Below are 54376 nucleotides of genomic sequence, written 5' to 3' on the forward strand. Positions count from 1 at the left end.
AGGACCTCAAGGCCGCCCTGGAGAAGAACCGGGACGGCGGGGAGGAGTTCGTCGTCCTCGACGTGCGCCGCGACCAGGAGCGCGACGAGGCGCACATCCCCGGCTCGGTGCACATCCCCATCCACGAGGTGCCGGGCCGCATCGAGGAGATCCCCGCGGGCCGGGTCTGGGTGCACTGCGCCGGCGGCTACCGCGCGGGAGTCGTCGCCGCCCTGCTCGACGCCCGCGGCCGCGATGTCGTCGCCATCGACGACAGCTTCGACAACGCCCGCGACCTGGGCCTGTGCCCCGTTCCCACCCAGGTCCTCTGACCCCCGGCAACACCGGAAAACCCGGAACGCCCGAAATCCGCAATCCCCACAGGAGAGCAGTACATGACCACCTCCACCACTCCCCGCAGCCTGACCTCCGAGGAACTGCGCACCAAGCTCGACTCGGAGCACCCGCCGCGGCTGCTCGACGTCCGCTCCCCCGCGGAGTTCGAGGCCGCGCACATCCCCGGCTCCTACAACGTCCCGCTGGACACCCTGCGTGAACACCGCGAGGAGCTGACCCGGCACCTGGACACCGACGTGGTGCTGGTGTGCCGCTCCGGGCAGCGGGCCGGCCAGGCCGAGCGCGCCCTCGCCGAGGCCGGGCTGCCCGGACTGAGCGTCCTGTCGGGCGGCATGACCTCCTGGGAGAAGTCCGGCGCCCCGACCAACTACGGCCAGGAGCGCTGGGACATGGAGCGCCAGGTCCGCCTGGTGGCCGGCTCCCTCGTCCTGGTCGGCGCCCTCGGCAGCTTCGTGGTGCCGGGACTGCAGGCCCTGTCCGCGTTCGTCGGCGGCGGCCTGGCCTTCGCCGCCATCAGCAACACCTGCGCCATGGGCGTGCTGCTGTCGAGGATGCCGTGGAACCGCACGCCGTCCTTCGACCCGCGCAAGGCCGTCGCGCAGCTCGCCGGCAGCAGGTGACCACCATGACGCTGACGCTCGTCCTGATCCTCGCGCTGCTGGTCGGCGTCTCCCTCGGGCTCCTCGGGGGAGGCGGGTCGATCCTGACCGTGCCGCTGCTGGTCTACGTCGCGGGCATGGACGCCAAGGAGGCCATCGCAACCTCCCTGTTCGTCGTCGGCGTCACCTCCGCCGTGGGCATGATCAACCATGCCCGCGGCGGGCGGGTCCGCTGGCGCACCGGTGTGCTGTTCGGCGCGGCCGGCATGGTCGGCGCCTACGTCGGCGGGCTCATCGGCGGCAACATCCCCGACGTCGTCCTGCTGATCGCCTTCGCGGTCATGATGATCGTCACCGCCGCCGCCATGCTCCGCGGCCGCCGCGACGTCGACCCGGGCAAGGCCCACAAGCAGCTCCCGGTGGGACGGGTCCTGCTGGACGGAGCGGCCGTCGGCCTGGCCACCGGCCTGGTCGGCGCGGGCGGAGGCTTCCTGGTCGTGCCCGCCCTGGCCCTGCTGGGCGGACTGCCCATGCCGGTGGCCGTCGGCACCTCGCTGCTGGTCATCGCGATGAAGTCCGCCGCCGGGTTCGCCGGCTACCTCTCCACCGTCCAGATCGACTGGACCCTGACCCTGGCCGTCACCGGCTCCGCGATCGTCGGCAGCCTCGCCGGGGCCAGGCTGGCCGGACGCGTCCCCGCGGCCGTCCTCTCCCGGCTGTTCGCCTGGTTCGTACTGGCCATGGGCACCTTCGTCCTGGTCCAGCAGGCCCCCGCCGACATACGTCTGCCGATCCTCGCCGTCGTCGTCTCGCTCGGCGCCGGAGCGGGTGCCTGCTACGGCTTCGTCGACCGCTGTCCGCTGCGGCGGGCCGTGCACGGCACCTGACGCCCCCGGATCCGGTACCCCGGCGCACCGCCCCAGCGGTGCGCCGGGGTACCGGTGTACCGGGACACTGGCATACCGGTGCCGCCCGTCACACGGAAGGCACCGGAGCACGGGCGGAATGTTCCGCCCCATCCCGGCGTTGACTACCCCAGGGGGTATCAACCGCCACCACCCCGGTGAAACGGAAGGAACCACCGTATGAGCACCGTCGCACTCACCGCCGCCGACTTCGAGAAGACCGTCACCGACAACGACATCGTCCTGGTCGACTTCTGGGCCTCCTGGTGCGGTCCGTGCCGCATGTTCGCCCCGGTCTACGAGAAGGCCTCCGAGGCCAACCCCGACATCGTCTTCGGCAAGGTCGACACCGAGGCCGAGCAGGCCCTGGCGGCCGCCGCCGACATCACCTCCATCCCCACCCTGATGGCCTTCCGCGAGGGCGTGCTCGTCTTCGCCCAGCCCGGCGCACTGCCGGCCCAGGCCCTGGACCAGGTGATCACCGCCGTCCGCGGACTCGACATGGACGAGGTGCACGCCTCCGTCGCCGCCCAGAACCCCGGCTCCGGCCAGAGCGACTGAGCCTGTCCGGCGCAGTACGAACGAAAGGATCGACCACCGTGGTCCAGCTTCCTCCCGAGAACGTGCGATCGGCCGTCAACCGACTCAAGCGCGCCCAGGGCCAGCTCGCCGGCGTCCTTCGCATGCTGGAGGAAGGACGCGACTGCGAGGACGTCGTCACCCAGCTCGCCGCGGTCAACCGCGCGCTGGACCGGGCGGGCTTCTCCATCGTGGCCAGCGGCCTCAAGCAGTGCATGGCACAGGAGGGCGGCGCGGACAGCCTCGACGCCCAGAAGATGGAGAAACTCTTCCTCTCCCTGTCCTGAACCGCCCGAGCCGTCCCCGGCCGTTCCGAGACCGTTCCGAAAGCCCACTGCCTCACTTTTCGGGGCGTGCGCCCCGCACATGGGGCGCACGCCCCGAATCCGGTGGGGCAGGGACCCCTCGGCCGTGAGCCGCCCACTCGCGCCTACCGCCCCCGGCCCCCGGCCGCCCGCGCCCCGGTCCCGTCGGTGCGCCCGCCGGTCACCAGGACCGGCACCGATCCGTCGCGCAGCAGTTCCTGGGCCACACTGCCCAGCAGCCGCTTGGACAGCCCGCGTCCGTGCCTGCCCACGACCACCACGTCGATGTCGTTCTCGCCGGCGAAACGCGCCAGTGCGCCCGCGGGCGGGCCCGCCAGGATCTCGCACGCGGTCACGCGCCCGCCGGCCTCCTCCGCCACTGCACCGAGCCGGCGCTCGGCCTCCGCGACACTCCCCTGCCGGTCGAGTTCCGCCGTGTCGTAGTCCACGACCTGGGCGACCACCAGCGTCTCCGTGTACGGCCCCAGCAGGCCGGCCGCGAGCCCGAGCGCCGCCCGGGACTCCGGTGACCCGTCCACTCCGACCAGCACTCGCAGGCCACCGGGGCCGCGGGGCTCCACCTCGGTCCCCGCGATCATCGCCGGGTGGCGCCGGACGCGCTCGCCGGCCACCAGGGCCAGGACCGGGCCGAAGACGGCCCCCATGAGCAGCCAGCCGGGGCCGCCGTGCCCCCGGCGTGCCATCCACCAGACGGCCAGGAGTCCGGCGGTGATCCATACGGCGACGGTGATCAGCACAAGCCAGATGCCGTTCATGAAATCCCCTTCATCGGGCTTGACCCGGTTTCCGGAAGGCCGTGCGAATCGGTCTCCGGTGCCCTCGCCGGGCTCCCTCGGGAGTTCCGGCGAGGCCGCAGTGCGTACACCCCGACGGCCGCCGGCGAAACCGGAACGCGACCGCGACGGCGGCCCCCGCCACCGGATGAGGCCGTCGCGCTCACACCAACTGCCGGCGGAGCCGCTTGTCGACGGCGACCACCAGGGAGGCGAGCAGCGCGATACCGAGGATCCGCAGCCACGCCTCCCCGTCGATCGGAGCGGTGTGGAACAGCCCGTTCATGGCCGGCAGATAGGTGATGGCGAGCTGGCCGGCCGTCTGGGCGAGCACTCCCCCGACGATCCACCGGTTGCCGAAGACCCCGGCGCTCCACACGGAGCGGGTGAGCGAACGGCAGCTGAACAGGTAGAACAGTTCGACGGCGACGACCAGGTTGACCGCGGCGGTACGCGCCTCGGCCAGCTCCGCGCCCTCCGCCCGCTCCCAGGTGAACAGCCACCAGGCCCCGCCGACGATCAGCGCGGAGACCAGCAGGACACGCAAGGACAGCCCCGTCGTCAGCAGGGGCCTGCCGGGGTCACGGGGCCGCCGCCGCATGATCCCCTCCTCCTTCGGCTCGAAGGCGAGCATCAGCCCGAGCGCGACGGCGGTGGTCATGTTGATCCACAGGATCTGGGTGGGCAGGACCGGCAGCGTGGCCCCGAACAGGATCGCCACCAGGACGAGCATCCCCTGGCCCAGACTCGTCGGCAGCACCCACACGATGAACTTGACGAGGTTGTCGAAGACGCCGCGGCCCTCCTCGACCGCGGCCTCGATGGTGGCGAAGTCGTCGTCGGTGAGCACCATGTCGGCGGCGTCCTTGGCCACCTCGGTGCCGCCCCTGCCCATGGCGACGCCGATGTTCGCCTGCCGCAGCGCCGGGGCGTCGTTGACCCCGTCCCCGGTCATGGCCACCACCTGGCCCCGCGCCTGGAGCGCCTCGACCAGCCGGAGCTTCTGCTCCGGGGAAACCCGGGCGAACACCCGGGCCCGCTCCACCGCGTCCGGGTACTCCCGCGCCGGCAGCGCGTCCAGATCGGCCCCGGTGAGCACCTCTCCCTCACGCCGCTCGGTCAGCAGGCCGGTCCGGCCGGCGACGGCGGTGGCGGTGGCCGCGTGGTCACCCGTGATCATCTTGACCCCGATCCCGGCCGTGCGGCACGCGGCCACCGCGTCGACCGCGGCGGCCCGGGGCGGATCGAGCATGGCCTGCAATCCGGTGAACACCATGGAGTCCGGCATGGAGTCCGGCGGTGCCCCCTCCCCGAAACCCTCCGGCTCCGCTCCCGGCAGCTCGGCGGTCGCCAGGACCCGCAGCCCCCGGCCGGCCAGCTCGTCGGCGGCGCGCAGGACCGCCTCGCGGTCCAGCGGCCGGACGGCGCCGTCGGCACCCATCCCGGCCGAGCACAGCTCCACGACCTGTTCGACGGCCCCCTTGACCAGCAGGAGGTGGCCGCCCGCCGTCTCGTCCCGGTGCACGGTGGCCATGTACCGCCGCTCGGAGCTGAAGGGGACGGTGCCCACGCGGGGGAACACCGCGGCGGTGTCCGGCCCCAGGCCCCCCTTGGCCGCCGCGGCCAGCAGCGCGCCCTCGGTGGGATCGCCCGTCAGGCTCCAGCGCCCCTCCCCGCCGGACTCCCCGGCTCCTCCGGACTCCCCGGCCCCGCCGACGAGGACTGCGTCGTTGCACAGGGCCCCGGCCAGCAGGCACCGGTACAGCGCCCGGTCCGCCGCCACGGAGACGGTGCCGCCGTCCCCGCTCCGGAAGTCGCCGTCCGGGGCGTACCCCGAACCGCTCACGGAGAACTCGCCGTCCGGTGTCCACACCGCCCGCACCGTCATCCGGTTCTCGGTCAGCGTCCCCGTCTTGTCAGAGCAGATGACGGTGGTGCTGCCGAGCGTCTCCACCGCCGGAAGTCTGCGGATCACCGCCCGCCGGCGCGCCATCCGCGACACACCGATGGCCAGGGTGATCGTGACCACCGCGGGCAGCCCCTCGGGAATGGCCCCGACCGCCAGGGCCACCGCCGCGGTGAACGTATCCGACGCGCCCTGCCCGCGGGCCAGGCCGATCGCGAAGGTCACCACCGCCAGCACCAGGATGACCACCGTCAGCACCCTGCTGAACCTGGCGAGCTTCTCCGTCAGCGGCGTGGCCAGCACCTCCGCGGCGCCCACCAGCCGGTGGATCTCCCCCAGCTCGGTGCCGGCCCCGGTGGCCACCACGACACCCGCCCCGCGCCCGGCCGTCACCAGCGTGCCGGAGTGGAGCGTGTTGTGCCGGTCGGCGACCGGCGTCAGCGGATCCAGCAGCACCTCGTCCTTGGCGACGGGGACGGACTCGCCGGTCAGCGCCGACTCGTCCACCCGCAGCTCCACCGCCCGCAGCAGGCGTACGTCGGCCGGCACCTTGTCCCCGGCCTCCACCAGCACCAGGTCCCCGGGGACGAGATCCTCCGAGGGCACCGCGCGCTCGCGTCCGGCCCGCACCACCCTGGCCGTGGTGCGCACCATCGACCGCAGACTGTCCAGCGCGGCCTCGGCCCTCGACTCCTGCACGAAGCCGACGAACGCGTTGATCAGCACGACCGCGAAGATCACCGCGGAGTCCACGGACTCGCCCAGCGCGGCGGTGACCGCGCCCGCGGCGATCAGGATGTAGATCAGCGGATGGTGGAACTGGCGCAGGGCCCGCGGCAGCGGCCCGCCGCGCGCCGCGGCGGGAAGCGTGTTGGGCCCGAAGCGGTCCAGCCGCCGCGCCGCCTCGTCCCCCGCCAGACCGCGGTCGGGGTCGGTCTCCAGCAGCAGCACGACCTCGTGGGCGGGCAGCCCGTGGTGGGCTTCCCCGACGCGGAGGACGGAGGCGGGAGAGTCCGGGCGGCGCGGCACGGCCTCACCCCTTCCGGTCGGCTCCAAAAGCCCGCACCACGACGACGGGGCAGTGCGCGTGGTGCAGGGCGGCCTGGCTGACCGAGCCCAGCAGCAGGCCGGAGAAGCCGCCCCGGCCGCGCGCCCCGACCACCAGCAGCTGGGCGCTGCCGCTGGCCTCGATCAGCGCCTGGCGGGCGCCCCCCTGGACAAGCTGCCGGTGCACGGTGACGTCGGGGTACTTCGCCTGCCAGCCCGACAGCGTCTCGGCCATCACCCGCTCCTCCTCGTCCCGGAGCATGTCCACGTCGTAGACCAGGGGCAGCGGCTCTGCGGGACCACCGGAGACCGGACCGGTCCAGTTGCTCCAGGTGTGCAGAGCGACCAGGGCCGCGCCCCGCGCCGACGCCTCGGCGAACGCGAACCCGACGGCGGCCTCGCCGGACGCCGAGCCGTCCACGCCCAACAGCACGTGACCCGTCGGGTCCGGCCTGCCGCGCACCACCAGGACCGGGCAGTGGCTGTGCGCGGACAGGTGCACGGCCGTGGAGCCCAGCAGCAGTCCGGTGAAACCGCCCAGGCCGCGGCTGCCGACCACGACCAGCGACGCGGACTGCGACCGGGCCTCCAGCACCGTCAGCGGCTCGCCGACGACGACCTCGCCCTCGACCTCGATCCCGGCCTCAGCGCCGCGCGCGTGCTCGACCGCCTGCGCCACCATCTGGTCGGCCATGTTGCGCAGCCCGCCCTCGGGCGGGCCCATCGGGGACGGCCCCAGCGGCACGTGCAGGACCGGCCACAGGAACGCGTGCACCACCCGCAGCCCCACACCGCGCAGCCGTGCCTCGTGTGCCGCGGCGGCCACCGCGTCCAGGCTCGACGGCGAGCCGTCCACTCCTACCACGACCGGTCCGTTCATCTTCCCTCTCCCAACTCCGTGCGGGGGCCGCGGCCACGTCCATGCTGCCCGCCCGGCTTCTCCGCACCGTGTTCCGTTGTGCACTGATCACACTGATCTTCTCCCATGCTCCTCCATAGGGCCGTACGGCCGGGGGGCGGGGGCCACACGTCCCCATGTGATCGCTTGGCACACTTTTCCGGAGTGAGCGGGCCCCCGGCCATCCGTCCGTACGACGTGGGGGTGACCTGGAGCACATTCACCGCGATACTGATCTTCTCGCCCCTTTCCGCCCCCGCTCCTGTCCCGTTCGGCGTCCGCCGTCCCTTCCGGAGGTAGTCATGAAGATGCTGATCAACGTGCCGGAGACGGTGGTGGCCGATGCCCTGCGCGGTATGGCCGCCGCCCATCCGGAGCTGACGGTCGACGTGGACAACCGGGTGGTGGTGCGCCGGGACGCGCCGGTCGCGGACAAGGTGGGGCTGGTCTCCGGCGGCGGCTCGGGGCACGAGCCGCTGCACGGCGGCTTCGTCGGTCCCGGGATGCTGGACGCGGCCTGTCCCGGCGAGGTGTTCACCTCGCCCGTCCCGGACCAGATGGCACGGGCGGCGGCCGCCGTGGACAGCGGCCGGGGGGTGCTGTTCGTGGTGAAGAACTACACCGGCGACGTGCTGAACTTCGACATGGCCGCCGAACTGGCCGAGGACGAGGGCGTGCAGGTCGCCAGGGTGCTGGTCGACGACGACGTGGCGGTGGTCGACAGCACCTACACCGCCGGGCGGCGCGGCACCGGCGCCACGCTGTTCGTGGAGAAGCTGGCGGGCGCGGCGGCCGAGGCGGGGGCGCCGCTGGAGCGTGTGGAGGCGGTGGCCCGGCAGGTGGTGGAGTCCTCCCGCAGCTTCGGCGTCGCACTGAGCGCCTGCACGACTCCGGCGCGGGGTGTGCCCACCTTCGACCTGCCGCCCGGCGAGCTGGAGCTGGGCATCGGCATCCACGGGGAGCCGGGCCGCGAGCGGCGGGGGATGATGACCTCCGGCGAGATCGCGGACACGGCGGTGGACGCGGTGCTGGACGACCTGCGCCCGAACCTTCCCGTACTGGCGCTGGTCAACGGCATGGGCGGCACCCCGCTACTGGAGCTGTACGGCTTCGCCGCCGAGGTCCACCGCGTGCTCGGCGAACGCCGCGTGGCCGTGGCCGGCACCCTCGTCGGCAGCTACGTCACCTCGCTCGACATGGCGGGCTGCTCCGTCACCCTGTGCCAGGCGGACGAGGAGCTGCTGCGGCTGTGGGACGCGCCGGTGCGCACTCCCGCGCTGCGCTGGGGGATTTGATCCCGGGCGGGCGGGCAGGGAACCGGACGCAGCCACCGCAGCCACCGCAGCCACCGCAGCCACCGCAGCCACCGCCCGCAGACAAGGAGACCGTGGTGACCGTCGCACTGGACGCCTACTTCTTCCGCCGCTGGATGTCCGCGGTCTCGGCCGCCGTGGACCGGGAGGCGGACCGGCTGACCGAGCTGGACTCCGCCATCGGCGACGCCGACCACGGCGCCAACATGCGGCGCGGTCTGACGGCCGCGGTCGCCTCCCTGGAGGAGGAGACCCCCTCCTCCCCCGGCGCTGTGCTCGCCCTCGCCGGGCGCCGGCTGATCTCCACCGTCGGCGGCGCCTCGGGCCCGCTGTACGGGACACTGCTGCGCCGCGCGGGCAAGGCGCTGGGCACGGAGGAGAGCGTGGATCCCGGGCGGTTGCGGGAGGCGCTGCGCGCCGGGGTGGAGGCGGTGGCCCAGCTGGGTTCCGCGGCGCGGGGCGACAAGACGATGCTGGACGCGCTGTATCCGGCCGTCGAGGCGCTGGGCGATTCGGGTGACGGCTTCGGGGCGGCGCGCAGGGCCGCCGAGGAGGGGGCCGCGGCCACCGTGCCGATGCGGGCGCGCAGGGGCCGGGCCAGCTATCTGGGCGAGCGCAGCGTCGGGCACCAGGATCCCGGCGCCACCTCCTCGGCGCTGTTCTTCGCCGCGCTCGCCGACACCGCGAACACCGTCGCGACCGGGGAGTCCGCATGAGCGGGGTGAGCGGCCGGGTCGGCGTCGTACTGGTCTCGCACAGCAGGCAGGTGGCCGAGTCCGTCGCCCATATGGCGCTGGGGCTGGCGGGCGGCGCCGACGTCCCCGTAGCGCCCGCCGGCGGCACCGGGGACGGCGGGCTGGGCACCAGTTCGGAGCTGATCACCGAGGCGGCCCGCCGGGTCGACCGGGGCGCGGGCGTGGCGGTGCTGGTGGACCTGGGCAGCGCGGTGCTGACGGTGCGCACGCTTCTCGCGGAGGAGGACGAGCTGCCCCCGGGCGCCCGCCTGGTGGACGCGCCCTTCGTCGAGGGCGCGGTCGCGGCCGTGGTCACCGCCTCAACCGGCGCGGACCTGGACGCGGTCGCGGCGGCCGCGACGGAGGCGTACGGCTACCGCAAGGCCTGACCGGCGCCCGGGGCGCGCGTCAGCGCCGTGCGGCGGAGGCCGGCAGCCGGGCCCACACCGACCAGCCGCAGCCGTGCACCTCCCGGATCCCCCAGGCGTCGCTGACGGCCTCGACCAGCATCAGCCCCCTACCGTGCTCCTCTCCCGGCGGGCGGGCCCGGGGGGCGGAGCCGGCGGGCGGGCCCGGGCGGCGGCCGCGCACCTCCAGGCGCAGCGGTGCCCCCATCCCGGCCGCGGCGCCCCTCTCCTGTCGCAGTTCGCACACCACCGATCCGCTGCCGGTGTGCACCACCGCGTTGGTGAACAGCTCCGAGACCACCAGGGCCGCCGTGTCGCGGGTCTCCTCGTCCGCGCCCCACCCGGCCGGCAGGCCCCGAACGAGGCGGCGCGCCCTCGCCACCGACTCGGCGCGCGCCGGCAGGGCGAACTCCGTTCCGCGCGGCGGGGGCCGGCCTCCGGCTGTCACGGCCGGGAGCCGGTTCTGCCCGACGGAACGGCCGGTTCCAGCGGTGGGGGAAGGAGGCGGTCGTGGGGGGCGCAGCACGCCCTGGACCGCGTCGGGGTGAACCGTTTCACACCGCCACTGTGCTCACCGTGCAGGGCAGTCGGCAAGGGTCACTCTGAACAGTGCAGAGTTGCCGATGCAGGGTGTTCGCTCCGTCAACTCCGTGGCACACTGCGGGACATGGCCAGGACACCAGGAGGAGCTACGCGATGAGTGAGCCCCGGTCCGCCCCGACCGTGGGCCAGCTCGTGCTGGGCAGACGGCTCCAGGACCTGCGCGAGAAGGCGGGGCTGAGGCGCGAGGAGGCCGCGAAGGTCCTCCACGTCGCCTCCGCCACCATCCGCAGGATGGAGACGGCCGAGGTCGCGCTGAAGATCCCGTACGTCCGTTTACTGCTGGATGCCTACGGGGTCACCGGCCACGAAGCCGAGACCTTCGTCGCACTGGCCGAGGAGGCCAACAGGCCCGGCTGGTGGCAGCGGTTCCGCGATGTGCTGCCGGACTGGTTCAGCGTCCACGTCAGCCTGGAGAGTTCCGCCAGGGTGATCCGGGCCTACGAGCCGCACGTCGTCCCGGGCCTGCTGCAGACCGAGGAGTACGCCCGGCACATACTGCGCAAGGGCGCGGTCGGCCGGGCCGTCAAGGGCGAGGTCGAGCGGCATGTGGCGCTGCGCATGGAGCGCCAGCGCCTGCTCACCCGCGCGGACGCCCCGCGTCTGTGGGTCCTGGTCGAGGAGACGGCCCTGCGCCGCCCCGTCGGCCCGCCGCAGGTCATGCGGGCCCAGGCCGACCGGCTGCTGGAGGAGGCGGAGCGGCCCAACGTCACCTTGCAGATCACCGAGTTCTCCTCCGGTTTCCACCCGGGCACCTACGGGCCGTTCGTCCTGTTCCGCTTCGGGCTCCCCGAACTCCCGGACATGGTCTACGTGGAGTACCTCACCGGCGCCGTCTACCTGGACGAACGCACCGAGGTCGCCTCCCACCTCGAACTCCTGGACCGTATGTCGGCCCAGGCGGCAACGGCACGACGCACCAAGGAGATCCTCCGGGATTTCCGCAAGGAGCTCTGAGATGGACCGCATATACAACGGCATGCGCGCCAGCGACCTCGGCGCCGAGGGCTGGCACAGGCCGTGGAGCGGCGGCAACGGCGGCAACTGCCTGGAGGCCAGGAGGCTGCCCGACGGCCGGGTCGCCATCCGCCAGTCCACCGATCCGGACGGTCCCGCGCTGATCTACACCCCCGGTGAGATCAGCGCCTTCGTCCAGGGCGCCAAGGCGGGGGAGGCGGACTTCCTCCTCTCCTGAACCCGCGGGTCCCCGGCCGGCCGGCTCCAGGCCCGCCTGCCGTCCGGGGGCCGCGCACGCACCGCCCCGTCCGGTCCGCACGACCCGACGTCCACTCACACAGACGTAAGGACACACCACATGGCCGACGACATGAGCTGGACACGGAGCCGTTCGGCCCGGGAGCCGGTCGAGATCGACACCTCCGTCCCCAGCATCGCCCGCGTCTACGACGCCATCCTCGGCGGCAAGGACAACTACCCGGTGGACCAGGAGATCGCCGAGCAGGTGGCCAGGGCCTTCCCCGACGGAGGCGAGGGCGCCCGCACCAACCGCAGGCTGCTGGTGCGGGCGGTGCGCCACATGGCACGCCGGGGCATCGACCAGTTCCTGGACATCGGCTCCGGCCTGCCCACCGCGCAGAACACCCACCAGGTGGCCCAGGAGGTCAACCCCGGGGCGAAGGTCGTCTACGTCGACAACGACCCCATCGTCCTCGCCCACGGCCGCGCGTTACTGGAGGACGACGACCGCACCGTCGTCGTCACCGCCGACATACGCGAGCCCGACGTCCTGCTGGGTCACCCCGACGTGACCGGCATGCTGGACCCGGAACGCCCGGTGGGGCTGATCCTCAACGCCGTGGTCCACCACCTCCTCGACGAGGAGGATCCCGACGGGCTGGTGGAGACCTACAAGAAGTGGCTGGGGCCGGGCGGCTACCTGCTGCTCACCCACTTCTGCTCCTCGACCCCCGAGGCCCGCGGTCTGGAGTCGGTGCTGCGGCAGGCCCTCGGCCGGGGGCAGTTGCGGAGCATGGCTCGCATCGCCGCCTTCTTCGAGGGCCTGGAAATGGTCGAGCCCGGCGTGGTCTACCTGCCGTACTGGCAGCCCGACGAGCCGGTGAAGGCCCCGCTGGACATCGCCGGCCTGCTGGTGGCCGGCGGTCTGGGCCGCAAGCCGGGCCGGTAGCCGCCGGCCCCACTGCCGTTCCGGTCCCGCGTCCGTACGGTGCGCCGAGACGTACGGCCGCGCACCGCGGGCCCCGCCGCTTCCCCCACGAGCGGCGGGGCCCGCGCATGTCCGCTCCGTTCCCGTGGGGGCTGGGGGGCTGGGGGGCTGGGGGGCTGCCTGACGATCTCAGCGCTTGGCGCGCTTTTCCTCCGCGCTCCGGGAGTACCGCCCCCGCCGCCCCCGCCGCCCTCTGCCGCTCCGGGCCGTGCGGGAACGCCCGGAGGCGGATGAGTACGGCTACTCAGGCGCCGCCGGGCGCGCCCGGCGAGGATGGGGTACGCCGCCCTCCCGGCCTCCGGCACCGAGCGTCCGGCGTCCGGCGGACCCACCGGCAACCGCACAGGAGTACCCAGAGGAGCCCGCCGTGCTCAGCACCGTCGCCCGTACCGTCGTTCCCGCTCTCGGCCGCCTGCGGGTCACCTCCGACCCCGGCGCCGACATCGCGCCCGGCAGCATCGTCGCCGCCAACCACACCTCCCTGGTCGACCCCGGCGTGGTCCTGGCCGCCCTGCACCGCCTGGACACCCGGCCCGTGGTGCTGGCGACCGCCGGACTGTGGCGGATACCCGGCCTGCGCCAGGCCCTCGTCCGCGACGGGCACGTGCCGGTGCACCGGGGCACCGAGCGGGCCGCCGCATCGCTGGAGGGCGCCGCCGCCGCGCTCGCGGCGGGCCGGGTCGTGCTCATCTACGGCGAGGGCGGTCTGCCGCGCCGCGCGGACTCCGGCGAGACCGAGCCCGGCCCGTTCCGCAGCGGACTGGCCCGGCTGGCGCTGGCCACCGGCGCCCCGGTGGTGCCTCTCGGGCAGGCCGGTTCCCGCCGGATCAGCTCCGGGTCCACCGCCAAGCAGGTCGCCGGGTTCGTCACCGCCCCGCTGCGCCGTCCCGGCGTGCACGTCCACGTCGGCGGGCCGGTCCGGCTGTCGGGCGACGTGGTCACGGCCACCGCCCGCGCCCGCCGGGCGGTCGTCGCCGCCTGGCGGGTCGCGGCGGAACGGGCCGGCCACCCCGCCCGCTCGCGCGGGGACTTCTCGGCGACCGCCTGAACCGTCTCCGCTCCGAAGGAGGGCGGGACGACGGTGCTCTCCCGTCGTTTCCCCGTCGTTCTCCCGTCGGGACGGCCGGGTGCTGTCATGGGCGGGTCAGGGCTGCCGGGGCCGCGCCTGCGCCAGGCGGTTGCGGGCCTCCTCCCAGGAGACGGGCAGGCGCTCGGCGGGGACGGTCCAGAAGACGAAGTGGGAGTCCTTGGTGGCGGGCCGCAGCCGCTTCATGATCGACTTGTGCGGCTCGGCCCCGGCGTAGGCGTACAGCGCCTCCTCGCTCTCCCAGGCCGAGAGGGTCCAGAAGACGCCGCGGCCGAACTGGGCGATGAGCGAGACCCCGAGGGCTCCCGGGGACCGGCGGGCCTGGCGCCACGACGCCAGGGAGAGCCGGAAGAAGCGGGGGACGTGCCGCAGGGAGCCGACCTCCAGCCGGGAGGCCATGACGACGGCTTCGGTGGCGGGAGCGGCCGGGTTGACCGTGGTCCAGGAAAGCTCGGGCATGACGCGGGGTCCTTGACTCGCGGGCAGGCGCACGGCGTCACCTGCGATGAATAGTGACACTATCTACTATCGATAGTGACACGTTACACTCTCCGGTCAACTCGCGGTACACACCGCAGCACCCGCCGCAGAATCGAGGAACCCCGTGAGGATGTCCGAGCTGAGCCGCCGCAGCGGTGTCCCCATCCCGACGATCAAGTTCTATCTGCGGGAGGGACTGCTGCGGCCCGGCCTGGCGACGGCCAGCAACCAGGCCGAGTACGACGAGGACCATCTGCGCCGACTGCGCCTGGTCAGAGCGCTGATCACCCTCGGCGGCCTCTCGGTGGCCGCCGCCAGGGAGGTTCTGGAGGCGGTCGCCGAGCCGCTCGACCGGTACGAGACCCTCGGCGTCACCCACTACGCCCTGAGCGCCCCGGTGTCCGCGCGGGCGGACAAGAAGAGCGCAGAGAGCGGAAAGAACGCGGGAGGCGGGGAAGGCGGGAACGGCAGCGCGGCCGAGGTGGAACGGCTCATCGAGCGGGTGGGCTGGAACATCACCGAGCGGTCGCCGCTGCGCGAGGCGCTGGCCGCCGGACTGCGTGCGCTGCACGAGGTCGGCGCCGACTACGGCGCCGACGAACTGGTGCCGTACGCCGAGCTGGCCGCCGCCACCGCCCGGCTGGACCTGGACCAGCTCGCCGGGATCGAGGACCGGATCGACATCGCCGAACGGGCTCTGGTGCTGACCGTCCTGATGGAGCCGGTCCTGGCCGCCCTGCGCCGGATGGCACAGGAGAACGAGGCCGCGCTGCGGTACGCCGGCGAGGACGGGAGCGGCACCGGCGAGTGAGTCCCCCGCCCGCACCGCCCGGCGCCCGCACCCGCCTCAGTGGGGGCGGGACCCGGCCAGTTCGTCCGGCAGGCCCGGCTCGGGCCGGGGGATCTCGCCGTAGTCCTCGTCGTCCCCCTCGACACGCAGCCGGTTGACCACCGCCTCCACCGCGGGCGGCAGCCGGGGGTGCCGCCCGCGGTGGCACTGGCTGAGCAGGTCCCGGCGAATGGCGTCCGGCAGCAGGAAGCCGTGCGGGCCGGGCACCGCGGCGGTGCCGCGGGGGGCGCGGGCGGCGGTGCCGGCGCTCCCCAGCAGGGCGGCCTGCCGGCGCCAGTAGTCGGCGTCCCGGAACTCCCCCAGGCTCCGGTGGTGGAGGCAGAGGCAGAAGGCCGCGGTGCGGCTGCCGCCTCCGGCCGCGAACTGCCACCAGAACTGGGCCGCGTCCCGGTGGCCGACCAGATGGAGCAGACAGGCGAAGACCAGGGCACCCTCGGGCTCGGTGCGCCGGTGGTCGACCAGCCGCGCCAGGCTCCCGGCCGCCCCGGGCGAACCCACCACCAAGGAGATGGCCAGGTCCAGGTCGTGGGCGGCCTGTTCGTGGACGGTGCGGTACCGCCATCCGGTGTCCGTGTGCGAGGGCTGCCGCGCGGAGGGCGGGCCGGCGCCCAGTGCACGGGCGATGCGCTCCCGGGCTGCGGCCGGGTCGTAGTCGTCGTACTCGCCGCCGAGGACCTCGGCCCCGTCCAGCAGCGCGTCGATCCTGCGGTGCTCCCCCATGCCTCGCACGTTACCGCTCCCCCGTCCTGTGGTTCCTTCTTCGGCCCAGCCTGGCCGCCAGTTTCCTCTTGGCGTGCCGCACCTGCGCGCGCACGGCGACCGTGCCGCAGCCCAGGTACTCGGCCACGTCCTCCTCGGGACACCCCAGTACATAGCGCAGGACGACGATGTCGTGCTGCCGTTCGGGCAGTTCGGCGATGGCCGCGTACAGGCGCAGCCCGTTCTCCAGGGAGGTGAAACCGTCCGCTCCGTCTACTCCATCCGCTCCGTCCGTCCCGTCCGTCCCGTCCAGCAGTTCGTCCAGCAGCCGGCCGCGGCAGGCGGCGTCGAAGGCCGCGGTCTCCGCCAGCGCCGGGGCACGGCCGTGGCGGTCCAGCCACTCCCGGATCCGCTCCTTGAGCACCGCCCAGGCGTAGGCCGGGACGGACTCCTGTTCCAGCACGTGGTTCCAGTGGCTCAGCAACTGGGCGCAGGCGGCCTCCACGACCGCCTCCGCCCCGGTGCGGCTGCCCACCTGGGTGCGGGCGTACCTCAGCCACGCCCGGTGGTGGTACTCGTGGAAGGCGTCGAAGGTCAGGGTTGTCCGCCGGTGGCGGACAGAGGATTGTGGGGGGTCGGCGTCCACGTCGACGGGGACGTTGTCAGGGGTGTTCACCGCGGGTCTTCCCGGCTCCGTGTGGGTGCTCGTCGGGTCGTCGGTCGCGGGCGTCCCGCCCTGCGGGTACCGCGGCACTCCCGGGTGGAGGCCGCCGCCGGCGCGAGGGGACGGGACCTCGCCCGCCAAGCCAATCGGATCGTGGGCATCGTCGGACAGTGGTTTTCCCAAAAAATGAGCCCAGCGTAATAGTGTGATTACCGCCGTGATGGGTGGAGGGGACGGTACAGCACACCCCCCTTCCCCAACCACCCTCTCCCACAGTCGTGTCGGGAATCCGGCGGCGAACCGACGAGTACTCACGAAGGGCGGGGTCAAGGTGTCCCAGACGGTCGACGGCACCACCGGCGGCGCGGACGACAGCGCGGTCGACCTGGAACTGGACCGGGCGCACTCCGCCCGCATGTACGACTACTACCTCGGTGGCCACACCAACTTCCCCGCCGACCGCGAGGCCGCCGGGCGGGCCATGGCCCTCTTCCCCTCCGTCCTGGTAGCCGCCCGCACCAACCGGGAGTTCATGCACCGGGCCACCCGCTTCCTGGCCACCGCCGGCATGCGCCAGTTCCTCGACGTGGGCACCGGCATCCCCACCTCGCCCAACCTCCACGAGGTGGCCCAGGGCGTGGCCCCCGAGTCGCGGGTGGTCTACGCCGACAACGACCCCATCGTCCTCGCCCACGCCCAGGCCCTGCTGCGCAGCCACCCCTCGGGACGTACCGCCTACGTCCAGGCCGACGCCACCGACCCGGCCGCCCTCCTGGCCTCTCCCGAGGTGGAGGAGACCCTCGACCTGGGCGAGCCGGTGGCGCTCAGCCTCAACGCGCTTTTGCACTTCGTACCCGGCGAGCACCGGGCGCACGAGATCGTCGAACACCTCAAGGACGCGCTGCCGTCCGGCAGCACCCTGGCCATCAGCCATGTCACCCCCGACTTCGACCCGGAGGGCATCGCCCGCCTCACCGAGGCCTACCGCGCCTCGGGAACCCCCGGACAGGCCCGCACCCGGGAGGAGTTCACCCGGTTCTTCAACGGCTGGGAGCTGTTCGAGCCGGGGATCACCACCTCCCACCGCTGGCGTCCCGACCCCGGCCAGACCTTCGGCGACGTCGGCGACGCCGAGGCGGCCTGCTACGCCGCGGTCGCCCGCAAGCCCTGACCCCGGGCCGCCCGGGCACCGGGACCGTCTCCCGCCGGGCGGAACGACGGCGTTCCGGTGCGGAATTCCCTTACCGGGAATTCCGCACCGGACAATTACTCGGCCGGTGCATGCGAATCGGTGAAGGAAAATAACTCCGGAACCCGGGACGCCCGGCCGGATTCCCCTTTCCCGTCCTTCCTCCCGGCGGTCCGGGCCGGAAGTCAAGTGCGCGGAGCTCCGGCGGGCGGCCCCTCGCACGGCACGCCCCCGGCGGTCCGCTGTGCTGAGCGGACCGCCGGGGGCGTGCGAATCGCCCGCGAGCCGTTCGGCGGTTCCGGTCCGAAGGGCTCGCCGCGCCACGCCGGCCGGCCGGCGTGGCGACGGGTCGGTCACCGGCCACCACATGTCCGGAAGACCCCTGCCGGGTCAGGCGTGGACGTGGCGGCGGTTGCCGCGGCCGGTCACGGCCCGGTAGACGGCCAGAACGATGACCGAGCCGATGATGGCGGCGATCCAGGTGGAGAGTTCGAAGAATCCGTCGATCGAATCGACACCGAATATCACCTTGCCGAGGAAACCGCCGAGAAGGCCGCCCACGATACCGATCAGCATCGTGACGAGGATGCCGCCCGGGTCCTTGCCCGGCATGAGGGCTTTGGCGATCGCTCCGGCGAGCAGACCGATGAGAATCCACGCGATGATGCCCATGTCTGGGTACCTCCTTGTCGTCTTCACAGAACCGCATTGCCATGAACTCGCCACCCAAACAAGGGAGTTTCCCGGAACGCCGCAAAAAGGCGTGCGGAACAGGGGATTTCCCTCCCACCTCGTCCCTCCCCCCTCCCGGCACGGCACCGGTCATGCGCCGTCCACACGGCAGTCGCACGCCGGTCGCGGCCCCGGCGGAGCGGCGCCTGCCGTGCTCGGAGGTGAAGGACATCGCCGACGTCCTGCTGACCGTCTACGACGACCGGCTGCGAGGGGTCTTCCCGAATCCGGCTGCCGGGGTCGTCCAGGAGCGGGACGGGCCACGGCCGCGGATCGTGGGCCGGGCTCGCGGCCTCATCGTGACTCCGCGTTATGCCGGGCCGCCCGTATGGGATTTGGAGCGCCTCGTCCTCCGGCAACGCGACTTCTTCGCCGTGCGTAAAGCGCCTGCGGAGTGGCGGACCCACGCGCACGACCCACCGGACGGACTGACCGGCCGTCCGCTGTCCGCTGTCCGCCGGGGCCGTCCCCGGAGGACGGGCGGCGGTGCTGGTCGCCCCGGTGTCCGAGATCGGCGCGGCCCCCGTGGAACCGCCGGACGGCGTCATTGTGCGCCGTGTCGCCGAGGACGCCGGCCTGCGCCGTGTGGCCGCGCTGGAGACGGCCGTCCGGGGCGGTGACCAGGGCTGGCCGGGCGACCATCCGGCGGCCGCGGCCGCCGCGGCTCCGGACGGGACCGCAGTCATGGTCGCCGAGGCGGGCGGTCAGGTGGTCTGCGCCGCATGGCTCGTCCTCCGGTCGGGCAGCGGTTTCGCCGGGCTGCGGGGCGGCTCGACGCTGCCCGGCCGGCGTGGCCGCGGGATCTACCGGGCCGTGGTCGCCGCCCGGGCCCGGCTCGCGGCGGAGTTCGGCGCGCTGTACCCGCATGCCGACGCCTCCACCGACATGCGCCGCTCCTGCGCCGCGCCGGGTTCCGCGCGGTGACCACTACCGTGCCGTACGTGTGGACGCCCGCCTGACCCGCCGCTCCGTCCCGCCCGGGGCTACGGTGGAAGGTGAGGTCCGACCGGTGCCCCGACGAAAAAAGGGGGCGACATGGTGTCCCGCAGCGTGGGCGGAACAGCCCTCACCGACCTCGGCGCCGACTTCGCCGGCGATGTCATCACCCCCGGCGACGCGCCCTACGACGAGGCCCGCACGGTCTTCAACGCGATGATCGACCGGCGTCCCGCCGTCATCGCCCAGTGCGAGACCGAACACGATGTCGCCGAGGCGATCCGGTTCGGGCGGGCCAACGGTCTGGAGATCGCGGTCCGCGGCGGCGGGCACAGCGTCGCGGGCATGGCCCTGACCGAGGGCGGCATCGTCGTCGACCTGCGGCGCATGCACACGGTCGTGGTCGACCCCCGCAGGCGCACCGCGCGGGTCGGCGGCGGCGCCGTCATGAGCCACCTGGACCGGGCCGCCGAGCCGTACGGTCTGGCGACGACCGGCGGCCGGGTCTCCACCACCGGGGTGGGCGGGTTCGTGCTGGGCGGCGGCTCGGGCTGGCTGGACCGCAGGTTCGGTCTGGCGAGCGACAACCTGCTGTCCGCCGAGCTGGTCACCGCGGACGGCCGCACCGTGCGCGCGAGCGAGGAGGAGAACCCGGAGCTGTTCTGGGCGCTGCACGGTGGTGGCGGCAACTTCGGCGTGGCCACCTCGCTCACCCTGCGGCTGCACCCGCTTCCGGAGGTGACCGCGGCCCTGCTGATGTGGCGGCCCGAGGCGGGACCGGACGTGGCGCGGGTCTACCGCGACTTCCTGGAGTCCGCCCCGGACGAGGTCGGCGGGGGGCTCATCTACCTGACCGCGCCGCCCGAGGAGTTCGTCCCCGCCGACATGGCCGGGAAGCTCGCCTGCGCTGTGCTGATCACGTACGCGGGCGGCATGCAGGAGATGCGCGACGTCGCCGAGCCCATGCTCGACATGGACCACGACGCCGAGATGATCACCGAACTGTCCTACGCCGACCTGCAGTGCATGCTCGACGACCCGCCCGGTTACCGGAACTACTGGTCGGCCGAGTACCTGGCCTCCCTCCCGGACCCGGCCGTGGACGCCTTCTGCGCCCGCGCCGCCGATCTGCTCGTGCCCTCGCCCTCCCAGCACGTCCTCTTCCCCCAGGGCGGCGCGGTCGCGCGGGGCCCGGAAGGCCATCCGATCCCCTGGCGGCGGGCGCCGTGGGTGGTCCACCCCTTCGGGCTGTGGGAGGACCCCGCCGACGACGAGCGCGTCAGGCGGTGGGCCCACGACGTACGCGCGGACGTCAGGCCCTGGTCGACCGGCGCGGTCTACCTCAACTTCATCGGGCACGAGGGCGAGGACCGCGTGGTCGCCGGGTTCGGGCCGGACAACCACCGGCGGCTGGCCGCGGTCAAGGCCGAGTACGACCCCGGCAACGTCTTCCGGCTCAACCACAACATCAGGCCCGGCTGACGCCGCTCCCGTGCGGCGTACCCGGTGTGGAGGGCGTGCCGCGGACCGGACGACAGGCCCGAAGCCACTCCGCCCGCCGTCCATCCCCGCCCCGCTCCCGGTCCCCGTGACGGCGCGTCCGTAGAATGTCCGTGTGAACCGGCGACCGCACCCACCGATCCGCCCCCACCGGGCCCGGGTCCGCATGGTGCTGCTGGTTCTGGCGGTGCTGACCGGAGTGGTGGCCATGCACGGCCTGGCTCCGGCCGGAGCGACCGCCCCGTCGAACGCTCCTCGGGGCGCGCCCGCGGCCGGCCACGCGATGCCCGAGAGCGCGGAGGCCGCCGCGTACGGATCCCTTGGCACTGCCGCGGACGACGCCTGTGCGCACCCGGACCACGGGACGAACGGGCACCCGGATCACGCCGACGCCACCTGCGCGACCGTGGGCACCTCCGGCCCGCCCGTCCTGCCGGCGCCCCCGGCCTCCGCCGTCGCCCCGGCGGCGGAGGCGCCCTTCGCGGGGCGGGCGCCCTCGGCGGCTCTCTCCGGCCGCGCTCCCCCATCGCTGAGCGAACTGCAACTCCTGCGCATATAGGCGTGCCTCCGCGCGGCCGCCGCCCCGTCCGGGAGCCGGTGCCGTGCGCGACGCGCCCGTATCCCGCCCCCTTCGGGGCTTCCCTCCCACAGCAGGAGTTCGTATCACCATGACCGCACACCGTTTCACCCTGCGCCGTGCCGCCCTCGCGGTGGCCGCCGCGACCGCCGCCGCCGTCCTGGCCGCCTGCGGTTCCCAGGAGTCCTCTCCCGCCGGCCGCGGCGCTCACGACGACAAGCCCGCCGCGGGCTCCTCCGCCCCGGCCGGCTCCCACAACGCCGCCGACGTCTCCTTCGCCCAGGGGATGATCCCCCATCACCGGCAGGCGGTGGTGATGGCCGAGATGGCCGAGACCCGGGCCGCCTCGCAGAAGGTCAAGGACCTGGCGGCCGAGATCAGGAAGGCCCAGGACCCGGAGATCGAGACCATGTCCGGATGGCTGGAGTCCTGGGGCGAGCAGGTGCCCCCGAAGACGGAGGGCATGGACGGGATGGACCACTCCGGCCACGACTCCCACGGGATGAGCGGGATGATGACTCCCGAGGAGATGGCGGATCTGGAGAAGTCCTCCGGCGGGGCGTTCGACACCGCCTTCCTGGAAATGATGATCGAGCACCACAAGGGTGCGGTGACCATGGCCGAGGAACAGAAGGAGAACGGCTCCTACGGCCCGGCGAAGGCCATGGCCGACGACATCATCACCGCCCAGAACGCCGAGATCGAGACGATGGAGGAGCTGCTCGGCCGGAAGTAGAGCCGGCGCCGGGAGTCGGGGTCCGCACGGCGCGGGCCCCGATTGCCCCGATTGCCGGTTTACGCACCGCTTCCGGGTGTTACCCGTTCGCACGGCACCGCGGATCCTGCCCCACGTCCGGACAGGCCTGCGGGATCGCAAGAAACCACGCGAAAGGGGACAACCATGACGACGATGGTCAGCGAGATGCTGCGCACCTACCCGGCCGACCTCGGCGGTGTGAACCGCGAGGCCATGGAGCGCTGCATCGCCGAGTGCTTCGACTGCTCGCAGGCCTGTACGGCGTGCGCGGACGCCTGCCTGTCGGAGGACATGGTCGCCGAGCTGCGCAAGTGCATCCGCACCAACCTGGACTGCTCGGACATCTGTGAGGCCACCGGCAAGATCCTGTCCCGGCACACCGGCTACGACGCCAACATCACCCGCACCCAGCTCCAGGCCTGCGCCATGGTCTGCAAGTCCTGTGCGGAGGAGTGCGAGCGCCACGCCGACATGCACGAGCACTGCCGCGTCTGCGCCGAGGCCTGCCGTCGCTGCGAGCAGGCCTGCAACGAGCTGCTGGCGACCCTCTGAGGCCCCCTCCGATTCAGGGGACCGCTGTCTCCTCCGCCGCCCCGGCCCCCGGCCGGGGCGGCGCCGCGTACGGGCGGGGCCTGCCGGCGCCCTCCACGCCGGGCCCGGTGGCGGTCGTCGTAGATTGGCTGACGGCACCGCACCGCACCGCACCGCACCGACGACAGGATTTCCGATGCCACTCCGTTCCCGCCCCCGCCCGCGTCCCCGTTCCCTGGCCGCCGCGACGGCCCTGCTGGCCGCCGTCCTGGCCGGCTGCTCGGGCGGCCAGGACGACCACCAGGGCTCCTCCGCCGGACATACCCACGACGGCGGAGCCGGCATCGGCCACATCCACGGACTGGGCATCAACCCCGGCGACGGGAAGCTCTACGTCGCCACCCACCGCGGCGTTCTCGCCGTCGACGGCGAGGGCTCCGCGAAGCGCATGGGCGACACCGCCGACTACATGGGCTTCGCCGTCGCCGGGCCGGACACCTTCCTCGGCAGCGGCCACCCGGCCGAGGGCAGCGACGAGCCCGCCAACCGGGGCCTGATCAAGAGCACCGACGCGGGGAAGACCTGGAAGGCCCTCTCCCTGGCCGGTGAGGTCGACTTCCACGCCCTGGAACAGGCCGGCAACACCGTCTACGGATACGACAGCACGAACGGGATGCTGCGCGTCAGCGAGGACGGCGAGAGCTGGGACGAGCGGGCGGAGCTGGCCGCCCTGGACATCGCCGTCAGCCCCGCCGACCCCGACACCGTCCTGGCCACCACCGAGGGCGGCGTCGCCCGTAGCACCGACGGCGGCGAGACCTTCGCGGGCGGCGCCGAACCGGTGCTGGCGTACCTGTCCTGGGCCGGTGAGGACGGGCTGTACGGGATCGCCTCCGACGGCACGGTGCACCACAGCGGCGACGGCGGCGGAAGCTGGACGGAGACCGGCACGGTGCCCGGCGGGCAGGCACAGGCGCTCACCGCGGTCACCCCCGACCGCGTCCTGGCCGCCACCGCCGGTGGTGTCTACGAATCCACCGACGGCGGCAAGACCTTCACCGAGCGCCTGGATATCCCGGCGAGCGACCACTAGGGACAGGGCCTGACGCTGCGCAGGAACCCCTGGAGGGCTCGCCGCCGCCCGGTGTGCTCGCGGACGCGGGCCGCGTACTCCCCCCTCGTCGACCACGGAGACGCCCGCCTCCCGCAGCACCGACAGCGCGGGCGCGGGGCGTTCCTGCTCGGCCCGGGCGAAGAACTGGCCGCGCAGGGTGTCCAGCACCTGGTCCAGGGCGGACCACAGAGGCCCGGTGGCCGCCGGGTCGGGCCGGCTTCCGGGGGCGACGCCGGCACGGAGCAGCAGCAGGGCGTCGTCGAGGGCGGCCAGCGCGCGGGCGGGTGCCTTGCTCCGCCGGGTCGAGTGGAAGTAGTGGACGACCGGGTAGGCCAGGTGCTGCTCGCCCAGGCGCAGCAGCGGCTCGGTCAGGGAGACCAGTTGCTGGGTCAACTTCTCGGCCCTGAAGGGCCGAGCTTGCAGCTCCATCCCGTGCCTGGTGGGTACGGGTCAGGCCGCGTCGTCGGCAGCGTGACTCACTGCCCAGCCCGCGACACCGCGCGCGGCGATGTTGCGGGCTGCGTTCACGTCGGCGTGCTCAGCGAAGCCGCACGACATGCAGCAGAAGATGGCCTGTGCGGGCCGGTTCTTCTTGTCGATGTGGCCGCACGCCGAACACCCCTGCGAGGTGTAGCGCGGGTCCACGCAGACCACCGGCACACCCGCCCGGAGCGCCTTGTAAGCGATGTACGCGCCGAGCTGGGCGAAACTCCAGGTGTGCAGCGTGACCCGCTGGGGCTTGCGGAGCCGTACCCTCTCGCGGATGCCGCCCAGGTCTTCCAGGGCGATGCCGCGCGAGGTGCGTTCAGCCTCGGTCACGATCTGCTTGGAGATGCGGTGGTTGGTGTCGGCCGCGAAGCGGGCCTCGCGGCCGGAGAGTTTGCGCAGCAGCCGCTTGGCGGACTTCGTCCCCTTGGTCTGGAGGCGCTGCCGGAGCCGGCGGTTGCGGTGCCGGACCTGGTTCAGGTGCTTGCCCGCGTGGACGGTGCCGTCGCTGGTGGTCGCGATGTTCGCGATTCCCAAATCGACGCCGAGGAACCCCTCCGGCTCGATCGGGTCGGCCTCGGGCACCTCGCAGGTGGCGTACAGGTACCAGTTGCCGCCCCGGTGCACGAGGTCGCTCTCGCCGCGGCGGTGCTCGGTGAGCGTCTTCATCTGGTCGGCGGAGGCCTCGAACGGGATACGCCCGGAGCGTCCGCGGGGGTCCAGATGGACACGGTGCGGGCGTCGGTCTGCCAGGACAGGCAGCGGTCGTCGAACGGCTGGGCCGCGTCCCTGCGGAAACGGATCGGCCTGGACTCGGCGGCCGCGCGGCGTTTCGATCCTTCGCGGCCGTAGTTCCCGGCCTTCAGGTTCGCCTTCAGCGTGGCATAGGCCCCGGCGACCTTCCGCGCGACATGGATCGCGGGCTGCGCGGACAGGCCCATCCCCTTCAGGTCTCCGTACACCAGGCGCTGGAGGGGGGTCCTGCCCGTGATGCCGGTGTCGAATGCGCGCCGTGAGGCGTGGTTCGCGGCGCGGTTGCACAGACGCAGCGTCTCCCGGAGTGCGGCCTCGGTGGCCTCGTCCGGGAGCAGCTTCACCCGCACAACCAACTTCACGTGGTCACTATACCGTTTTGCCTATGTCACCCCGATGGGAACCAGACCCCAATCTACGCCGAGGTCGTAGTGTCGTCTTCAACCTTCATGTGCATCTTGTCTTTGTCACGAAGTACCGGCGCGGCGTCCTCACCGACACGATGCTCACGCGCTGCGAAGAGGTCATGCGGGACGTCTGCACCAAGTTGGACGCGACCTTGCGGGAGTTCAACGGCGAGGACGACCACGTCCACCTGCTCGTGCACTACCCGCCGAAGCTGTCGATCTCCACCCTGGTCAACCGGCTCAAGGGAGTCTCGGCGCACTATCTGCGGAAAGAGTTCGAGCCACACGTCCGCCAGTACCTGTGGGGCAACCACCTCTGGTCCCCGTCGTACTTCGCCGCCTCCTGCGCAGGCGCCCCCCTGGAGATCATCCGCGAGTACATCGAGAACCAGAAACGACCGGAGTGAACGGCGGCGCTGTGCGCCGTCCAGGTCAAGGATGCGATTCCTCCCGGCCCTGAAGGGCCAGGATTCCTCGCAAGAGACCGTTGAACATGGAACTGAAGCCGCTTCCGGTCCACCCGGCGGCGATGATGCCGAAGGCGTCCCGGCCCAGACAGTGGATCTGCTGGGCGAGCACCCGCTTGTGGACCACCGCCTGGACCACCTGCACCAGGTAGGTGAGGGAGAGCGTCACCAGGAAGAGTCCCGACAGGGAGGCGACGGCGGTGGCCACCTGGGCCCAGGCGGTGTCCGGCACGTAGTCGCCGATGCCCAGGGTGAAGACCGTGTAGCCGGTGAAGTACACCCGGTCCCATCCGTCGGCGGGCACGGCGGTACGGGAGGCGACGACGGAGGCCGTGTCGGCGCTGAAGACCAGCCACCACCCGGCCCACAGCAGCACCGCCCACGTCGTGAAGGTGGCCAGCAGGGTGCACGTCCCGCTCCATTTCAGGAAGACCGAGCCGCGTCCGGTCCGGGCGTTGAGCGCCAGGGACGTCCGCCACACGGCCCTGGCCACCCGGCCGCTGACCGGGCCGGTGACCGTGACCATCGACAGTGCGGTGACCACCGCGTCGGCCAGCGCCAGAATCACCAGGGCGCAGCCGGCCAGTGCCGTCGGCACGTTCATCGCGCCGCCTCCCGGCCCTTCTCGCCCGCCCCGGAGTAGAGGGACAGGCCGGGGGTGGTGGTGACGCCGTGCGCGACGGTGCTGGCGGCGATGACCAGCGTTCCGGCGGCCAGTACCGTCGGGTCGGCGCCGAGCCGGTGGGCCTCCGTCGTCAGGTAGAACAGGGCCGAGACGCCGATGGGGCCGAACCAGCCCATGAAGAGGGTGTCGCGCCAGGTGAGGGAGAGCGGCCGCTTCAGCGCCAGCAGGATCGGCAGGCGGCGCAGCAGCAGAACGCCCAGGACCAGCAGGATGCCGCGCCACCAGCCCAACTCGCCCCACTCGCGCCAGGGGATCATGGCGCCGAGCACGACGAACAGCGGCAGGACGAGGAAGCGGTTGACCGCCTCGTCGTTCTTGTCCTCGTCGGCGCGCTCGCTGACCGAGCTCGTCGCGTTGAAGGCCAGCCCGCTGACGAAGACGGCCAGGACGCCGTCCAGGCGCATCAGCCCGGCCGCACCGAGGACGAGGAGGGCCAGCAGCAGGGTGTAGACGAGCAGGGGCCCGGACTGGACGCTCCGGTGCTCCTCCGCCTTGCGCAGCACCCTGCCGCCCAGCGCGCCCGCCGCCGCTCCGAAGACGACCGCGCCCAGCACCTGCCACAGCGATTCCAGCAGCGCGTCGGTGCCGCCGAGGGTTCCGGCGATCGCCACCGCGGCCAGTACCAGGGGCAGGGCGAGACCGTCGTTGGCGCCCGACTCCAGGGAGAGCAGCTGCCGGGTGCGGGCGGTGATCGTCTTCTCGGCCGGCTCGCCGGTGACCACGCTGGAGGCGAGCACCGGGTCGGTGGGGCACAGGGCCGCGCCCAGCAGCGCCGCCGCGCCGAGGCCGACTCCGAGGACGGCGGCCGACAGCGCCGTGGTGATCAGCGCCATCCCCAGCATGGCCGCCACCAGCAGGACGGCCACCGGTTTCGTCCTCGAGCGCACGTCGTGGAACGGGTAGCGCAGGGCGACGGCCATCACCGACACCGCCAGGAGCAGCCGGGAGGCCTCGTGCAGTTCCCTGTGCCCCTCCACCACGGTGGGCAGGTCGAGGACGCCCAGCACCTTTGGGCCGAAGACGATCCCGGCCAGCAGCGCCAGCAGCGGTCCGCTCAGCGGGGCGCGCTGGATGCGTACGGAGAGAGCGGCGACGACCAGGGCGAGGGCCGCGGTGACGGTCAGGATTTCGTCCAGCATGTCCGTGCGGCTGCCCTGCTCCGTTCTTGTCATGCACCGACAGCCGCCCCGACCACCCGACGGGCGGGGGTGTCCGGGTGATACGACCGGACGAGGCGCCGGACCGGGCGCCCGGCGGGTGTCGCCCGCCCGGTCCCGTACACAGATTCGCCTCCGGTACGGAGGAGCAACACCATCTCATCCGAAGGGGTGGTGTGGGGCGGTCTCCTTCGCGACCGGAGTTCTGACGGGTCGTCAGCGGAAATCCGGCCCGTCAGGAAGCCGCGACGGCGGGTCGTACTGAGGAGAGGAGAAACCCTTGAGGGCAGCCGACTCGAGTGATCGCGCCGCTCATCGGGGCCGCCGCGTCCCACGGCAGCGCCGGAGTCCCGGCGAGCCTCGCACGGCCGCCTGCCCGCTCCGGCGGGAGCGGGCACGCCACCGGGAAGGCCGGCTCCCACCCCGGCGGGCCGAGAGGTAGGAGGTGCCCGGCACACCGGAACACAGGCGCGAGCGACACGCCTCCTCCAAGGACGCGGGCGGGGTCCGGTCACCGGGCCCCGCCCGCGCCCGCGTACGAGGCGGTGTGCGGGGGAGAGCCGCCGGCTCGCGAAGGCGGCGCGAGTGCCCGGCCGTACAGGGGGAAGGGCTGCGGTGTGCCTGTTCTGCCCGTCCGCCCTTCCCGCCGCCCCCGTTCCGAGCGCGAGCGGCTCGCCCAGGAGCTGCTGGACCGCGCGACTCCGGTGATGAGCGCGCTGGGCGTGCTGTTCCTGCTGCTCGTGCTCGGCGAGCGGCCGGCCCGGCCCGGCGCCTTCCCCAAGGTCCTGGAGACCGCGCTGGCGGTCTACCCGGTCGCCGTCTTCGCCACCCTCGCGGGCAGTCTGGGGGCCTACCTCCTGGAATCCCGCGCCACCGGGGATCACCGGGCCGAGGTCGGCAGCGGAGGGGGCGAGGACTCCTGGTCGTAGGTGGGCGTCTGGGCGGGGACCTGCATGGACAGTGAACCGGCGTCCTCGAAGTGGAAGGTCACCCACACGAAGTCGCCGCCCCGGATCCGCTGCCGCACATCGCGCAGCACCAGGTAGGTCCCTCCCTCCTCCAGGCCGACCAGCTTGTCCGGGGTCAGCTCCACCCCGCCTTCGACCGCCTCCCCGCCCTGGCCGACGATCTCGACGGACTCCGCCGCCGGCGACTCCGCCGCCACCAGCCGGTCGGCGGGCGGTTCCTGGTCGTACAGCTGCGCGTACAGGGGGACGTCGCCGCCTTCCTCCCACGGCCCGTCCGTCGGTTCGGCCAGATGGGCGTAGCGCACCAGGACCGAGCCGATCCCCGCGTTCGCCCCCGGCGAGTCCACCTCGCCCGCGCCCGGGATCTCGCCCTGGTCATCGGTGTCCCCGCAGCCCGCGGCCGTGAGCGCCAGGACGGCCGTCAGCAGCGGGGCGAGCAGACGGCGCAGAACGCGCGAGGGCCCGAACGGCGTTTCCATCACTTCGCCTCCTGCGGACTCATGCGCCGGGCCCGGAACAGCAGCAGCATGCTCACCAGGGCCAGCACCACGAGCACGATGCCCATGACGACCTCGTTGGCCTGGGCCGCCCGGGGGGTGTTCGCGGGGCCGCCGTAGTCGATCAGAGCGGGGGCGATCAGCAACCACACCCCGAGGAGCAGGACGATCAGGTCCGACAGCCACCCGCGCGGGCGTACGATCCGGGCGAAGGCGACGAGCAGCAGCACGATGCCGACACCGGTCTCGTTGCGCTGGGCGTCGACGGCGGCGTCGTCGAAGGGGTACCTGAGGAACCACGAGGCCAGGACCAGCCAGATGCCGGCCAGCAGCATCAGGCCGGTCACGAGCTGGTCCCGCATCCCGTAGGGGCCGGGCGTGGACGCGGCGCCCCGGGCGGCTGCCCGTCCGCGCGGGGAGGAATGACGAGCCATGAGAACTCCTTACGGGATCTTCCCGACCATCTTGGTTCCGTTCGCGGCGGTTCGCCCGGTGCGCGCCCCCGTCCAGGCTCCGTTCGGTGGCTTCCGTTCCCGGATCACCCTTCCGCCCGTGCCCCGGCCGCTCGCCCGACGTCCGACAGGGAGCTGCCCGAGCCGGCCTGCGAACGGGGGATCACGCTGAACTTGCCGTCGGTCTCCAGCACCACCGCGGCGACCTCCTCGACCGAGCCGACCCCCTGGGAGCGGATCGCCTGGAGCACCTCGCTCTCGGTGACCCGCTGCCGGGCCATCGCCTCCCCGAGCATGCGTCCGCCGCTCAGCAGCAGGGTCGGCTCGGCCTTGACCAGCCGCCGGAAGCGGCGGGAGCGCACCGCCGCCCAGGCGCTGACGAACTGGAGGGCCACCAGCAGGGCCAGGGCGAGCGCCCCCTCGGCGAGGGAGACGGTGGCGTTGAGCAGGATGGTGGCCAGCGTCGACCCCAGGGCCACGGTGACCACCAGGTCGAACGCGTTCATCTTCGCCAGCGTGCGTTTGCCCGAGATCCGCACCGCCGTGATCAGGGCCGCGTAGGAGCACGCGGTCATGACGGCCACCCGCAGCAGGTCGTATCCGGTGTCGAAGAACATCGGTCACGACTACCCGGTGATTCCGTTCCGCAACACGCCCGCGCCTCCCCGTGACCGGGCCGTGTCCGCGCGCTCTGCGGACACCGCCCGTACGCCGCGGCCCGCGGCCCGGCCGGGTCAGCCGGGCCGCGGGACACGCAGACCGGCGACGACCAGCCTGCGGACGGCGACGACGGCGGCGGCCGCCGCGATGGTGCTCCAGCTCGGGTCACCGGCCAGCCGCAGCAGCCCCGCCGCGGTCAGGAAGTCCAGGAGGACGGCCACGGCCGGCAGGAGCCGTCCGGCCGCCGCGAGCACCACCGCGGCGGCCACCAGCCCGAAGGCGGTGGTGGCCAGCGCCGCCAGGTCCAGGGCGGTGGTCATACCGGTTCCGCCCGGGCCCGGGAGCCGTCCGCCTCCTTGCGGCGTTCGCGTTCGATCTCGGCCCGCTCGGCCGCGATCTCCCGGCCGAGGAAGAAGTTCAGGGCGGTGCGGATCGCCGCGATCGCGGCGAGCTGCCCGATCTCGGTGAAGCTGGGCGCGACGGCCGTGCGCAGTACGTCTCCGGCGAGCTGGAACTCCAGGCCGAGCGCCAGGAAACGCCCCAGGGTGAGCCGGATCCTGTTGAACCTGCGATCCGGGCCGGCCCCGCGCACCATGGTCAGCAGGAAGCGTCCGAACGCCCAGGCGGCGCCCACGAAGATGATCAGGGCACCCGCCGCCTCCACCAGCCTCACCAGCAGGTCGACCGCGTCTCTCAGCGCGGACTCGGGCAGCACTTCGGCGGTTGTGTCCATGATCCGCGAGTACCCGCACCGGTCCGCTCATTCCGCGGGCGGCCGATGTGACGCACCTCACCGGATTTCACCCCGTTTCATTCGACCCGGTGCGGAATGTCCGCTCCGGCCGGGCGGTTGTACTCGTCGCGGGTGCCGGAGGGCGGGACAGAGTCCCCGGGCCTCACACACCGCCTGCGAGGACGATCGTCCGGCTGAAACCTCGCAGTGCCACTCGCCGCGAAGGCGACCGCCGCCCCTCGGCACCCGCGCCTCCAAACCGGCGCCGGCCAGGTTCCCCCCGTCCTGGCCGGCGCCTTCCGCATTCCGCATTCCGCATTCCGCATTCCGTGTGCCGAATACCCCGGACCGGCGTTTGCCGGGCCTGCGGCGGCGGGTTACCGTCACCCGCATGACCGCCGATCCCGCCCGCACCCGGGTGCGCCTGAGCGCCGAGGACCGGCGCGGGCAGCTGATCGGGATCGGACTGAGACTGCTGGTCAGCCGCCCCATCCACGAGCTGTCGATCCACGAGGTGGCCGCCGAGGCGGGCATCTCGCGCGGCCTGCTCTTCCACTACTTCCCGACCAAGCGCGACTACTACGTCGCGGTGGTCCGGGCAGCCGGACAGCGGCTGCTGCGGCACACGCGCCTGCCGGACGAGGGCGGGCCCGAGGAGCGGGTGCGCGCCGTGGTGGGGGGTTTCACCGGCTTCGTGCGGCGGCGCCGCGCCAACTACGTGGCCCTGGTGCGCGCCGGAGCCGGCGGGGACGAGCTGGTGGTGGAGGTGTTCGAGGGCATCCGCGCCACACTGGCCGAGCGGATCCTGACGGCGCTGGGCGAGCCCTCCCCCGATCCGCTGGTGCGGCTCGCGGTGCGCGGCTGGCTGGCGATGGCGGAGGAGATGGCGATCGAGGCCGGGGAGGAAGTGGCGGCCGAGGAACTGGTGGGCTTCCTCGTGGACGGTCTCGGCCGGCTGCTCACGCCCCTGGGTACACCGCTCGCCCCGCCGCGCTGAATACTCCGCGCCCGCCGGTGCCCGCGGGGTGATCCGGGCCACCCCGTGCCCATGCTGTTGAGCACTGGTCAGTATGTTGGCTACGCTCGCCGTCGCGACGACGCCGTGGGCGGGCGCTCCGGAGGTCCCCGGCAAGGAGCCGGCCGCGGACTTCGCCCACTCGCCGCGGGCCCGGGAACACGCCGAACGCGCCGCCGGGTCCGCCGGTACCGGTTCCGGGACCGTTCCTCACCAGGGCGCGCGACACGACGGAAGACACAGGAGCACACGGCATGAGCACCCGTCAGACCATCCTCATCACCGGGGCCAGCGCCGGGCTGGGCGAGCAGATGGCCCGCGAGTTCGCCGCCAGGGGGCGCGACCTCGCCCTGTGCGCCCGCCGCACCGACCGCCTGGAGCGGCTGCGCGAGGAGCTGCTGGCCGCCCACCCCGGCATCACCGTCTCGGTACGCGCGCTGGACGTCAACGACCACGGCGCCGTCTTCGAGGTCTTCCGCGCCTTCCGCGCCGATCTGGGCTCCCTGGACCGGGTCGTGGTCAACGCCGGGCTGGGCAAGGGCCAGCCGATCGGCACCGGGCGTTTCGACGTCAACCTCCAGACCGCGCAGACCAACTTCACCGCCGCCCTCGCCCAGTGCGAGGCCGCCGTGGAGATCTTCCGCGACCAGGGGGCCGGCCATCTGGTCGTCGTCTCCTCGATGAGCGCCATGCGCGGCCTGCCCCGCAACCTCACCACGTACGCGGCCGGCAAGGCCGGTGTCGCGGCCCTCGCCGAGGGCATCCGCGCCGAGCTGCTGCGCACCCCGATCAAGGTCACCACCCTCTTCCCCGGCTACATCGCCTCCGAGATGAGCGGATCGGCGGGCCGGACGCCGCTGATGGTCTCCACCGAGAAGGGGGTGCGCGCCATGGTGAAGGCCATCGAGGCCGAGCGCGCCCAGGCGAAGGTGCCCGCCTGGCCCTGGGTGCCCGTGGGCTTCGCCATGCGCCGGCTGCCCCTGGGCGTCGTGGCGAGGATGAGCTGAGGCACGCCGCTCCCCCGCCTCCCCGGGCCCCGGTTCCGCCTGCCCTCCCGGGCGGCGCGGCGGCAGCACCGGCCCCGGCGGCCCGGAAAGCACCGACGGCCCCGACAGTACTTCGACGACAGGAGGGCAGCGATGCCGGTCATCCATCTGGTCCGCCACGGCCAGGCCACGTTCGGCGCCGACACGGCCGAGGGGTACGACGTGCTGTCGGACCTCGGGCGCAGACAGGCGGAGGTCGCCGGGGCAGAGCTGGCCCGGCGCGCGCCGCGCGACCCGGTGGTGGTCTGCGGCACCCTGGCCCGGCAGCGCGACACCGCGGAGATCATCGCGAAAACCGCCGGGCTGCCCGGGGCGCCGCGCACCGACGCGCGGTGGAACGAGTACGACCACATCGATCTCGTCGAGCGCTACGGCGGCGCCGCGCCGCAGAGCGCCCCCGCCGGCGCGCCCGCCGGCGCCTCAACCGGCTCACGTGGTGTCCAGGCGGTCCTCGACCGGGCCCTTGCGGCGTGGATGGCGGACCCGGGCGAGGGCGGCTGGCGGCGGTTCTCCTCCGGTGCCGCCGACACGCTGCGGGGGCTGGCCGACGGACTGCGGCCCGGGCGCGACGCGGTGGTGGTCACCTCGGGCGGGGTACTCGCCGCCCTGTGCGGAGAGCTGCTGTCCGCTCCGCCGGCCGGGATCGTGGCGCTGAACCGGGTCACCGTCAACGCCGCGATCACCACCCTCGTCGCGGGCTCCTCCGGCATCAGCCTGCTGGCCTTCAACGACCACGCGCACTTCGCCGGGGAACGGCGCGCGCTGCTCACCTACCGCTGATCCGGCCGCTGACCCGCCCTCCGCTCCTTCGAAGCGGTCCCCTTTGGGGAAGCCCCGTGTCCGTGCGCGCGGTACAGGCGGTCACTCGAAAGCCGCCCCGGCCGGACGAGGAGTCCGGCCGGGGCGGCGGCGTCACGGGACGGGCGCGGAAGGCGCGGAGGGTGCGGAGGAACACCTCCCGCGCCCGTCGTGTCAGGACAGGCTCGCCAGCGCCCGGTTGAGGGTCTGCGACGGGCGCATGACGGCCGAGGCCTTGGCGTCGTCGGGGCGGTAGTAGCCGCCGATGTCGGCCGGGGAGCCCTGGACCGCGGCCAGCTCGCCGACGATCGTCTGCTCCTGCTCGGACAGCTCCTGCGCCAGCGGGCCGAAGGCCTGCGCGAGCTCGGCGTCGTCGGTCTGCTTCGCCAGCTCCTGCGCCCAGTACAGCGCCAGGTAGAAGTGGCTGCCGCGGTTGTCGATGCCGCCGATGCGGCGGGTGGGCGACTTGTCCTCGTTGAGGAAGGTGGCCGTGGCCCGGTCGAGGGTGTCGGCCAGCACCTGGGCCTTGGCGTTGTCCGTGGTCTGCGCCAGGTGCTCGAAGCTGACCGCCAGGGCCAGGAACTCGCCCAGGCTGTCCCAGCGCAGGTAGTTCTCCTTGACCAGCTGCTGGACGTGCTTGGGCGCGGAGCCGCCGGCGCCGGTCTCGAACAGGCCGCCGCCGTTCATCAGCGGGACGACGGAGAGCATCTTGGCGCTCGTGCCCAGCTCGAGGATCGGGAACAGGTCGGTGAGGTAGTCGCGCAGCACGTTGCCGGTGACCGAGATGGTGTCCTCGCCGCGGCGGATGCGCTCCAGGGAGAACTTCGTGGCCTCCTCCGGCGCCATGATCTCGATCCGCAGGCCCTCGGTGTCGTGCTCGGCCAGGTAGGTGCGGACCTTCTCGATCAGCCTGGCGTCGTGGGCGCGGGTCTCGTCCAGCCAGAACACCGCCGGGGCGCCGGTGGCGCGGGCGCGGGTGACGGCCAGCTTGACCCAGTCCCTGATCGGGGCGTCCTTGGTCTGGCACATGCGGAAGACGTCGCCGGCGCCGACCGTCTGCTCCAGCACGACGTTGCCGTCGCCGTCGGTGACCCGGACGGTGCCGGTGGCGGGGATCTCGAAGGTCTTGTCGTGGCTGCCGTACTCCTCGGCCTTCTGCGCCATCAGGCCGACGTTGGGCACCGAACCCATGGTGGCCGGGTCGAAGGCGCCGTTCGCGCGGCAGTCGTCGATGACGGCCTGGTAGACGCCGGAGTAGGAGCTGTCGGGCAGGACCGCGAGGGTGTCGTGCTCCTGGCCGTCGGGGCCCCACATGTGGCCGGAGGTGCGGATCATGGCCGGCATGGAGGCGTCGACGATGACGTCGCTGGGCACGTGCAGGTTGGTGATGCCGCGGTCGGAGTCGACCATGGCCAGCTCGGGGCCCTCGGCCAGCTCGGCCTCGAAGGACTCCTTGATCTTCGCGCCCTCGGGCAGCGACTCCAGGCCCTTGAGGATGCCGCCGAGGCCGTCGTTCGGGGTCAGGCCGGCGGCGGCGAGGGTCTGGCCGTACTCGGCGAAGGTCTTCGGGAAGAAGGCGCGCACCACGTGGCCGAAGATGATCGGGTCGGAGACCTTCATCATGGTGGCCTTCAGGTGGACCGAGAACAGCACGCCCTCGGACTTGGCGCGGGCGACCTGCTCCTTCAGGAACTCACGCAGCGCGGCCACCCGCATGACGGCCGCGTCCACGACCTCGCCGGCGAGCACGGGCACGGACTCGCGCAGCACGGTGGTGGAGCCGTCGTCGCCCACCAGCTCGACGCGGAGGGCGTCGTCCTTGGCCAGGACCGCGGACTTCTCGGTGGAGCGGAAGTCGTCCACACCCATGGTCGCCACGTTGGTCCTGGACTCGGGGGTCCAGGCGCCCATGCGGTGCGGGTGGGTCTTGGCGTAGTTCTTCACCGAGGCGGGGGCGCGGCGGTCGGAGTTGCCCTCGCGCAGCACCGGGTTGACGGCGCTGCCCTTGACCTTGTCGTAGCGGGCGCGGATCTCCCGCTCCTCGTCGGTCTTGGGGTCGTCGGGGTAGTCCGGGAGCGCGTAGCCCTTCTCCTGGAGCTCGGCGACGGCGGCCTTGAGCTGCGGGATGGAGGCCGAGATGTTCGGCAGCTTGATGATGTTGGCCTGGGGGGTCTTGGCCAGCTCACCGAGCTCGGCGAGCGCGTCGCCGATGCGCTGCTCCTCCTTGAGGTACTCGGGGAAGACCGCGATGATCCGCCCCGCCAGGGAGATGTCACGGCTCTCCACGGCGACGCCCGCCTTGGCGGCGTAGGCCCTGACCACCGGCAGGAAAGAGTACGTCGCCAGGGCCGGGGCCTCGTCGGTCTGTGTGTAGATGATGGTCGAGTCAGTCACCGGGTGCTCCGCTCCACGTCTGCAACATTGCTCGACATCAAGATATCCCGTGGAGGGCCTCTCCCCGAAAGTGCCCCGCCCCCGGCGGCGGCGCGTTCACGCCGCCGCCGGGGGCGGGGCCGCGGGGGCCGCGGGCCCGGCCGCCTCAGTAGGGCCCGTTGACGTTGTCGATCGAGCCGTAGCGGTCGGCCGCGTAGTTGCAGGCGGCGACGATGTTGGCGACCGGGTCGTACTGGCTGTTCGCCGTGCCCGGGACGTGGTAGGCGTCGAAGGTCGGTTTGATGACCTGGAGCAGGCCGATCGAGGGGGTGCCGCGCTGGGCGTTGATGTCCCAGTTGTTGATCGCGTTCGGGTTGCCGCCGGACTCGCGCATGATGTTGCGGCGGATGCCCTCGTAGGTGCCGGGGATGCCGTTGGCCCGCATGATGTCCAGGGCCTCGCGGATCCAGCCGTCGAGGTTGTCCGCGTAGGCCTTCGGCGAGGCCTGGGGCGCGGTCTTCTCGGCGGTCGGACGGGCCTGCGTCCGGTCGGCGCGCTCCGGGGCACGGTCCTGTCCGCCGTCGGAGGACCGGGCGGCCAGGGTCAGCTCCTGGCCGGGGAAGATCAGGTGCGGGTTGTCGCCGACGGTCTCGCGGTTGGCGTCGTAGACCGTCTGCCAGCCGCCCTCGACACCATGGGCGGTGGCGATCCTGTGGAGGGTGTCGCCGGGTGCGACGGTGTGGGAGCCGGCCGCGGACTTGCGCTCGGTCTCGGTTCTCACCTCGGACTCGCCGCCCGTCTGGGGGGCGGGGGCACTGTCGGGGGAGCCGGAGCCCCGGGCGAGTCCGGCCGCCGGTCCACAGGTGGGCCAGGCTCCGGGCCCCTGCAGTTCGAGCAGCTTCTCGCCGGCGGCTATCTGCTCCTGCTTGGTGGCCAGATCGGCGCGCGGCGCGTACTGCGTGCCACCGGCCGCCTCCCAGCTGGACTGCGAGAACTGCAGTCCGCCGTAGTAGCCGTTGCCGGTGTTGATGGACCAGTTGCCGCTGCTCTCGCACTCGGCGACCTTCTCCCACACCGCGGTGGAGGCCGCGTTCGCGCTGCCGGCCGCGACCACCGGCGCCGCGATTCCCGCACCACCGGCCGCGGCGACCAGGGAAATCCGGGAGAACTGACGGGAAATCAAAGACTTGCTCGGACGACGGTGGCGACCACGAGACATGGGTGTGAGTCCTCTCCCACGCCTACGAGGTTAGCTGTCGGATTCGGGCTGGAGTTGCCCGGCCTTCCCAGGTGTGCAAGGGCACTTCGGGAAAGGCTTCACCCCAAGCCGGACCACGGAAAACGTGCGGTCGCGGCACTTACTCGGTTTCCCCGCTCCTGCCATGGTCGGCTGCGCTCCCTCCACCGGCCGGGCGGCAGGACTCGGCGTCCCGGTGGCGGAACCCCCGCGATGCGGCGGAGGCCAGGACACATAAACACAACCAATTCACCAGAGACAAGACGCCGGAGGAGCAAGGCCCTTCACGCTGTCACCGAGTCGTGAATCATGACCACGTTCCGCACAGGATCTCGGCCGGCCCACGGCGTCCCGGTGCGGTCGAGTGCGAGTCAAATCTCCGGGTGGCGCGGAGAATCCGGGATGCGGAAGAATTCGATCTTCTCGCGAAGGGCGAGCGGCGCGGTCGAAACTGTGACTCCGGCCACACTCCCGGAAAGAGGGCTCTTTACATCACCCCTTTCCACGCCAAGCAGCTTTAAGGTCCAGGAGTTCACAAGAGTGCCGATTCACCGGATTCCCGCCCGCGTTCACCGCGCGGCCGGAATGCTCTCCCGACGGCCTCGGGGCCGCCCTCGGCCCTCCGCGGCGTCCCGCGGGAACAAGCGCGCGGCGCCGCACCCGTCGCCCCGCCGGATTCATTCACCTCCGCCGAACGGCGCAGCCCAGCGCAGTCCGGCGACCGGGAAGAGACACGGCGGATAGCGTGACGACTCCACCGGAAGCGGGAGTCAGTTCATGAAAAGGGCAGCGCGGATCTCACGGCGGACACTGGAATCCGTCTCGACACCCGAGCGGGTCGAGACGCGGCTGGGCCCCCTGGACTTCCCGCTCGGCATGCCTTCCGAGGAGACGGCGAACCGCCTCTACGACCACCTGGACCACGTGCGCGCGGTCGGCGCTTTCCTCGACGCGTACTCAGGCGTCAGTCTGTGGGCATCCCGCAGAGGACTGCTCGAAGCGGGCGTCCGGGACCACGACGTCCTGCTCTTCTCGGAGTTCATGACCCCCAGGTCACTGGTGCTGACCGGAAACGCGGACACCGTCTACTTCCTGACGTTCCTCGACCTGAACCAGGGGCCGCTGGTGGTGGAGGTCCCGCCCCTCACTCTCAGTTTCGTCAACGACATGTGGTTCCGCTGGGTCGTCGACCCCGGCGTGGCCGGCCCGGACCGCGGGGCCGGCGGCAGGTACCTCTTCGTGCCGCCCGGCTACAAGGGCCCCCTCCCCGAGGAGGGATTCTTCACGCGGCGAACCCGCACCACCCGGCTCGTCCTGATCGGGCGAGCGTTCCTGGAGGGAGACGACCCCAGACCGGCGGTCGAGCGCATCGAGGAGGGACTGCGCATCCACCGATACGTCCCCGGGCTCTACGGAACCGGCATCGCGGAGATCGTCACCGGCGGCACGGCCCCACCGCTGCCGTGGACCGCCCGGACCTGGACCGCAGCGCTTGGAAGGCCCGACCCGCCGCGCTTCGTGGAGGGCACCGGTCTCGCCGTGAACACGGTCCCGCCCGGGGACGCGACGTACTTCGACTTCGCGGGCGAACTCGTCCACGACCAGCCGGCCGAGGCGCTCGATCCCGAGATCGCCGGTGCTCTGGCCACGATCGGAATCGTCAAGGGCAAGCCGTTCCGGCCGGACGCACGGATGCGGGAGATCCTCGCCGATGCGGCCCGGGTGGGGAACGCCACGGCCCGCACACTGGCCTGCCGCCCGCGCCCGGCCGAGGGTGCGCACTACTACGGCCCCTCCTCCCGGTGGCTCAACGGCCTGCTCGTGTCCGGCCACGACTTCGCGACCCCGCCCGCGGACATCACCGACAGGGGCGTCGTGCTCCGCCCGAGGGACGGCGCCCGCAAGCTCGACCTGCGGATCTGGTGGTGGTACCTGGCCGTGGGCATCAGCCCGGCGTTCGCGGCGCCGTTGCCGGGCATCGGCTCGCAGTACCTGTTCGCGTTCGCCGACCGGCGGGACCGGGCCCTCGACGGCGGCAGGCGCTACCGCCTGGTGCTCCCGCCGGACATCCCCGCCGGCAGGTTCTGGTCGTGCACCGTGTACGACAGCCAGACCCGCTCGATGCTCGACACCCCGCAAGGCTTCCCACGGGCCGGCAGCCAGAACTACCCGACCCCGGCGGCCGTCGCCGGCGCCGACGGCACGACCACGGTCCACTTCGGGCCCGACCGGCCCGACGGCGTACCGGAGGGCAACTGGATCCAGACCGTGCCGGACAGGGGATGGTTCGTGGTCCTTCGGTTCTACGACCCCCTGCGTCCGTTCTTCGACAGGACCTGGCGGCCGGGCGAGATCGAACCGGAGTGAGGCGGCGGGACGTGGGCGAGGCGATCGGTCAGGTCCTGCCCTTCGCGGTCGGCATGGCGCTCAGTCCCTTCCCGACCATCGGCGTGGTGCTGCCGCGGGAGGCGGTGAAGCAGTGGCGCGGCCGGCCGCGCGGCGCCGGACGGGCGGCAGCCGCGGCCGCCCTCCTCGGCCCCGGCCGGCTCGGTGGCCGCTGCGGCTGCGTTGTAGGCGATGGTGGCCGCGACCAGCAGCCGTATCCGGCGGATGAGGGCGTCGCGACGGACCGGGGACGGCCCGAGGGACAGGGATGTTCCGGCGGCCACGGTCAGCAGCACCCCTTCTCCGCGGCATCCGGGCAGGTGCGGTCGGCGGCGGCGACCACCGCGGTGCGCAGGTCGTCCAGCGCGTGGCCGAGGCGGGGGTCGGCCAGTTCGTAGCGGGTGCGCCGGCCCTCGGGGGCGGCGACGACCAGGCCGCAGTCGCGCAGACACGCCAGATGGTTCGACAGGCGCGTACGGGAGATGCCCAGCGCGTCGGCGAGATCGGCCGGGTAGGCGGGGGCCTCGCGCAGTGTCAGCAGGATGCGGCAGCGGATCGGGTCGGCCAGCGTCCGGCCGAACCGGGTCAGGACATCGAGATCGGCGACAAGAGTCAGCACGGCCGGGACAACACAGGAATCAGTGAATTCACGTAACCATGAACCGAGTGGGAGGAGTGGCCGCCGCGAGCCGGCCCCGCCCGGTGTCCTCGCTCCCGGGAGGACCGTCGACGACGCGGGCCGAACCCGGGACAGGCCAAGCGTCCCCAGGGCCGGAGCACGGTGTCGATGGCGGGCCACCCGGGTCAGAACGTGATGACCCGGTCGGCCCACAGGGTCCAGTCGGTGAGCTGTTCGAGGGTGGAGCGGTGGGCTCCGTCGACGAGTTGCTCCTCGGTGAGCCCGCGGGCGTCCATGCAGGTTCCGCAGCAGCCGGTCTCGGTGCCGTGGCGGGCGGCGGAGGAGATCATCCGGTCCAGGTGGTAGTGGCCGTCGGGCACCTTCTGTCCCCGCACCGCGCAGCCGACGGCGTCGCCGAGCAGGAAGAGACGGACCTCGACTTCCGGACGCCGGGCCAGGGAGCCGGCCAGACGGACGGCGTTCCAGGAGCGTTCGGTTCCGTAGGGCGGATCGTTGGCGATGATCAGGATGTTGCGGGGCATGGGGCCTCCTGTGCGCCGGGCGGGCGGTGCCGGGCCCGGCCGCGGTCAGGTCCGGGGATGGGTTTCGTACATCCGCACCGCGACCACGACGCCCGTCGCCGCGGTGAGGGCGGCGACGGCCCAGATGGCGGCGGTGAGGCCGTAGGCGTCGGCGAGGGCCCCGGCGAGCAGGGCGCCGACGGCGAAGCCGCCGTCGCGCCACAGCCGGTAGACGCCGACGGCGCGGGCGCGCCAGGCGGGGTGGGCGACGTCGCCGATGACGGCGAGCAGGGTCGGGTAGACCAGCGCGGTGCCGGCGCCGAGCAGAACCTGGGCGATCGCCCAGACGGGGAAGGTGGTGCCGACGGCGACCAGGGCGATGGCGGCGGCCTGCAGCAGCATGCCGGCGGTGATGAGGTGTTTGCGGCCGATGTGGTCGGACCACCAGCCGGTCAGCAGCTGGCCCAGCCCCCACACCGCCGGGTAGAGGGCGGCGAGCAGGCCGATCCGGCCGACGCTCAGGCCCTGCGCGGCGAACAGCAGGGGGAAAACGCCCCAGGCGAGGGCGTCGTTGAGGTTGTTGACCAGGCCGGCCCAGCTGGCCGAGGACATGGCCTTGTCGGTAAGGCTGGTGGTGCGGGCGATCTGCCCGGTGGTCAGCTCGCCGTGGTGGCCGGGGTCGGCCGGGGCGGGGTGGCGGGCGGCCTCGGCGCGGGCGTGCTCCCGGGTCTCGCGCACCACCAGCAGGGAGAGGCCGAGTCCGAGGGCCGCGTAGGCGATGCCGAGGAAGAAGGGTTCGGGCCGCAGGCCCCAGTGGGCGGCGATGGCGCCGGTGGCCATCGCCGTGGCGGCGACCGCCAGGTAGCCGGCAGCCTCGTTGAAGCCCATCGCCGTGCCCCGGCGGGCGGGACCGACCAGGTCGATCTTCATGATGACGGTGGTCGACCAGGTCAGCCCCTGGCTGACGCCCAGGAGCACGTTCGCCGACACCACCCAGCCCCAGGAAGGGGCCCAGATCAGCAGCAGCGGAACCGGCAGGGCGACCAGCCAGCCCGCGACGAGCACCGGCTTGCGGCCGTACTTGTCGGAAAGGGTGCCGGCGAAGAAGTTGGTCACCGCCTTGGTCGCACCGAACGCCACGATGTAGGTGAGTGCGGCGGTGTAGGCGGACAGGTGGAAGGTGCGCTCGGCCAGCAGCGGCAGGACGGTGCGTTCCTGGCCGAGCATGCCGCCGACCAGGGCGTTGACCGCGACGAGCAGGGCGAACTGGGCGAGGTTGGCGCGCAGGCCCAGCCGGATCCCGCCGGGGGCGGAACCGGCGGTGGAACCGGTGGTGGTCACGAGTCCTCCTCCAGGTGACGGCCGGTGGCCCGGGCCCAGACGTCCTCCGGCATCGTGGCGAAGTGGGTGGCAACCCACTCGAACTACTAATACAATATTCCATAGATTTATGGAGGATGCCATGGGAGACCCCACCCGCAAGGCCGCTCTGTTCGACGCGCTCGCCACCACCGGCAAGGCGCTGTCCAACGGCAAGCGCCTGGAACTGCTCGACCTGCTCGCCCAGGGCGAGCGCAGCGTCGACGCACTGGCCAAGGCCGCCGGGCTGAACCTGACCACCGCCTCCGCGCACCTGCAGACCCTCAAGCAGGCCGGACTGGTGACCACCCGCCGTGACGGGGTGCGCATCCACTACCGGCTCGCCGGCGACGACGTCGCCGCCCTGTACGCGCTGCTGCAGCAGGTCGCCCGCACCCACCTCGCCGCCACCGAACAGGCCCGCGCCGCCTACCTCGGCCCCGAGGACACCGACCACCTCACCCGCGAACAGCTGCTGGAGAGGGTCAAGGCCGGCACCGCCGCCGTCATCGACGTCCGCCCCGCCGAGGAGTACGCCGCCGGCCACATCCCCGGCGCCCTCTCCATCCCCCTGGACCAACTGGAGGCGCGCCTCGCCGAGCTGCCCGCCGACGCCGAGGTGGTCGCCTACTGCCGGGGCACCAACTGCGTCCTCGCCCACGACGCCGTCCGCCTCCTGGCCGCCCGCGGCCGCACCGCCAGGCGGCTGGCCGACGGCATGCTCGAATGGCGCCTCGCGGACCTGCCCGTCGAGGCCGGCACCGCATGACCGCCACCCCCACCGCCGAAGACGGGCCGGTCGTCGTGGACGGCACCGGCATGCTCTGTGTCACCCTGCTGCTGCATCTGCGCAAGCGCATCACCCACGTCCCCGCCGGCACGACCGTCCACGTCATCGCCACCGGCCCGGCCGCCCCGCTCGACCTGCCCGCCTGGTGCCACCTCACCGGCCACACCTACCTCGGCCCCGTCCCCGACGACACCGGCCGCGACGTGTACGCCCTGCGGCTCGCCGCGGACCCGGCGCCGACCCGCCCGGACGCCCCCTGGCATCCCGCACCGGGCTGACGAGCACGCCGCCCTCCCCGCACACCCCGGCCCGGTACCCGGGTTGGCGAACACCGGACGCCGCCAGGAGCCGGACCACCAGCGCCCGGTCGACCCCGGCGGCGACTTCAGGGCGGCCGAAGCCGCGCGCCGTGCCACACGAGGAAGCGAGGACAGCCCCCCACCCAGCATCCTCGCCCTCGTCACCGTCCAGCACCCACCCGGCGACCGCGGCCGGCGCCTCCACGGTTTTCCAGGCTCCCTCCGAGTTGCACGAGGCGGGGGCCTTCGATCCCATTCCGTGCCGGGCCGGCGCCGCCATGCCGCGCGCCCGCCCCGCGGCATGGCGGGCGCGCGCACCGTGGGGCGCGGAACTGTGGTGTTCCACCACATACGCCCGCGGCCTGCGCTTTCCTACGGTGTGGCGGCACACGAACGTCCCCGTCGAGTGTCAGGAAGTGGTGCCGATGCCGTCGCCCGCAAGCGCCCCGCCCGCTCCTTCCAACCTCAGGCGCGTGGTCACCGCGTCCCTGATCGGCACCACCATCGAGTGGTACGACTTCTTCCTCTACGGCTCCGCCGCCGCGCTCGTCTTCGACAAGCTGTTCTTCCCCGAGTCCGATCCGCTGGTCGGTACGCTGCTGGCCTTCCTGACGTACGCGGTCGGTTTCGTCGCCCGCCCCGTCGGCGCGCTGGTCTTCGGGCACTACGGCGACCGGCTGGGCCGCAAGAAGCTGCTGGTGATCAGTCTGCTGATGATGGGCGGTGCGACCTTCGCGATCGGGCTGCTGCCCACCCACGCCCAGCTCGGCTCCGCGGCGGCCGTCCTGCTGACCGTGCTGCGGCTGGTGCAGGGTTTCGCACTCGGCGGTGAGTGGGGCGGTGCGGTGCTGCTGGTGTCGGAGCACGGAGACGCGCGCCGGCGCGGCTTCTGGGCGTCCTGGCCGCAGACCGGCGCCCCGGCGGGCCAGTTGCTGGCCACGGCCGTGCTGGCGGTGCTGACGGCGGTGCTGTCGGAGGAGGCGTTCGTCTCCTGGGGCTGGCGCGTGCCGTTCCTGCTGTCCGGGGTGCTGGTGCTGGTCGGCCTGTGGATCCGGCTGTCGGTCGACGAGTCGCCGGTCTTCAGGGCCGCGCTGGCGAAGGCCGAGGCACGCAGGGCCGCCGGGAACGCCGGGAACGCCGGGAACGCCGGGAACTCCAAGGCCGCGGCGGCTGAGGCGGAGACCATGCCGCTGCTGGCCGTGCTGCGCCACCACTGGCGCGACGTGCTGATCGCGATGGGCGCGCGGATGGCGGAGAACATCAGCTACTACGTCATCACCGCCTTCGTCCTGGTCTACGGCACCAAGCATCTGGACCTGGACAGGCAGACGGTGCTCAACGCGGTGCTGATCGCCTCCGCCGTCCACTTCGCGGCGATCCCGGTGTGGGGCGCGCTGTCGGACCGGTGGGGCCGCAAGCCGGTCTATCTGCTGGGCGCGGCGGGAATCGGCCTGTGGGCGTTCCCGTTCTTCTGGCTGATCGACACCGAGAGCTTCGGTGCGGTGCTGCTGGCGGTGACGGTCGGGCTGGTCCTCCACGGTGCTATGTACGCCCCGCAGGCTGCGTTCTTCTCCGAGCTGTTCGCCACCCGGGTGCGCTACTCCGGGGCCTCGATCGGCGCGCAGTTCTCGTCGGTCGCCGCCGGCGCCCCGGCCCCGCTGATCGCCACCGCCCTGCTGGCGGACTTCGGCGGCTCGACGCCGGTGGCGCTGTACGTGATCGCCGCCGCGCTGCTCACGCTGCTCGCGGTCGGGGTGGCCAAGGAGACCCGGATGCGGGATCTGGAGCGGATCGGCGAGCCCGGGGAGCCGGAGAAGGCGGAGGGCTCGGGGAGGGTGCCCTCCCCAGGCGGCCGCTGAACGCCGTCACCCGCCGAGTTCCCGTCGCCGTCGCCCACCGAGCGCCCGCGGCCGCCCGTTCCTTTGGGCGGTCAGCGGGCGACGGCGGCGGACATCCGGTACAGCCGCAGCGCGAGCTGCACCTCCAGGGCCCTCTCCGGGCACTGCCAGTCGCTCCCCAGCAGCCGTCCGACCCGCTCCAGCCGCTGGGCCACGGTGTTGACGTGGACGTGGAGCACGTCCTTGGTGCGGGCCGGGCTGGAGCCGGAGGCGAAGTACGCCTCCAGGGTGCCCACCAGATCCGTTCCGCGGCGCTCGTCGTACTCCAGGAGCGGGCCGAGGATGCGGTGGACGAAGCCTTCGACGTCCCGGCCGTCGGCCAGCAGCAGTCCGAGGAAGCCCAGGTCACCTGCCCCCGCGCCCTCGCCGAAGCGGCCCAGCAGCCGGAGGGTGTCCAGGCAGCGGCGGGCCTCGTCGCAGGCGGCGGCCACCGCCGCGGGGTCGGCGGCGGGCGCGGGCACCGGCGGGGAGGCGCCGACGGTGACGGAGGCGTGGACGGCCGCGCCGAGCTGGGCGGCGACCTGCCGGGCCGTTCCGCCTGGATCTCCCGGAACCCCGTGCTCCCCGGTGCCTTCCCCGCCGGCCAGCGGCAGCAGCAGGACGGTGCCGCCCTCACGGGCGGCGGCCAGTCCGCGCCGGGTGGCGGCCAGATGGGAGGCGGCCGACCACAGCCGCTGCCGGTCGGTGGTCTCCCGCCGCCCGGTGCCGCCGTCGGTGTCCAGCCGGGCGGCGAGGACGACGTGGGGGACGTCGAGGTCGGCGCCGAGCCGGGCGGCGCGCTCGCGCAGCAGCCGGGGGTCGCGGTCGGCGGCGTCCAGCAGGTCGTCCAGGAGTTCGCCGCGCACCCGCTGCTCGGCCTCGCCCGCCGAGCGGCGGGCCAGCAGCAGCAGTGAGGTGACCATGGCGGCGCGCTCCAGGGTGCGCTGGTCGGTGGGGTCGAGTTCGCGGTGGCCGCGCAGCACCAGCGCGCCCAGCAGTTCGCCGCCCGCGGAGACGGCCGCCACCCAGGCGTCGCCGTCGCGCACCGCGTGGCCGTCGCGGCGGGAGCGTTCGACGGCCCGGGCGGGCGTGCTCCCGCCTCCTTCGGGGAGCTGCGCGAACTCCACGTCGCCGTCGAGGACCTCGGAGACGGCGGCGGCCACGTCGTCCACGCCTCCACCGCGCAGGACCAGTTCGGTGAGCCGGTCGTGGACCTCCGAGGAGCGCTCGATGGCGGCGCTGCGGTCGCGGATGATGGCGTTGGCGGCCTCCAGTTCGGCCATCGCCTCGCGGGTCTCGGCCAGCAGCCTGGCGGTGTCGATGGCCACGGCCGCGTGGGCGGCGAAGGAGGCCAGCAGCGCGACCTGCTCGCGGTCGAAGACACGGGGGCGGCGGTCGGCCGCGAAGAGCACGCCGATCACCTCGCGGCCGAGCATCAGCGGCACCCCGAGGATCGCCACCAGGCCCTCGTCGCCGACCCCGGAGTCGATGTTGCGGGTGTGCAGGAAGCGCTCGTCGCGCATGTAGTCGTCGGTGACGTAGGGGCGGGCGGTCTGGGCGACCAGCCCGCCCAGCCCCTCCCCCATGCCCAGGCGCAGCTGCTGGAAGTGCGCGGAGACCGATCCCTCGGTGACGCGCATGTAGGTGTCGCCGGCCTCGGGGTCGTTGATGGTCATGTAGGCGACCTCGGTCCCCAGCAGGGAGCGGGCGCGCTGGACGATGGCGCGCAGCACGTCGTCCAGCTCCCGCACCCCCGCCAGGTCGTGTGCCGTGGCGAACAGCGCCGTCAGTTCCGCCTCGCGTCTGCGGCGCCCCTCCAGTTCGGAGCGCACCCGCAGGGCGAGGAGCCGGGCGCGGTCCGCCGCGGGGGAGCCGTCCGGTCGTCCGGGCCGCTCGTACTCCTCGGCGGGCGCACCGCGGGCGAGCAGTTCCAGGAACGCCAGGGGCGCGGATTCGGCGGCGGGCTCGGTGGCCGGTCCGGGGGCCGGTCCGGTGGTCGTTTCCGCGGCCGGCTCGGCTGCGTGGTGCTCGGGCATGGGCACAGGGATACCTGCCGGTGGTACGGGCGCGCCAGGGGCGGTGCGCGGGCGTGTGCGCCCGGTGCGCCGGGGCGCGGGTCGGCTGCGCCGGGGCGCGGGTCAGTGCGCCGTCCAGCCGCCGTCCATCACCAGGGAGGCACCGGTGACGAAGGACGCCTGGGGAGCGCACAGGTAGGCGACGGCCTCGGCGACCTCCTCCGGCTCGATCAGCCGCTTGACGGCGGCGTCGGCGAGCATGACCTCGGAGACCACGCGGTCGGCGGGGATGCCGTGGGCCTCGGACTGGTCGGCGATCTGCCGCTCCACCAGCGGGGTGCGCACATAGGCGGGGTTGACGCAGTTGGAGGTGACGCCGTACGCGGCCCCCTCCAGGGCGACGACCTTGGACAGTCCCTCCAGCCCGTGCTTGGCGCTGACGTAGGCGGACTTGTAGGCGGAGGCGCGCAGCCCGTGGACCGAGGAGATGTTGACGATCCGGCCCCAGCCCCGGCCGTACATGTGCGGCAGGGCGCCGCGCACCAGCCGGAAGGGGGCCTCCAGCATCACCGTCAGCACGGTGCGGAAGACCTCCGGCGGGAACTCCTGGACGGGGCGCACCAGTTGGAGCCCGGCGTTGTTGACCAGCACATCGGTGCCGGCGGCGGCCCGTTCGGCGGCGTCGAGGTCGGTGAGGTCGAGGTGGACCGGCTCCAGGGCGCCGGGCAGGCCCTGTGCCCGCTCGGTCAGTCTTCGCAGTCCTTCGGCGTCCCGGTCCACCGCACGGACCTCGGCGCCGGCGGCGGCCAGCCGCAGGGCGCAGGCCCTGCCGATGCCTCCGGCCGCGCCGGTGACCAGGGCGGTGCGCCCGGCGAGGTCGAGCGGCACGGCGGGGGCGCCCGGGGCCGGTCCGGGGGCGGAGGGCGGGGGGACGGTACGCGGGGTTCGCGGCGCGGTCATGGCCAGCACCCTAGGCAGCGGCCGTTCCCCCACCGATGTGCGTCGCACCCATACTTCACTGCCCCGAAGTGGTCTGGAACCACGTGGGAGCGTCCCTGCCCGCCCGTTCGATGCGCGTCAGCGCGAACTCCTCCAGCGGGGGCAGCTCGTCCGGGCCGAACCACCCCACTTCCAGGGACTCCTCGTCGTTGACCCGCGCCCGGCCGCCGACCGCCCGGCAGCGGAAGGACATGTCCACGAACTGGCAGACGTCACCGTTGGGGTAGCGGACCGGGGCCAGTGTCTGCACCAGCGCCAGCCGCTCGGGCACGGCCCGCACCGCGGTCTCCTCGTAGACCTCGCGCACCACGGCGTCGGCGGGCTGCTCACCGGGCTCGGGGATGCCTCCGATGATCGACCAGTGGCCGGTGTCTGCCCGCCGTACGAGCAGGACGCGGCCCTCGTCGTCGAGGACGACGGCGCTGGTGCCGGGCAGGAAGAGCAGTCGCCGCCCCACGTCGGCGCGCAGGTCGCGGATGAAGTCGGGAGTCGCCATGCCGCGAGCCTACGGCCCCGCCGCCGCCTGGTGCGGGCGGCCGTGCGGGCCCGGGGCGGACGCGTTCTCGCCGGTCATCAGGCCGTCCCGCAGTTCGAACACGCGGTCCGCGCGGTCCAGCAGCCCGCCGTCGTGCGTGGCCGTCAGGACGGTGACGCCCTCGTCGTCCACCAGGGCCCGCAGCAGGTCCGCCACCTCCCGCCCGGTCCGCCCGTCCAGCTGTCCCGTCGGCTCGTCCGCGATCAGCAGGGCGGGCCGGTTGGCCAGTGCGCGGGCTACCGCCACCCGCTGCTGCTGGCCGCCGGACAGTTCCGCGGGCCGCTGGGCGGCGTGCTCCCGCAGCCCGACGAGGGCGAGCAGCGCCTCCACCCGCTCCTCGCGTTCGCGCCAGGGGGTGCGGCGCAGTCGCAGCGGGACGCCGACGTTCTCGGCCGCGCTCAGGACGGGGACGAGGCCGAAGGACTAGAAGACGAATCCCATGCGGTCGCGCCGGAGCGCCGACAGCCGCTTCTCCCCGAGCCCCGCCAGCTCGGCGCCGTCCACGGTGACGCTTCCGGCGTCGGGCCGGTCCAGACCGCCGACCAGGTTGAGCAGCGTCGTCTTGCCCGCGCCGGACGGGCCGCGCACGGCCGCCATTTCCCCCCTGGGCACCTCAAGGGTCACCCCGCGCAGAGCGCGGACGGCAGCCGATCCGCTGCCGTAGGTGCGGGTCAGACCTCGGACGGCGACCATCGGTTCCGGCCGGGTCCGCTTCTCCCCTCGCCTCTCCTCGTCCCGTCCGGGTGTGCCGGCGCCGTTCGCGGTCATGTCGTCCCCGCCTTCGTCGTCCCCGCCTTCGCGGTCGTCGTCCTGTCGCCCGCCGTGGTCCTCGTGGCCGGTCATCGGTCACCCTGGTCGCGGGAGTCGTCCCGGTGGACGGTGATGTGGTCCGGTTGCAGGGCGACGCGGGCCCGGTCGCGGATCGACAGCCTCTCGGCGAAACCCTCGGGCAGTTGCAGGCGGCCGGCCCGGTCGACCGTGACGTACTCCTGGGCCACGACCACCTCGTCGCCCCTGTCGTCGACGGTCGCGCGGCGCAGCACCTCGAAGGAGGTCCGCCCGTCGCGGATGGCGACCGTGCGGCGGACGGCCGAGGAGACCGAGGCGTCGTGCGTGACGATCAGGACGGTGGTGCCCAGCTGCTCGTTGACCGTCCGCAGGGCTGTGAGGACCTCGTCGGCCGCCCGCGAATCCAGCTCTCCGGTCGGCTCGTCCGCCAGGAGCAGCGCGGGTGCGTTGGCCAGCCCCACGGCGATGGCCGTACGCTGCCGCTCGCCGCCCGACATCCTCCCGGGCACGCGGTCGTGGCAGTGCCCCGCGCCCAGGAGGTCCAGCAGGTCGCGCACCCTTCCGGCCCGCTGCCGCCGCGGTGTCCGGCCGCCGGCCAGCCGCATCGGCAGCGCCACGTTCTGAGCGGCCGTCAGGTAGGGGAGCAGGTTGTGGGACGCCTGTTGCCGGACGAACCCGATCGCCTCTCGCCTGTAGCGCAGCCGGGCGGCCGCGTCCATCGTCCCCAGGTCGTTCCCGGCGACCTCGGCGGATCCCGCCGACGGCGTGTCGAGTCCGGCCAGGATGTTCAGCAGGGTGGACTTCCCGCTGCCGGACGCGCCGACGACCGCCGTCAGCTCCCCCGGCTCCACCAGCAGGTCGAGCCCCTGAAGAGCCTGGACCTCGACGCCCTCCGCCCTGAAGATGCGCACCAGCCGGTCGCAGGCGACCAGCGCGTCACGCCCGCGCCCTCCGCCCTCCCGGTTCCGTGCGGCAAGACGCTTTGGTGTTGCCCGACCCGCCGTTTCCGTCGGCCTTCTCATCCGCGCTCCTCCCCCGCCCTCAGCCGTTCCCCTTCCCCGCGTCCACCGCCCGGCCGGGCCTGGGCGGCCACGATCCCGCAGACCAGGACGGACAGGACCGCCGCGGGCCACAGCAGCGACGCCGCGTCGGGCGTCAGCACCACCGCCGGGTCCTGCCCGCCGGCGGGGCGGGACCCGGCGGTGAAGGCCAGCGGCGTGGGGTCCACCCCCGGGCCCAGCGACGACACGACCAGCACAGCGGTCCCCAGTCCGCCCGCCACCCCGAGCACCAGCAGGGGCAGGGCCTCGGCCCACACCAGGGCGCGGCCCTGTCGCCGGCTCATCCCCATCGTCCGCAACCGTGCCAGGAGCACCCCGCGTTCCGGTGCCGACCGCAGCAGTGCCAGCAGCAGGGCGAGCGCCCCGTAGCCGGCTCCGGCCGCGACGGCCGCCGCGTAGACGCGCCGGACGCCTTCCTGCAGCGGGCCCGCGCCGTAGCCGTCCTCCGTGCGGGAGCGCAGAACCGTCGTGAGCCCCTCCCCCGCCCGGCGCACCTCGGCCGCCAGGGCGTCGCCGTCGATTCCCGCTCCGCTCACCAGCAGCGCGGTGGGGCGCGGCGGCCGGGCGCCGTCCGCCGCGGGGTCGGCCACGGCCGGTACGACGGCGAACTCCCCGGAGGTGGCGGGGGTCTCGTCCCGGACGGCCACGGCACGGATGCGGACGGCGCCGTGGCCGGCGTCCACGACGCCCGTCCCCTCTCCGCCGAGAGTCCTGGCCACCCCCGGCGAGACGACCGCCGGCAGCGGCCCGCCCGGAGCGGCGCCGGCCAGTTCCCCGGCGGGAAAGGGGCCGCCTCCGTCGAGCCCCGTCCTGCCGGCCAGGCGCGCGTAGGAACGCGGCTCGACGAAGACCAGTGTGAAGGCGGAGGAGAAGGCCCCGCTCAGACTCCTCCCCCTCTCGATCCGCACAGCGGCGGTGTCGCTCACACCCGGTGTCCGGCGGATCCGGCCCTCCAGCCCGCCGGGCAGGGCGGTGGCCGCCTTCACGCGGGCGTCGGCGCCGACCTCGGCGAGCGCGGCCCGGGCGCGCGCCTCGGCCGCACCGGCCAGCACCGAGCCGCCGAACGAGGTCACGGTCAACGCCACCAGTACGGCCAGCAGCGGAAGCACCGAGACGGCCGGGGCGCGCGCGGCGCGGGTCAGCGCGAGGCAGAGGACAGGTCCTCTCAGCCGGACCGTCCGCCGGGCGAGCAGCCGCAGCGGCAGCGGGTACAGCCGCAGCAGCACCAGCGCGGCCACCGCGGCTGCCAGCACCGGCGCTCCCGCGGTCAGCAGGTCGTCCTCCCCCGCGGCACCGTGCCGTACGGCGGCCAGTGCCGCCACCGCCAGGGCGGCGACCGTGAGTTCCGCGACCGCGCGGCGCCGGGAGGGCCGTGCGGCGGCGAGGTCGCCGCGGGCGGGCGGGCGCGGCCTGCGGTGCGCCGACACCGCGAGCAGCGGCAGCGTCAGGCAGGCCGGTACGGCGACCGCCGCGGCCGGCAGCGGCGCCGCCGCGTTCCACGGGCCCGGCGTCCACAGCAGGGCGCAGACGGCGCCCGTCGCGGCGGCGGGGAGGACGACGGCCGCCGTCTCCCCCAGCAGGAGCAGCCCGATGCCGGGCAGGCTGCCGCCCCGGGCCCGCAGCAGTTCCAGTTCCGTCCGCCGGCCGGCGGCCGCGAGGGCGCCGGCCATCACCAGTGTCACGGCGGCGACGGCGCCGACTCCGAGGGCGGCGGTCAGGACGAGCGAGCGGGCGGTGCGGCGCTCCTCCTCGAACGCGCCGAGCACCGCGAGGAGGTCGCCGGCGTCCAACTCGGGAACGTCCACCGGCAGGTCGCCCTGCAGCCGCACCGCGTCCGGCCCGGTGGTCAGCGAGGCCAGCGACCGCCGCAGGGCGGGGACGTCCGCGGCTGCGAGGGCACCGGTGCGCACGGGGTGGTACCAGTAGGCCACGGCGCCGCCCTCGCCGCAGTAGGGCAGGATCTCGCGGGCTCCGCCGTCGATGAGTGCGGTGAAGTGCCGGTAGCGCTGGGGCGGGGTCTGCCCGGAGGTCCGCAGTCCGGGTTCCAGCAGGTCGGGCGCGGCGTTCCAGTAGGGGGACGCGGGGTCGAGCGGGACGACGATCCCGCTGACGCGCACCGTCACCGTGTCATCCAGGAGGTTCCGGAAGCCGACGGTGGAGCCGACCGCGAGGTCCATCACCTCGGCGGTGCGGGCGGTGACCACTGCCTCGACGGTGTCCCTCCCGGCCCGTGGCGACGGCATCCGGCCGGATACCAGCCGGGCGTGTGCCTCCGTCTCCTGAGGCTGGGTCAGGAGGGTGAGCCGCGGGGCGGCGCCGTACGGTGCGGCCGGCCCGTCGCCGAGGACCACCGCCGTGTCGGCGCTGCGGACTCCGAAGACGGTGTTGTCCCGGTCCGTCACCAGCGGCGGGCGGGCTGCGTCCCGCAGGGCCTGTGCGCCGGCCCGGAGTTCCCGCGGGGAGGGAACGACCCCCCGGCCCGCCTCGGCGGGCGACGCGGGCCCGACCTCGGCTGTGACCGTGACCCCGCGCCGCTCCTCGGGCACCTGCGCGAGCGCGTGCCGCAGCGCGTCACTGTCGAGGGCGCCGACCTCCCGCGGCACGCAGACCGCCAGGAAGGCGGTCACCGCCACCAGGATGCCCAGCGCGAGAGCTCCGCCCGGGGACGCCTTCAGCCGGGCTCCGAGCCAGGGGACGGAGGCGCTCCCCGGCCCGCGGCGGGGGACGCCGGCCGGCCGTTCTCCCTCCGCCGCCCGTGCCGTCTCGCCCGCCGCCGGCGGTCCCGTCCGGTCCATCTCAGACCTCCGTCTTCCGCAGCGCGGCGGCCGGACGGCCGCGGTGTGCGGCGACGACCGCGGACACCGCCGCGGGCACCGCCACCGCGACGGCCGCCAGGACGGGGGCGAGCCGGCCGGGGAAGGCCACCAGCGCGGCCGGTCCGGGGAGGGCGTCCGTGGGTGCCACCACCGTCAGCGGCACCACGAGGCGCGCCAGTACCACGCCCACCAGTGCTCCCAGACCGACGGCGGCCGCCGTGAGGAGGCCCTGCTCGACGGCTGCCGCGGCCGCGATCCGCAGCCGCCGGGCCCCCAACGCCCGCAGGACGGCGGCCTCCCCGGCGCGTTCGCGCAGGGATCCGGCCGTGACGACCGCGAGCCCGGCCGCGGCGAGGACGGCGGCGGCGAGCGCGACGGCCGGCAGGGCCGAACGGGGGCCGGCGGCCAGCGGGTCGGCGGCCAGTTCCCGGGCGCGCTCGTCCCGTACGAGCACCGAGGTCCCGTCGGGCCGGGCCCGCAGGGCGGCGGCCGCCCGCCCGGCCTGCCCCGGTTCGGCGGCCAGCCACCACTCCCCGGGCGGCGGCGCCTCGGCGGCCCGGCCGAGCAGGGCGTCCTCCAGGGCCCTGAGGTCGGTCAGCAGCGCGCCGCCCCCGGCGTCCTCCCCGTCCATGGCAGTGGTGGGCAGACCGCGCACCGAGCCGACGACGCGCACCTCGAGGCGCGTCCCGGCGATGTCGACGGAGACGGTGTCACCGACCCCGGCGCCTGCGGCGTGCAGGAAGGCGTCGGTGGCCACCGCCGTCGGCAGCCGGCGGGCGGGTCCTTCGGCGTCCAGCGACAGGGTGGCCCTGCCTCGTTCGCCTCCGGAGGGCGGTGCGGGCTCGGCCCCGCT

Annotated in this window: 57 protein-coding genes, 1 pseudogene and 1 riboswitch (2 of these 59 only partly in view); of the genes and pseudogenes, 29 read left to right on the forward strand and 29 right to left on the reverse strand. The window is 73.5% G+C overall.

The window, feature by feature from the left end:
• The 5 genes from CUT83_RS12510 to CUT83_RS12530 form a co-directional block, all read left to right on the forward strand.
• Nucleotides 1-311, forward strand: partial view of an MBL fold metallo-hydrolase gene (locus tag CUT83_RS12510; protein WP_101255923.1) — the 3' portion only. The gene continues 1069 nt to the left of window position 1, outside the view; 311 of the gene's 1380 nt are visible here — the last part of the coding sequence; the start codon falls outside the window, past its left edge; the stop codon is at nt 309-311.
• A 63-nt stretch (nt 312-374) separates the two neighbouring features.
• Entirely contained in the window at nt 375-956 is a 582-nt protein-coding gene (locus CUT83_RS12515) for a rhodanese-like domain-containing protein (protein ID WP_101255924.1), read from the forward strand.
• A 5-nt stretch (nt 957-961) separates the two neighbouring features.
• Entirely contained in the window at nt 962-1822 is an 861-nt protein-coding gene (locus CUT83_RS12520) for a sulfite exporter TauE/SafE family protein (protein ID WP_101255925.1), read from the forward strand.
• Between the two features lie 198 nt (nt 1823-2020).
• The gene (gene trxA, locus CUT83_RS12525) at nt 2021-2401 is read left to right on the forward strand and encodes a thioredoxin (RefSeq protein ID WP_101255926.1); all 381 of its coding nucleotides are present in this window, start codon (nt 2021-2023) and stop codon (nt 2399-2401) included.
• Between the two features lie 38 nt (nt 2402-2439).
• Nucleotides 2440-2706, forward strand: coding sequence for a metal-sensitive transcriptional regulator (locus tag CUT83_RS12530; protein ID WP_101255927.1), 267 nt, complete (start codon nt 2440-2442; stop codon nt 2704-2706).
• A 143-nt stretch (nt 2707-2849) separates the two neighbouring features.
• On the opposite strand, the gene CUT83_RS12535 is transcribed toward CUT83_RS12530, so the two are convergent.
• From CUT83_RS12535 to CUT83_RS12545, 3 genes are all read right to left on the reverse strand, one after another.
• Entirely contained in the window at nt 2850-3500 is a 651-nt protein-coding gene (locus CUT83_RS12535; protein WP_101255928.1) for a universal stress protein, read from the reverse strand.
• Between the two features lie 181 nt (nt 3501-3681).
• Nucleotides 3682-6453, reverse strand: a complete 2772-nt coding sequence (locus CUT83_RS12540) for an HAD-IC family P-type ATPase (RefSeq protein WP_101255929.1) — start codon at nt 6451-6453, stop codon at nt 3682-3684.
• A gap of 4 nt (nt 6454-6457) precedes the next feature.
• Nucleotides 6458-7351, reverse strand: coding sequence for a universal stress protein (locus CUT83_RS12545; RefSeq protein WP_101255930.1), 894 nt, complete (start codon nt 7349-7351; stop codon nt 6458-6460).
• 320 nt (nt 7352-7671) lie between these two features.
• On the opposite strand from CUT83_RS12545, the gene dhaK reads away from it, so the two are divergent.
• From dhaK to dhaM, 3 genes are all read left to right on the forward strand, one after another.
• A complete protein-coding gene (gene dhaK, locus CUT83_RS12550) occupies nt 7672-8664 on the forward strand; it encodes a dihydroxyacetone kinase subunit DhaK (RefSeq protein ID WP_101255931.1) in 993 nt (330 codons plus the stop codon).
• A gap of 134 nt (nt 8665-8798) precedes the next feature.
• Nucleotides 8799-9398: a dihydroxyacetone kinase subunit DhaL gene (dhaL, locus tag CUT83_RS12555; RefSeq protein WP_101256026.1), complete on the forward strand. Its 600-nt coding sequence runs from the start codon at nt 8799-8801 to the stop codon at nt 9396-9398.
• Nucleotides 9395-9805: a dihydroxyacetone kinase phosphoryl donor subunit DhaM gene (gene dhaM, locus CUT83_RS12560; RefSeq protein ID WP_101255932.1), complete on the forward strand. Its 411-nt coding sequence runs from the start codon at nt 9395-9397 to the stop codon at nt 9803-9805. Before dhaL ends, dhaM begins: the two co-directional genes overlap by 4 nt.
• 19 nt (nt 9806-9824) lie before the next feature.
• Here dhaM and CUT83_RS12565 read toward each other — a convergent pair whose 3' ends face one another.
• Entirely contained in the window at nt 9825-10271 is a 447-nt protein-coding gene (locus CUT83_RS12565; RefSeq protein ID WP_240957809.1) for an ATP-binding protein, read from the reverse strand.
• A gap of 248 nt (nt 10272-10519) precedes the next feature.
• On the opposite strand from CUT83_RS12565, the gene CUT83_RS12570 reads away from it, so the two are divergent.
• The 4 genes from CUT83_RS12570 (at nt 10520) to CUT83_RS12585 (ending at nt 13656) form a co-directional block, all read left to right on the forward strand.
• Nucleotides 10520-11380: a Sco1979 family transcriptional regulator gene (locus CUT83_RS12570; RefSeq protein WP_101255934.1), complete on the forward strand. Its 861-nt coding sequence runs from the start codon at nt 10520-10522 to the stop codon at nt 11378-11380.
• Nucleotide 11381: 1 nt separating this feature from the next.
• Nucleotides 11382-11618 (forward strand): DUF397 domain-containing protein, encoded by a 237-nt coding sequence (locus tag CUT83_RS12575; RefSeq protein WP_093850176.1) that lies wholly within the window; start codon nt 11382-11384, stop codon nt 11616-11618.
• A 120-nt stretch (nt 11619-11738) separates the two neighbouring features.
• On the forward strand, nt 11739-12569 hold the full coding sequence (locus CUT83_RS12580; RefSeq protein WP_240957810.1) for an SAM-dependent methyltransferase: 831 nt from the start codon (nt 11739-11741) through the stop codon (nt 12567-12569).
• Nucleotides 12570-12975: 406 nt separating this feature from the next.
• The gene (locus CUT83_RS12585) at nt 12976-13656 is read left to right on the forward strand and encodes a lysophospholipid acyltransferase family protein (RefSeq protein WP_101255935.1); all 681 of its coding nucleotides are present in this window, start codon (nt 12976-12978) and stop codon (nt 13654-13656) included.
• 96 nt (nt 13657-13752) lie between these two features.
• On the opposite strand, the gene CUT83_RS12590 is transcribed toward CUT83_RS12585, so the two are convergent.
• Entirely contained in the window at nt 13753-14154 is a 402-nt protein-coding gene (locus CUT83_RS12590; RefSeq protein WP_101255936.1) for a DUF3291 domain-containing protein, read from the reverse strand.
• Nucleotides 14155-14305: 151 nt separating this feature from the next.
• On the opposite strand from CUT83_RS12590, the gene CUT83_RS12595 reads away from it, so the two are divergent.
• Entirely contained in the window at nt 14306-14986 is a 681-nt protein-coding gene (locus CUT83_RS12595; RefSeq protein WP_338104146.1) for a MerR family transcriptional regulator, read from the forward strand.
• 36 nt (nt 14987-15022) lie between these two features.
• Here CUT83_RS12595 and CUT83_RS12600 read toward each other — a convergent pair whose 3' ends face one another.
• Both CUT83_RS12600 and CUT83_RS30105 read right to left on the reverse strand, forming a co-directional pair.
• A complete protein-coding gene (locus CUT83_RS12600; RefSeq protein ID WP_165869427.1) occupies nt 15023-15745 on the reverse strand; it encodes a hypothetical protein in 723 nt (240 codons plus the stop codon).
• Between the two features lie 10 nt (nt 15746-15755).
• Complete coding sequence (locus CUT83_RS30105) at nt 15756-16400, reverse strand: RNA polymerase sigma factor (RefSeq protein ID WP_158239005.1); 645 nt, start codon at nt 16398-16400, stop codon at nt 15756-15758.
• Between the two features lie 403 nt (nt 16401-16803).
• On the opposite strand from CUT83_RS30105, the gene CUT83_RS12610 reads away from it, so the two are divergent.
• Nucleotides 16804-17559: an SAM-dependent methyltransferase gene (locus tag CUT83_RS12610; RefSeq protein ID WP_240957849.1), complete on the forward strand. Its 756-nt coding sequence runs from the start codon at nt 16804-16806 to the stop codon at nt 17557-17559.
• Nucleotides 17560-17967: 408 nt separating this feature from the next.
• On the opposite strand, the gene CUT83_RS12615 is transcribed toward CUT83_RS12610, so the two are convergent.
• Nucleotides 17968-18249 carry a GlsB/YeaQ/YmgE family stress response membrane protein gene (locus CUT83_RS12615; protein ID WP_101255939.1) on the reverse strand — a complete coding sequence of 94 codons (282 nt, stop codon included), beginning with the start codon at nt 18247-18249 and terminating at the stop codon, nt 17968-17970.
• 546 nt (nt 18250-18795) lie between these two features.
• On the opposite strand from CUT83_RS12615, the gene CUT83_RS31510 reads away from it, so the two are divergent.
• The 6 genes from CUT83_RS31510 (at nt 18796) to CUT83_RS12645 (ending at nt 23703) form a co-directional block, all read left to right on the forward strand.
• Nucleotides 18796-19233, forward strand: a complete 438-nt coding sequence (locus CUT83_RS31510; RefSeq protein ID WP_338104147.1) for a hypothetical protein — start codon at nt 18796-18798, stop codon at nt 19231-19233.
• 111 nt (nt 19234-19344) lie between these two features.
• Nucleotides 19345-20727: an FAD-binding oxidoreductase gene (locus CUT83_RS12625; protein WP_101255940.1), complete on the forward strand. Its 1383-nt coding sequence runs from the start codon at nt 19345-19347 to the stop codon at nt 20725-20727.
• A gap of 133 nt (nt 20728-20860) precedes the next feature.
• A complete protein-coding gene (locus tag CUT83_RS12630) occupies nt 20861-21304 on the forward strand; it encodes a DUF6153 family protein (protein WP_240957811.1) in 444 nt (147 codons plus the stop codon).
• 109 nt (nt 21305-21413) lie between these two features.
• Nucleotides 21414-22058 (forward strand): DUF305 domain-containing protein, encoded by a 645-nt coding sequence (locus CUT83_RS12635; protein WP_101255942.1) that lies wholly within the window; start codon nt 21414-21416, stop codon nt 22056-22058.
• 165 nt (nt 22059-22223) lie between these two features.
• Entirely contained in the window at nt 22224-22631 is a 408-nt protein-coding gene (locus CUT83_RS12640) for a four-helix bundle copper-binding protein (protein ID WP_101255943.1), read from the forward strand.
• Nucleotides 22632-22806: 175 nt separating this feature from the next.
• Nucleotides 22807-23703, forward strand: a complete 897-nt coding sequence (locus CUT83_RS12645; RefSeq protein WP_101255944.1) for a F510_1955 family glycosylhydrolase — start codon at nt 22807-22809, stop codon at nt 23701-23703.
• A gap of 471 nt (nt 23704-24174) precedes the next feature.
• Here the strand turns inward: CUT83_RS12645 and CUT83_RS31515 are convergent, their stop codons facing one another.
• Entirely contained in the window at nt 24175-24879 is a 705-nt protein-coding gene (locus CUT83_RS31515; protein ID WP_338104148.1) for an RNA-guided endonuclease InsQ/TnpB family protein, read from the reverse strand.
• Nucleotides 24876-25325, reverse strand: a complete 450-nt coding sequence (locus tag CUT83_RS31520; protein ID WP_338104149.1) for a hypothetical protein — start codon at nt 25323-25325, stop codon at nt 24876-24878. The genes CUT83_RS31515 and CUT83_RS31520 overlap by 4 nt, the downstream gene beginning before the upstream one ends.
• A gap of 23 nt (nt 25326-25348) precedes the next feature.
• Between CUT83_RS31520 and tnpA the strand changes: the two genes are divergently transcribed.
• Nucleotides 25349-25777, forward strand: a complete 429-nt coding sequence (gene tnpA, locus CUT83_RS12655; RefSeq protein WP_101255945.1) for an IS200/IS605 family transposase — start codon at nt 25349-25351, stop codon at nt 25775-25777.
• A gap of 25 nt (nt 25778-25802) precedes the next feature.
• Here tnpA and CUT83_RS12660 read toward each other — a convergent pair whose 3' ends face one another.
• Nucleotides 25803-26441, reverse strand: a complete 639-nt coding sequence (locus tag CUT83_RS12660; protein ID WP_206282595.1) for a potassium channel family protein — start codon at nt 26439-26441, stop codon at nt 25803-25805.
• Nucleotides 26438-27694, reverse strand: a complete 1257-nt coding sequence (locus CUT83_RS12665; protein ID WP_206282596.1) for a cation:proton antiporter domain-containing protein — start codon at nt 27692-27694, stop codon at nt 26438-26440. The genes CUT83_RS12660 and CUT83_RS12665 overlap by 4 nt, the downstream gene beginning before the upstream one ends.
• 602 nt (nt 27695-28296) lie before the next feature.
• On the opposite strand from CUT83_RS12665, the gene CUT83_RS12670 reads away from it, so the two are divergent.
• Nucleotides 28297-28608 carry a hypothetical protein gene (locus CUT83_RS12670; protein ID WP_101255947.1) on the forward strand — a complete coding sequence of 104 codons (312 nt, stop codon included), beginning with the start codon at nt 28297-28299 and terminating at the stop codon, nt 28606-28608.
• Here the strand turns inward: CUT83_RS12670 and CUT83_RS12675 are convergent.
• From CUT83_RS12675 to CUT83_RS12695, 5 genes are all read right to left on the reverse strand, one after another.
• Entirely contained in the window at nt 28560-29126 is a 567-nt protein-coding gene (locus CUT83_RS12675; RefSeq protein WP_101255948.1) for a copper chaperone PCu(A)C domain-containing protein, read from the reverse strand. The genes CUT83_RS12670 and CUT83_RS12675 overlap by 49 nt on opposite strands.
• Complete coding sequence (locus CUT83_RS12680) at nt 29126-29578, reverse strand: SPW repeat domain-containing protein (RefSeq protein WP_101255949.1); 453 nt, start codon at nt 29576-29578, stop codon at nt 29126-29128. The genes CUT83_RS12675 and CUT83_RS12680 overlap by 1 nt, the downstream gene beginning before the upstream one ends.
• A 104-nt stretch (nt 29579-29682) precedes the next feature.
• The gene (locus CUT83_RS12685; protein WP_101255950.1) at nt 29683-30213 is read right to left on the reverse strand and encodes a DUF421 domain-containing protein; all 531 of its coding nucleotides are present in this window, start codon (nt 30211-30213) and stop codon (nt 29683-29685) included.
• Between the two features lie 117 nt (nt 30214-30330).
• The gene (locus CUT83_RS12690; RefSeq protein ID WP_101255951.1) at nt 30331-30576 is read right to left on the reverse strand and encodes a hypothetical protein; all 246 of its coding nucleotides are present in this window, start codon (nt 30574-30576) and stop codon (nt 30331-30333) included.
• Nucleotides 30573-30989 (reverse strand): DUF1622 domain-containing protein, encoded by a 417-nt coding sequence (locus tag CUT83_RS12695; RefSeq protein WP_101255952.1) that lies wholly within the window; start codon nt 30987-30989, stop codon nt 30573-30575. Before CUT83_RS12695 ends, CUT83_RS12690 begins: the two co-directional genes overlap by 4 nt.
• Nucleotides 30990-31380: 391 nt before the next feature.
• Between CUT83_RS12695 and CUT83_RS12700 the strand changes: the two genes are divergently transcribed.
• The 3 genes from CUT83_RS12700 to CUT83_RS12710 all read left to right on the forward strand — a co-directional run bounded on the left by CUT83_RS12700 (nt 31381) and on the right by CUT83_RS12710 (nt 33830).
• Nucleotides 31381-31986 (forward strand): TetR/AcrR family transcriptional regulator, encoded by a 606-nt coding sequence (locus CUT83_RS12700; RefSeq protein ID WP_101256030.1) that lies wholly within the window; start codon nt 31381-31383, stop codon nt 31984-31986.
• A 272-nt stretch (nt 31987-32258) separates the two neighbouring features.
• Nucleotides 32259-33011 (forward strand): SDR family oxidoreductase, encoded by a 753-nt coding sequence (locus CUT83_RS12705; RefSeq protein ID WP_101255953.1) that lies wholly within the window; start codon nt 32259-32261, stop codon nt 33009-33011.
• Nucleotides 33012-33143: 132 nt separating this feature from the next.
• On the forward strand, nt 33144-33830 hold the full coding sequence (locus CUT83_RS12710) for a histidine phosphatase family protein (RefSeq protein WP_101255954.1): 687 nt from the start codon (nt 33144-33146) through the stop codon (nt 33828-33830).
• A 192-nt stretch (nt 33831-34022) separates the two neighbouring features.
• On the opposite strand, the gene CUT83_RS12715 is transcribed toward CUT83_RS12710, so the two are convergent.
• A complete protein-coding gene (locus tag CUT83_RS12715) occupies nt 34023-36242 on the reverse strand; it encodes an NADP-dependent isocitrate dehydrogenase (RefSeq protein WP_101255955.1) in 2220 nt (739 codons plus the stop codon).
• 145 nt (nt 36243-36387) lie between these two features.
• Nucleotides 36388-37404 carry a transglycosylase family protein gene (locus CUT83_RS12720; RefSeq protein WP_240957812.1) on the reverse strand — a complete coding sequence of 339 codons (1017 nt, stop codon included), beginning with the start codon at nt 37402-37404 and terminating at the stop codon, nt 36388-36390.
• Between the two features lie 42 nt (nt 37405-37446).
• Nucleotides 37447-37623, reverse strand: a riboswitch (cyclic di-AMP (ydaO/yuaA leader).
• Nucleotides 37624-38235: 612 nt separating this feature from the next.
• Here CUT83_RS12720 and CUT83_RS12725 point away from each other — a divergent pair.
• Entirely contained in the window at nt 38236-39825 is a 1590-nt protein-coding gene (locus tag CUT83_RS12725; protein WP_101255957.1) for a DUF1254 domain-containing protein, read from the forward strand.
• A gap of 304 nt (nt 39826-40129) precedes the next feature.
• Here CUT83_RS12725 and CUT83_RS12735 read toward each other — a convergent pair whose 3' ends face one another.
• From CUT83_RS12735 to CUT83_RS12745, 3 genes are all read right to left on the reverse strand, one after another.
• Complete coding sequence (locus CUT83_RS12735; protein WP_101255958.1) at nt 40130-40462, reverse strand: ArsR/SmtB family transcription factor; 333 nt, start codon at nt 40460-40462, stop codon at nt 40130-40132.
• A 185-nt stretch (nt 40463-40647) separates the two neighbouring features.
• A complete protein-coding gene (locus CUT83_RS12740; RefSeq protein ID WP_101255959.1) occupies nt 40648-41004 on the reverse strand; it encodes a DsrE/DsrF/TusD sulfur relay family protein in 357 nt (118 codons plus the stop codon).
• Nucleotides 41005-41049: 45 nt separating this feature from the next.
• Nucleotides 41050-42324 carry an MFS transporter gene (locus tag CUT83_RS12745; protein ID WP_240957814.1) on the reverse strand — a complete coding sequence of 425 codons (1275 nt, stop codon included), beginning with the start codon at nt 42322-42324 and terminating at the stop codon, nt 41050-41052.
• A gap of 121 nt (nt 42325-42445) precedes the next feature.
• Between CUT83_RS12745 and CUT83_RS12750 the strand changes: the two genes are divergently transcribed.
• From CUT83_RS12750 to CUT83_RS12760, 3 genes are all read left to right on the forward strand, one after another.
• Nucleotides 42446-43111, forward strand: coding sequence for an ArsR/SmtB family transcription factor (locus tag CUT83_RS12750; protein ID WP_101255961.1), 666 nt, complete (start codon nt 42446-42448; stop codon nt 43109-43111).
• Nucleotides 43108-43410: a sulfurtransferase TusA family protein gene (locus tag CUT83_RS12755; RefSeq protein ID WP_101255962.1), complete on the forward strand. Its 303-nt coding sequence runs from the start codon at nt 43108-43110 to the stop codon at nt 43408-43410. Before CUT83_RS12750 ends, CUT83_RS12755 begins: the two co-directional genes overlap by 4 nt.
• A gap of 446 nt (nt 43411-43856) precedes the next feature.
• A complete protein-coding gene (locus tag CUT83_RS12760; RefSeq protein ID WP_165869428.1) occupies nt 43857-45290 on the forward strand; it encodes an MFS transporter in 1434 nt (477 codons plus the stop codon).
• A 71-nt stretch (nt 45291-45361) separates the two neighbouring features.
• Here CUT83_RS12760 and CUT83_RS12765 read toward each other — a convergent pair whose 3' ends face one another.
• From CUT83_RS12765 to CUT83_RS12795, 7 genes and pseudogenes are all read right to left on the reverse strand, one after another.
• A complete protein-coding gene (locus tag CUT83_RS12765; RefSeq protein ID WP_101255964.1) occupies nt 45362-47344 on the reverse strand; it encodes a helix-turn-helix domain-containing protein in 1983 nt (660 codons plus the stop codon).
• Nucleotides 47345-47446: 102 nt separating this feature from the next.
• Entirely contained in the window at nt 47447-48283 is an 837-nt protein-coding gene (locus CUT83_RS12770) for a 3-hydroxybutyrate dehydrogenase (protein ID WP_101256031.1), read from the reverse strand.
• Nucleotides 48284-48338: 55 nt separating this feature from the next.
• Nucleotides 48339-48818, reverse strand: coding sequence for an NUDIX hydrolase (locus CUT83_RS12775; protein WP_101255965.1), 480 nt, complete (start codon nt 48816-48818; stop codon nt 48339-48341).
• Nucleotides 48819-48827: 9 nt separating this feature from the next.
• A pseudogene (locus CUT83_RS12780) lies at nt 48828-49550 on the reverse strand (ABC transporter ATP-binding protein).
• Between the two features lie 146 nt (nt 49551-49696).
• Nucleotides 49697-50668, reverse strand: coding sequence for an ABC transporter ATP-binding protein (locus CUT83_RS12785; protein WP_101255966.1), 972 nt, complete (start codon nt 50666-50668; stop codon nt 49697-49699).
• Nucleotides 50665-53502, reverse strand: a complete 2838-nt coding sequence (locus CUT83_RS12790; protein ID WP_101255967.1) for a hypothetical protein — start codon at nt 53500-53502, stop codon at nt 50665-50667. Before CUT83_RS12790 ends, CUT83_RS12785 begins: the two co-directional genes overlap by 4 nt.
• Before the next feature lies 1 nt (nt 53503).
• A protein-coding gene (locus CUT83_RS12795; protein ID WP_101255968.1) for an FtsX-like permease family protein crosses the window boundary here: on the reverse strand, nt 53504-54376 show its 3' end. The gene runs 2442 nt beyond the window's last position; the window shows 873 of its 3315 coding nt (coding positions 2443-3315); the start codon falls outside the window, past its right edge; the stop codon is at nt 53504-53506.

Origin of the sequence: Streptomyces barkulensis (genome assembly GCF_002843305.1) — a bacterium.
Lineage (GTDB): Bacteria > Actinomycetota > Actinomycetes > Streptomycetales > Streptomycetaceae > Streptomyces > Streptomyces barkulensis.

What these genes read in the sequence shown, in the direction of transcription:
- CUT83_RS12770 (WP_101256031.1), bottom strand. Translation starts at nt 48,283, where the DNA reads ATGACCGCGCCGCGAACCCCGCGTACCGTCCCCCCGCCCTCCGCCCCC.
- CUT83_RS12665 (WP_206282596.1), bottom strand. Translation starts at nt 27,694, where the DNA reads ATGACAAGAACGGAGCAGGGCAGCCGCACGGACATGCTGGACGAAATC.
- CUT83_RS12775 (WP_101255965.1), bottom strand. Translation starts at nt 48,818, where the DNA reads ATGGCGACTCCCGACTTCATCCGCGACCTGCGCGCCGACGTGGGGCGG.
- CUT83_RS12535 (WP_101255928.1), bottom strand. Translation starts at nt 3,500, where the DNA reads ATGAACGGCATCTGGCTTGTGCTGATCACCGTCGCCGTATGGATCACC.
- CUT83_RS12760 (WP_165869428.1), top strand. Translation starts at nt 43,857, where the DNA reads ATGCCGTCGCCCGCAAGCGCCCCGCCCGCTCCTTCCAACCTCAGGCGC.
- CUT83_RS12625 (WP_101255940.1), top strand. Translation starts at nt 19,345, where the DNA reads ATGGTGTCCCGCAGCGTGGGCGGAACAGCCCTCACCGACCTCGGCGCC.
- CUT83_RS12790 (WP_101255967.1), bottom strand. Translation starts at nt 53,502, where the DNA reads ATGGACCGGACGGGACCGCCGGCGGCGGGCGAGACGGCACGGGCGGCG.
- CUT83_RS12640 (WP_101255943.1), top strand. Translation starts at nt 22,224, where the DNA reads ATGACGACGATGGTCAGCGAGATGCTGCGCACCTACCCGGCCGACCTC.
- CUT83_RS12610 (WP_240957849.1), top strand. Translation starts at nt 16,804, where the DNA reads ATGTACGACTACTACCTCGGTGGCCACACCAACTTCCCCGCCGACCGC.
- CUT83_RS12615 (WP_101255939.1), bottom strand. Translation starts at nt 18,249, where the DNA reads ATGGGCATCATCGCGTGGATTCTCATCGGTCTGCTCGCCGGAGCGATC.
- CUT83_RS12695 (WP_101255952.1), bottom strand. Translation starts at nt 30,989, where the DNA reads ATGGACACAACCGCCGAAGTGCTGCCCGAGTCCGCGCTGAGAGACGCG.
- CUT83_RS12580 (WP_240957810.1), top strand. Translation starts at nt 11,739, where the DNA reads ATGGCCGACGACATGAGCTGGACACGGAGCCGTTCGGCCCGGGAGCCG.
- dhaM (WP_101255932.1), top strand. Translation starts at nt 9,395, where the DNA reads ATGAGCGGGGTGAGCGGCCGGGTCGGCGTCGTACTGGTCTCGCACAGC.
- CUT83_RS12740 (WP_101255959.1), bottom strand. Translation starts at nt 41,004, where the DNA reads ATGCCCCGCAACATCCTGATCATCGCCAACGATCCGCCCTACGGAACC.
- CUT83_RS12765 (WP_101255964.1), bottom strand. Translation starts at nt 47,344, where the DNA reads ATGCCCGAGCACCACGCAGCCGAGCCGGCCGCGGAAACGACCACCGGA.
- CUT83_RS12785 (WP_101255966.1), bottom strand. Translation starts at nt 50,668, where the DNA reads ATGAGAAGGCCGACGGAAACGGCGGGTCGGGCAACACCAAAGCGTCTT.
- CUT83_RS12750 (WP_101255961.1), top strand. Translation starts at nt 42,446, where the DNA reads ATGGGAGACCCCACCCGCAAGGCCGCTCTGTTCGACGCGCTCGCCACC.
- dhaL (WP_101256026.1), top strand. Translation starts at nt 8,799, where the DNA reads ATGTCCGCGGTCTCGGCCGCCGTGGACCGGGAGGCGGACCGGCTGACC.
- CUT83_RS12575 (WP_093850176.1), top strand. Translation starts at nt 11,382, where the DNA reads ATGGACCGCATATACAACGGCATGCGCGCCAGCGACCTCGGCGCCGAG.
- CUT83_RS12705 (WP_101255953.1), top strand. Translation starts at nt 32,259, where the DNA reads ATGAGCACCCGTCAGACCATCCTCATCACCGGGGCCAGCGCCGGGCTG.
- CUT83_RS12600 (WP_165869427.1), bottom strand. Translation starts at nt 15,745, where the DNA reads ATGGGGGAGCACCGCAGGATCGACGCGCTGCTGGACGGGGCCGAGGTC.
- trxA (WP_101255926.1), top strand. Translation starts at nt 2,021, where the DNA reads ATGAGCACCGTCGCACTCACCGCCGCCGACTTCGAGAAGACCGTCACC.
- CUT83_RS12690 (WP_101255951.1), bottom strand. Translation starts at nt 30,576, where the DNA reads ATGACCACCGCCCTGGACCTGGCGGCGCTGGCCACCACCGCCTTCGGG.
- CUT83_RS12595 (WP_338104146.1), top strand. Translation starts at nt 14,306, where the DNA reads ATGTCCGAGCTGAGCCGCCGCAGCGGTGTCCCCATCCCGACGATCAAG.
- CUT83_RS12755 (WP_101255962.1), top strand. Translation starts at nt 43,108, where the DNA reads ATGACCGCCACCCCCACCGCCGAAGACGGGCCGGTCGTCGTGGACGGC.
- CUT83_RS12680 (WP_101255949.1), bottom strand. Translation starts at nt 29,578, where the DNA reads ATGGCTCGTCATTCCTCCCCGCGCGGACGGGCAGCCGCCCGGGGCGCC.
- CUT83_RS12570 (WP_101255934.1), top strand. Translation starts at nt 10,520, where the DNA reads ATGAGTGAGCCCCGGTCCGCCCCGACCGTGGGCCAGCTCGTGCTGGGC.
- CUT83_RS12685 (WP_101255950.1), bottom strand. Translation starts at nt 30,213, where the DNA reads ATGTTCTTCGACACCGGATACGACCTGCTGCGGGTGGCCGTCATGACC.
- CUT83_RS12520 (WP_101255925.1), top strand. Translation starts at nt 962, where the DNA reads ATGACGCTGACGCTCGTCCTGATCCTCGCGCTGCTGGTCGGCGTCTCC.
- CUT83_RS12675 (WP_101255948.1), bottom strand. Translation starts at nt 29,126, where the DNA reads ATGGAAACGCCGTTCGGGCCCTCGCGCGTTCTGCGCCGTCTGCTCGCC.
- CUT83_RS12660 (WP_206282595.1), bottom strand. Translation starts at nt 26,441, where the DNA reads ATGAACGTGCCGACGGCACTGGCCGGCTGCGCCCTGGTGATTCTGGCG.
- CUT83_RS12700 (WP_101256030.1), top strand. Translation starts at nt 31,381, where the DNA reads ATGACCGCCGATCCCGCCCGCACCCGGGTGCGCCTGAGCGCCGAGGAC.
- CUT83_RS12645 (WP_101255944.1), top strand. Translation starts at nt 22,807, where the DNA reads ATGCCACTCCGTTCCCGCCCCCGCCCGCGTCCCCGTTCCCTGGCCGCC.
- tnpA (WP_101255945.1), top strand. Translation starts at nt 25,349, where the DNA reads ATGTCACCCCGATGGGAACCAGACCCCAATCTACGCCGAGGTCGTAGT.
- dhaK (WP_101255931.1), top strand. Translation starts at nt 7,672, where the DNA reads ATGAAGATGCTGATCAACGTGCCGGAGACGGTGGTGGCCGATGCCCTG.
- CUT83_RS12590 (WP_101255936.1), bottom strand. Translation starts at nt 14,154, where the DNA reads ATGCCCGAGCTTTCCTGGACCACGGTCAACCCGGCCGCTCCCGCCACC.
- CUT83_RS12545 (WP_101255930.1), bottom strand. Translation starts at nt 7,351, where the DNA reads ATGAACGGACCGGTCGTGGTAGGAGTGGACGGCTCGCCGTCGAGCCTG.
- CUT83_RS12515 (WP_101255924.1), top strand. Translation starts at nt 375, where the DNA reads ATGACCACCTCCACCACTCCCCGCAGCCTGACCTCCGAGGAACTGCGC.
- CUT83_RS12725 (WP_101255957.1), top strand. Translation starts at nt 38,236, where the DNA reads ATGAAAAGGGCAGCGCGGATCTCACGGCGGACACTGGAATCCGTCTCG.
- CUT83_RS12710 (WP_101255954.1), top strand. Translation starts at nt 33,144, where the DNA reads ATGCCGGTCATCCATCTGGTCCGCCACGGCCAGGCCACGTTCGGCGCC.
- CUT83_RS12635 (WP_101255942.1), top strand. Translation starts at nt 21,414, where the DNA reads ATGACCGCACACCGTTTCACCCTGCGCCGTGCCGCCCTCGCGGTGGCC.
- CUT83_RS31515 (WP_338104148.1), bottom strand. Translation starts at nt 24,879, where the DNA reads ATGAAGACGCTCACCGAGCACCGCCGCGGCGAGAGCGACCTCGTGCAC.